This window comes from Paenibacillus polymyxa M1 (assembly GCF_000237325.1).
Taxonomy (GTDB): domain Bacteria; phylum Bacillota; class Bacilli; order Paenibacillales; family Paenibacillaceae; genus Paenibacillus; species Paenibacillus polymyxa_C.
Window position 1 is genome coordinate 1,975,583 of record NC_017542.1, and the last position, 57,183, is coordinate 2,032,765.

The window sequence follows — 57,183 nt, forward strand, 5'->3', positions numbered from 1 at the left end:
TTAGTAGATCGGTTCTGATATGGGGAAAAATTAAAATTATGCGGATGACCTGAGTCATCCGCTATTTTTTTAGCATTGAATAGGGCCAGGAGGTAATCATGCATGTATTTATTCAAAATGGAAGTGGACAGCTCGGAAGGAGCTCTGACCGTCATTCTTGCTGCTGAGAATGAAGAACAGGCATTTGAGGAAATTGATCAACATGTGGAGAGGCACTTTTTATATCCCCCCGAGCTAAAGGAAGTGGCTATCGTAGAGAAAAAACGAATAACTGCTGGTACAGCATATGTCATCGAGACACGCAAAGACTAATTAGTCTCTGCGTGTTGTTTTTGTTGTGCAAAACGATGCTGCACTCTTACCAAACGCCAGAGAAGTAAAATAGCACCTACGGCCAGGCCTGTTATCAAGCCAATCCAATAGCCGTAAGGCCCCCATGTGGTCCAGCGTGCGAGTATATACCCTACAGGAAGCCCAATAACCCAATAGGACAGGAAGGTGAGTAAAAACGCCGGATTGACATCTTTATACCCACGTAGTGCACCTTGTGTTGGTGTAGCGACAGCATCAGAGATCTGAAAGAAAATCGCATAGATTAAAAAATGCTGGGCTAATTGAATGACCTGCAGGTCGGTAGAGTAAAGCCGAGCGACCTGTTCACCCCAGATGAGCAGTACAATAGCTGTAATCAATGATAGACCTACTGCGCTGCTAATGCCCATTACACTATAAGTTTTGGCATCTCGTGGACGGGCAGCTCCTGTTTCATAGCCGACCAGAATCGTAAGTGCCATGCAAATACTGAGTGGAATCATATACAGCGTAGATGCAAAGTTCATGGCAGCCTGATGAGCTGCTATGGTAGCCGTGTTATAGCTGCTCATGAAGAGCGTGACAGCTGAAAAGACGGCAGTCTCAAAAAATATAGCAAATCCAATAGGTACCCCGATCTTGATAAGCTCTTTCAGAGCACTAGCCGCAATCCCGTATATTTTGCTAAAGATTCGGTATTCGGCAAATATTTTTCCCCGATGAGCAGTAATACCAGCGACCAGCATAATAATCCAGTAGGTAGTAGCTGTTGCTACCCCGGAGCCTACACCCCCCAAACGTGGAAAACCCCAGTTACCATAAATAAGTAGATAGTTCAATAAAACATTGATGGGCAATGACATGAGTGTGATTAACATCGTAAAACGGGTTTGTCCCAATGCATCCATAAAGCTGCGAAGCACGGTATAGGCAAATAGAGGAACAACACCGAAGGCCATCGCACAAAGGTAGTACAGAGCCACATTATGAACTCTCAATTCCAGATTCATACTGTTTAATATAGGCTTTACCAAAATGATCCCGGCTATCAAGACGACGATGGATAGGGCGAGAGATAGCCAAAGAGCCTGAATGACATAGTAGGAGACCTTATCTTTACGCTGTGCTCCTAGCAATTGCGATACAATAGGGGTAATAGCCATAAGTATCCCATTAAGGCCTGTTTGTACAGGAACCCACAGGCTTACTCCGATAGCTACTCCAGCCAGATCAGCAGGGGAAAAGTGCCCCGACATATTCGTATCAAAAAAAGTCATGGCAGATAGTGCAAGCTGGGTAATCAGAATAGGAAGCAAAATGTAAAAAAGCTGCTTCCATTTCTGACCCATTGTTAGAGTCAATTGCATTTTTGTTTTCCTCATTTACTTGGGTTTATTATTTGTATATATCATAACATGTAAATTTTATTGTAAGGGATACTACAACAATTGAACAGCAATAAAAAAGACTGCATCCGTTCGTCAAACAACGGGGCAGTCTTCGATATATTTGATATAAGTTCTAAAATTCTTATACAAAAAGAAGTCCAGAGAAATAATTATTTATAAGTTACTCCGCTTGTATAACGGTTAGTGGCATTCCAGAGTAAATATTCGTCCACCTTCATGTCCTTAAGCGCGCGAATTTGGTCCTCGACTTGTGTTTTCCCATATTTGGCATAATGTCCGCTTCCTAACCAACTTGCGGTAAAATCCTGAATCCAAGGGCGAATAATTGGCTTTAGCTTGCCTGTAGGATTGAGTTTTTTGTGCGTATCGGCCATGGAGCCTTTGATCGTCTGGTAGGGGTTTTTATCGGGGTCCTTTACACCGAACCAGCCTGTTGTGTAGTGACTTGGATAAACCATTGGTGAAATGACATCCACATTTTCAGAGATTTTAGTGAAATCCTGCCCGATTCCCTCGGCAGCAGGAACGGATGCGGCATATCCGAAAATATCTACCGATACCCTCACACCTAGTGGAGCAAGCTCTTTGCGGGCATATTGTACGAATTCAGCGACCGTATCCGAGCGGGATTGGTCTGATTTGGTATATTTCAGTTTGTCTGCTCTTTTTTCAAAGCCCTCAGGGAAACGTACATAGTCAAATTGGATTTCCTTAAAACCAAGTTTTGCTGCTTCCTTGGCAATGGCGATATTATAATCCCATACTTCTTTATTATAGGGATTGACGAACCCATCTCCCTTGCCGTTTTTCCAAACAGAGTCGTCAGCATTGCGGAAGGACATCTCAGGATTTTTGTTGGCCAGTACCGTATCTTTAAATACAACAATACGAGCAATCGGATAAACATTATGTTTTTTCAAACGGTCCATCAAGCCGAAAATATCCTTAATGAATTTTTGTGGCTTGCCCAATTTCAGAAGCTCGGGGTTGGTCGTTGGATACGTGATGTAACCTGCATCGTCCTTAATATCGATAACCATGGAATTGAGCTCTGTCTTGTCCAGCAATTCGAGTAGCTGGGTCATACGTGAACCGCCTGCGCTATAGGCTGTGACATAGATGCCTTTAATCGCTGGCGTGGTCGGCTGTGGGTCAATTTTAACCGGCGGATTGGAGGCATCTACCTTTAAATTACTGTGTTGTGCCTGGATCATGGCGCTGCCGATTGTCGTTGCCACCGTTTCTTTTACATTTGGAGCGTTGGCTGACGAGTCCCCATTTCCGCCTATTCCCATTGCGAATAGCATAATTGCCCAAATCATATTCATTTCCTAACTCTCTCCCTTATGTATGGCGCTTACCTGATTATACGTAAAGTTATGGATAGAAAAAACAACACGCTTGTAACCAATACTGGCATCATCAGGCATAGTCTTACATGATTAACCTAACTATCGCTCGATGAATCCGTAAATAGGCATAAATAATGCCGCTCTCTTCACGGTTGTGGATACAACCGGAAGAAGCGGCATTTGGCAAAAAAGATTTATTGAAGATAGTTATTGTCTTGGTGCTCACAAATACTGTACTGAATAATTTCAAGCGCATCCGTTGGCTTGAGTATGGACAACCCGTCTCGAAGCACAATCATCGAGTTTAGCTCATTCTTTTTGAGAGAAGGGAGCATTTCCGGGTACCATCTTAAGACAATGTCGGACAGTTTTACCGTTTCCATTTCCACAAAAATCACCCTTTCCTGCTCGGAATCATTCCAAAAGAATCATTCAATACGATTCGGAAAAGCAAAGTGCCTGTGAAATAGCAGGTAAAGCTGGTCTTTATATACTATGGGAACAGCGCACATATAGTGTACCACAAAAGCTTCATTTTGACACTTGGGTTTGTGCTTATCTTCGGCGAAATGAACCCATTACTCCAACCGTTTCCACAATATTGACAAAAGCAGAAGGGTCTACTTCCTTAATGATACGTTTTAATTCAACAAGCTCGTAGCGTGTCGTAACAGTCATCAGCATGTCCTTTTCAGTATGTGAAAATGCACCTTCAATTTTTATTTTGCTGACACCTCGTGGCGTTGTTAACATTCGGCTGAGTAGCTTGTCAGTGTGCTCTGTAATGATGTAAACGGTGATCTTCGTATGACTTACATAGATTTGATCCAACACTTTACCAGTCACAAAAATGGATAACATGGAAGCGAGTGCAATATTCCAGTCATCGTTCAAATATCCTGCTGCGAGAATGACTAGTCCATTCATGCCCACAAGTACAGTTCCGACGGGGAAGTCCCGATAAGTGGTAACGATAGAACCGATAATGTCAAAACCGCCTGTAGACCCTCCTACCCGAAAAGAAATTCCCGCTCCAATGCCTACCATGACCCCTCCAAAGACAGAGGCCAGCAGGGGATCAGACACAACAGAATGTACAGGTACCCAAGCCAAAATCCACGTGGTAACGATAACCGACAGAATGCTCAGACTAATAAAACGTTTGCCTAAAATAAACCAGCCTGCAATAAGCATCGGGATATTGATGATAAAATACATGGTGCTGATATCGAATTTTGTGAAATAGCCAATTAGCATGGAAAGTCCGGCTACTCCCCCGCTCAGCAAGTGATGTGGGACGAGAAACAGATTAAAACCGCATGCTATGGCAGCGGCTCCAAGAATAACAGTTAAGCAGTTTAACACTTTTTTTAACAACTTTTTTTCACCTCATTTTAATTATACAGAAAGCAACTTACTGGTATTCATGAATTGTTCTGTGCTATAATGCGATGTGGATATTCTTGAGTAGGGACCTATGTCCAGAGAAACACTTAAAATTTAAACTGTTTTAAAAAGGGTAAATTCGTTTAAGATGTATCGGATAGGGTTCCCCGAATTCATTACAAAAAGATGCAGTTATAGAGTTAAATAAACTATCACTGTATTGGGGAAAACTTATACAATAATATCGCTACTTAAGAATACAGACAACATTGTGGATTGTCCACCACATCCACCATTATGAAGGAGTTTGAATAAATTTGACGACATTTGCAGAATTTGATCTTGAACCGAAGGTAATTCAGGCGATTACGGAGCTGGGGTTCGAAGAAGCAACACCTATTCAATCCAAATCCATCCCGATTGCATTGCAAGGGAAAGACATGATTGGTCAAGCCCAAACAGGTACTGGTAAAACTGCTGCGTTTGGTATTCCGATGATCAATAAAATTTCTAAAAACGATGAAAAAATCAGAGCCCTGATTATGGCTCCAACACGTGAGCTTGCTATTCAAGTGGCTGAAGAAATCGAAAAACTCTCCCGCTTTAAAGGTCTTCGCACTTTGCCGATCTATGGTGGACAAGATATCGTACGCCAGATTCGCGCTTTGAAAAAGAAACCTCAAATTATTATTGGTACACCAGGACGTTTGCTCGATCACATTAATCGTAAAACCATTAAGCTAGAAGACGTAAACACCGTTGTTTTGGATGAAGCAGATGAAATGCTGGATATGGGCTTCATGGAAGATATTCAGTCCATTCTGAAGCAGGTTCCGGACGAGCGTCAAACGATGCTGTTCTCGGCTACAATGCCTCCTAACATTAAAAGATTGGCTGAGCAATTCCTTAAAGATCCTGAGCATGTATCCGTTATTCCTAAACAAGTTAGCGCTCCGCTGATTGATCAGGCCTATATTGAAGTTCCTGAGCGTCAAAAATTCGAAGCATTAAGCCGTTTGATCGATATGGAATCCCCAGAACTTGCTATCGTATTCGGTCGCACTAAGCGCCGGGTAGACGAGCTGGCTGAAGCTCTGCAAAAACGTGGTTATTCCGCAGATGGTTTGCATGGTGACTTGTCTCAAAATCAGCGTGATGCTGTTATGCGTAAATTCCGTGACGGAAGTATTGACGTGCTCGTAGCGACTGACGTTGCTGCCCGTGGTTTGGACGTTTCCGGCGTAACTCACGTTGTGAACTTTGACCTCCCGCAAGATCCGGAGAGCTATGTTCACCGTATCGGACGTACTGGACGTGCAGGTAAAGAAGGGGAAGCTTGGTCATTCGTAACGCCTCGTGAAATTGACCATTTGCACTTCATTGAACGTGTAACTCGTCACCGCATTCCACGTAAGCCTCTTCCAACGTTGGCAGAAGCTCTGGAAGGCAAACAACGTATCATCGCAGAACGTCTTCTAGAAGTTGTAGAAAAAGGCGAGCTGAACGAGTACAAAGGTTTGGCTATTCAAATGCTGGAGCAATATGACTCTGTTCAACTCCTCTCCGCAGCTCTGAAGCTGATGACTGGTGAGAAGAGAGAGGCATCTATTGAGTTGACTCCAGAAGATCCGATCCGTGCAAAACGTCGTAAACCTGACGTGCGTTCTGGCGGACGCAAGCCTTCCAACTATAGTGGACGCAGCAACGGTGGGTATAATTCCAACCGTGGCGGTAGCGGCAGTAAAGGTGGCTACGGTGGTTACAACCGTGGCAAAGAAGGCGGTGGCTACAACCGTGATTCCGGAAGCCGCTATAGTGGAGATCGCAAACCACGCCCGAGCAGCAATGGCGAAACTCGCCGTCCTGCAAGACGTGAAGATTCCTCTTCTGAATAATAAGAAATAAATGAATAAAAAGTCGAAGCTAATGTTAGCTTCGGCTTTTTTTGATCAGTATGTATGAAATTTATGGGATCAGCTTTAATGGACCACGTATGGATTTCACTGGCGCTTTTGGGCTGAAATACGGTATGATATAGTCAAGAGCCGGAATTAACAGGCATAGCAACATAAGTCTTGGAACTGCCAAGGCTTGCGGAGGGAGAGACTAACATTGGAATTTAAAGGAGCTATGGGGGGGATTTACCGCCTAACCGAGTGGATTACCCGGCTGGCGGCTAGCAATTTGTTGTGGGTGTTATGTTCATCGCCTTTTGTATTCTGCCTCATACTGAAATTACTTGTTATGAATCAGAATCTGGCGAATGAATCGTTACAAATGAACTGGGCGATGGCGATTTTGGCACCGCTTACTTTATTTCCAGCAACATCGGCTTTGTTCGCAGTGGTTCGCAAATGGGTGATGGGCGATACCGATACAGGCGTGTTTCGTACCTTCTTTAAAGGATATAAAGAGAACTATAAGCAGAGTCTGATTGGGGGTATCTTTTACACGCTATTGTTTGTCGTTATGTATGTGGATTACACTGTATATATGACACAGCTCAGCAACTTGCAAATCGTGGGCGTCATCATGCTGATCCTCATTATTATTTTGCTTGTGTCTATGTTTAACTTCTTTTCGATGGTAGTTCACTATCATATGTCTACCGGACAAATTATTAAGAATGCAGTTTTATTGACGCTGATTCGACCATTCCGTGTATTTTCCACCATGCTCGGCAGCGCCGTTGTTATATACATTGGAGTTAAATATCCCGTGCTTTTCTTATTTTTCATCGGCAGTGTAGTTGCCTGGTTCGCTTTTTTTAATTTTTACGGAACCTTCCTCAAAATGCAGGATCAAATGGAGAAGATGAAACAGAAAGACGAGGAAAAGGCAAGCATGGAAGACAAAAAAAGTGATAACCTCTAAAAATAAAACATATTTCTCCTAGCATTTACTTTTTGAGTGAGAAGCGCTATAATAAGGTCACATCCTGCGATGCACGTTACGGTCATTTGTTGTTTTGAACCAATGACAATGTCTAGGGAGATCTATACGAATGAATAGCTGAAAAGCCCTGTCAATTGCTGACAAGGGGACTTCAAAAGTTTATTCTGCGGTCACCCACCTGCTAAAGCAGGTTCAGAAGACGCTTTGGTCGGACGGCATCGGCGGGTACTCCATAATGTAATGAACACACTCTGGTACTGCTTATGCAGAAACAGGGTGTTTTTTGTATGCAACAATGTTAAACTAAGACATGAGGTACTAAGGTCGCATACCAAAGGCATGATCGGACTCATTTTCGGTTGTTTATCGTATTTTATAAAGCGCTTGCAGCAGAGGAAGCCGATGTGTCGTATGATTAGGTAGCGATTATCGTGAAGGAGGAAATGTCTTGTCGTTGAAGAGGACTCTGGTAGGGATTGTGCGCAGCCAAGAAGGTACAAGCGACCGGGTCAAGGACCCCCAAATGAAGACACGCTATTATAACTTATCGAGAGACAAGGCTTGGGAAGAAGTATCATCTATCATGAAAAAGATTCCTGGCTACAAGGTACTCCATGAGGTATCATCCGTAGGTGAGATTACGTTGGAGAAGCGAACGGCGTTCGGCAGAACCGTCGACATTACCGTTTCAATTTTATCTGTCTCGCCAGTTCGAAGTGCGGTGGATATTTATTCTGCTTCACGCGGATCGTTAGGAGACTTGGGTGCGAATTACCGCATTATTTTGCAACTGTTCGCTATGATCGACAAGAAGCTGTCCGCTTATAAGGTTGTACAGTAATAGCAGGTTGTATGGGAGTAGTGATGTGGTAGACAAACATCAAAAAAGCGAGGAAGGCCATCCTTCACTCGCTTTTTTAATATTCGATCTTGATTTAGACGAGTTTTTTTACGGCTGCGATCGCCTGGTCATAGTCAGGATGCTCGGCCATCTCGCTCAAGTATTCTACGTAAGCGATTTTGTCATTTTGATCAATGACAAAAATAGCTCTATGATCCAAATGGAATTCCTTAATGAATACACCATAAGCTTCACCAAAGGAATGATCCTTATAGTCGGACAGTGTCAATACGCGATCGATACCAGCCGCACCGCACCAACGAGCTTGGGCGAAAGGCAGATCCACGCTAACCGTCAGGACCACAACTTGGTCCCCCAAGGAATCTGCTTCCTGGTTGAAACGTCGAGTCTGTGCGTCACACACGCCTGTATCTAGAGAAGGGACAACGCTAATCAGTTTGACTTTACCTGCAAAGTCTTGAAGCGTAGCTGCTTCCAATAAGTCTTTCTGTAATTTGAAATCAGGCGCCTGATCTCCAATTTTCAGTTCAGGACCTATGAGAGTCAAAGGATTGCCTTTAAAAGTAGCAACTCCTGTACGTTCTTGTGCCATATGTAATAGCCTCCTTTGGTTTTTGGCATTGGTTATCGTTGCCGAAATCTATTATAATCTTTTATAAAAGACATTGTCCAATTTGAATAAGGTGGAGACACCCCATGAAGGAAGGATTGCCTTGATTTTTTTACGTTATGAGAACTGGAAAAGTTATTTGCGGTTTTACCCGGTAACCTGTCTGATTTTGCTTATCAATATTGTGATGTTTATTGTACTGACCGTGCAAGGTGGATCAGAAAATAGTTTGACGCTGATCCGGTATGGGGCTTTGATTAATGAGGCGCCATTCACTGACCAGCTGTGGCGGTATGTGTCAGCTATGTTTTTACATGCAGGGTTTGATCATCTTTTGTTTAATTCCTTTGCAATACTTGTATTCGCTCCTCCGCTGGAGCGTTTGCTCGGGTCCTTAAGATATGTGTTGTTGTATCTGGTCACGGGTGTTGTAGGGAACATACTGTCCATTGCGCATTACAACATGGTGGCAGAAACGACAGTCTCTGTAGGAGCCTCAGGAGCGATTTATGGGATCTATGGGGCGTTTCTGTACGTTGCCTTGTTCCAACGTTCCTTGATGGATGATGCTTCGCGCAAAACGCTGTACACGCTGCTTGGGTTTGGTATTCTGTTTTCTTTTGCTGTAGCGAACATTAACTGGACCGCTCACTTTGGGGGCTTGCTCAGTGGGTTCTTCATGTATGGATTATTGATTAGATTGACTGGTCAACGCAAACGTCACTAAAGACAGCTTTATCGTAAGTTATCTGGGTAAGAAAGAGGATGATGTTCGATGAACATCTTCTTTCGTATGTTGAAAAACAGATTGGAGCGAATATCGGAGTGGAATTACGACAGTTGCAATACTTCATGAAAGTAGCGCAAAAAGAACATGTCACTCAGGCAGCTGAGGAGTTGCATGTGGCGCAATCTGCGGTAAGTCGGCAAATTCATCAGCTTGAAGAGGAGCTGGGAGTTAATCTTTTTATGCAAAAGGGTCGCAATCTGCAACTTACGCCAGTGGGACAGCTATTTTGCAAACGGGTGGAAACGATCATAAAAGATCTGGAGCGGGCTGTTTTGGAAGTGCATGAGTTTTTGGACCCTGAGGGGGGCGAAATCCGTATCGGTTTTCCGCACAGTTTGGGGATTCATCTTATTCCTACAGTGGTGGCTGAATTCCGTAAGCGGTATCCCAATGTTAAATTTAGATTTAAACAAGGAATGTACCCGAGTTTAATTCGTGATGTGTTAGCGGGTGAGGTGGATTTGGCCTTTGTATCTCCTTTTCCAGATCGACATGATCATGTCGAGGGGGACGTGGTGTTAACTGAGGAGTTATTTGCGGTTCTCCCACCTAATCATCCTTTGGCTTCAGCTGAACACATCACATTGAGCCAGCTTAAAGGTGAAAAATTCATCTTGTTCAGGGAAGGATATTCGTTACGTCCGATTGTCTGGCAGGCCTGCCTGGAGGCTGGATTTACGCCGGATATTGCTTTTGAAGGCGAAGAGACAGATACGATTCGCGGTTTAGTAGCTGCTGGTATGGGGGTTAGTCTTCTGCCTGAAATGGCGCTGTTTCAGACTAACCCGCTTCAACCTGCAAGGGTGTCGATTGTTGATCCAGAGGTGACGCGAACAATTGGCTTGATTCATCGTAGAGATGACAAACTTCCTTTAGTTGCTAAATCGTTCCGAACTTTTTTATTGCAATATTTTGGTCTTCATGGTAATGCTGCTACTTCGAACAAAACGGCAAAAGCAGATTGAGACAATTAAGTATAGTGTATTGGTTTAAGATCAAGAAAAAAGGTTGTTCCTCCACCAATGACGGTAGAGGAACAACCTTTTTTGCAATACAAGTGATTAATCCCGGCTATTAAAGATGCCAATTAGGCGGATCAGTTCCAGCAAGGAAACGAGAGCTGCGGCCACATAAGTCAATGCAGCAGCATTCAAAACTTTAGCTACACCACGTTCTTCATCACTACGGATAAATCCTTCAGAAACCATAATTTCCCGGGCGCGATTAGAAGCATTAAACTCAACTGGCAATGTGATTAATTGAAAAGCAACAGTAGCCGAGAAGAAGATAATACCCAAACCGATCAGGTTCGTAAAGCTAAATAAGAAACCAGCAATCAGCAGAAACGGTGCAATCCCGGAAGCAAAGTTTACGATTGGAAAGATCCGGTGGCGAAGTGCCAGCATAGGATAATGCTCTTTATGTTGGATGGCATGACCGACTTCATGGCAAGCCACAGCAACCGCAGAAATGGATTTTTCATAATAAACAGGCTCGGACAAGCGCACCACTCGTTGTATCGGATCATAATGGTCAGATAGCGCGCCGGGTACTGGCTCAATAGGTACATCATGCAAGCCATTACGATCCAGCATGTGCCGAGCTGCATCGTAACCAGTCAGTCCATTTTCATTTGGGACATCAGACCATTTGTTAAACGTACCTTTTACACGGAATTGCGCCCATAAGGATAATCCGAACGCAAGAATAATCAATATATACATACCCATCATAAAGCAACCCTCCATTATTGTTCATACTACTAGCCTGGGTATCTACATCATAGAACTATGCTCCAACAGATACTTCAAAGCCTCAATACAAGCAGCGCTTTGTGGCAACAGACCAGTAAGCAGCTTGCGAGCTTGGACGGGCTTGAGCTGTCCGAGAAGAGGCTGTAGTTCATTGACTTCACGTTCTAGACGCTGCATATGCATTTCTAGACTCGTTAGTTTGTCAGTGACGTGTTCTTCTCCTGCAACCGAGTTCCATTTAATCAGAGTCTGTCTGATTTCCTCAAGGCTATACTTCTCTTGTTTCATTTGGTTAATACGTTCAAGCCTGTTTAACGTTTCACCATTATAAAGGCGATAATTTTTCAATGATCGTTCTTCAGGTGTGATCAAACCGAGTTTAGTGTAATAATCAATCGTTCGTTCGCTGACACCAGCCGCTTTGGCTAGCTCGCCAATTCGATATAGCTTCATATCCCCATCTGTCTTCACCTCGCGCTCTTCGTTCAACCTTCAATATTAGCATTTTAAACCGAGTGTTTATAAAGGATATTTTACATGATCCTCAACCATACAGTCAAACGTTATGCTTTTGTCGGGCTCAAACAAGCTACCTTTATGGTTAGTAAATGTGACATGTCAGGTTTGTAAGCTCATTTTTTTAACATTATAAAAAAAATCTTGTCAACTTTCATGTATTCTGATTATAATGACAATAAGAATTTCACGAAATGTAAAGAAACTTAACATTCGAGGAGTGGTCTTCATGAGAAAAAAGTGGTTAGTTGTATTATTGGCCATGCTGACGGTTCTAGCTTTTCCGGTAGGTGCGTTCGCTGCTGACGGGCCGACAAATATTCAACTTCAAGCTGGGCTAAACACGGCATTTACGTTCTTGGCATTTATACTTGTATTTTTCATGCAAGCGGGATTTGCATTGCTGGAGGCAGGCTCGACACGAATGAAGAACGCGGGTCATGTCGCTGGTAAAACGATTCTCACGACGGGTGTTGCGGCCTTGTCCTTCTGGGCCCTCGGATTTGGATTCGGTTTTGGCAATGACGGCGGTAACGGATTTATGGGACTGACGGGTTTCTTCATGAGTGGGACAGATGCTGCTGCATCGTTTGATACTCTTTCAGGTTTGGATGTTCCGATTACGATTATGTTTTTGTTTCACTTTGCTTTTGCTGCGGTTTCGCTTTCGATCGCATGCGGAGGGATGGCAGAGCGTGCAAAATTAAGTGTATACATTATTTTCGGTATTTTGTTCTCCATCGTGATCTATCCCGTTGTAGCTCACTGGGTATGGGGCGGCGGCTGGCTTGGCAAGTTGGGAATGCAGGATTACGCTGGTTCAACAGTGGTCCATCTGACAGGTGCTACGGCGGCACTCGTCGCTACGTTGCTGCTCAAACCGCGTCTGGGCAAGTTTAATAAAGATGGCAAGCCGAACATTATCCCTGGTCATAATCAGGTGTACTCTATCCTGGGTGTTATTATTCTCTGGTTTGGCTGGTTTGGATTTAACCCAGGTAGTGCTGTTTCTGCTATGAATGACGGATTCTTTGGATATGTAGCCCTGACTACAAATATTGCTGCTGCGGCAGGCGGAGTTTTCGCTTTGCTCGTATCTTGGATGGTATACGGAAAAGCAGATATTCCTGCTATGCTAAACGGTGTGCTGGCAGCCTTGGTTGCCATTACGGGTTCTTGTGCCTTTGTAGCGCCTTGGGCGGCATTGGTTATTGGCGCAGTTGCAGGGATCGTCACTTTCTTCACAGCGCAATGGTTTGAGCGTGCGAGAGTAGATGACCCAGTATATGCTTTCTCCGTACATGGTGTTGCGGGGATGTGGGGCGCGGTATCCACAGGGTTTTTCGCTACTCCTGAGCTTGCAAAAATAACAGGTGTAGGTCAAGCGGGTCTGTTCTATGGTGGTGGTTTTACACAATTAGGAGTACAGCTGCTTGGACTGATTGGTACTTTGGCATTCGTATTCGTCATTTCCTTCATTATTCTGGGTGCGATGAAAGCAATTATGGGTATTCGCGTTACGGAAGAGGAAGAAACGATGGGACTCGATATCAGTGAACACGGTACGTACGGCTATCCAGAGCAAATGAAGTTAGTTACCGAAGCTGAAAAGCGTTCTGGAATTGTCAGCTAATATGTAAAATATAAAGAGCCAGTATGGATGAGCGGAGGAGATGGAAGTATGGAACTGCAAAATATGGCCCCTTGGGTGAGTTCCACCGAAGCGATTGATCATGCAGACACACCTGAGTCTTTAAGGCAGGCCAGGGTCGATTCCCAGAAATGGCTGCTGGCTTCCCAAGCCTCCGCTCCGTTATCAGACTGGTTACGAACGGCGAATGAAATGCATGACCGCATCGCGGCCAGAGCTGTACAAATGTGCGAAAAAGGGATGGTTGAGGATGGCTTCGGCCCTCCTCCCGTCCCTTACGCATTTATAGCCTTCGGTAGCATGGGACGCTCGGAATCGACGCTGTGGAGTGACCAGGATAACGGTATGATTATCAGTGACCTTGTGTCTGCTGATAAAGAATTGTATTTTAGCGAGTTTGGTCGCAGACTCTCTGCAATGCTAGAGCATTTGGGATATCCCAAATGCGAGGGGAAAGTGATGTGCTCAGAGCCATTGTGGCGCCATACGTTGACTGGATGGCAAGACCAGCTATCAAAATGGTCGGAAGATTTTGCCTGGGAGCCGATTCGATATCTCATTATCTCGTCTGACATGAGACATATCGCAGGTGACGAGCAATTATCTGTGGAATGGAAGCAAAGCTTTTATAAGTTGTTCCGCAAACAACCCGACCTACCTTCAGCGGTACTTAGGAACACGGTAAGGCATAAAGCGACACTTAATATTTTAGGTCAGATCGTTACCGAGCGGTTCGGTGAGCATGCAGGCGATTTTGATGTGAAATACGGGTTATACATTCCATTGGTGAACGCCGTCCGTTTTTTGGCATTGCAACATGGTGTAGAGGAAACTTCCACCCTGAAAAGACTCAGGCGTCTCGCATCACTTGAAGCGGCACCGTTGCCTTTACTCGACTCTTGCGAGCGAGCCTTTCGGATCGCACTTCAGCTTCGAATGGCTACTCCGGCGAGGGAGAAGGACGGGTTGCTGATCAGTAATGGCTATCTGGCTGTCAAGCCGTTGAAGCAAGGTAAAGGCTGGCATGAGCTGCGCGAGGCTCTTTCAACAGTACGACGGCTGCATCGTGCGTTGCAAAGGCAGCTGCGATTTATGGAAGGGAGAAGGTCATGAAAGAACCAGCGCAGGGAGGTGGCTTCTGGAGTGCCCTCCGCAGAGGAGGAGTGCCGTCGGCAATCGCATCTGTAATGGGGGCTCCTACGGCTCAGCAGATGGCGTTTATTCGGTCCTTAACGCGGGAACAACGGCGTTCTGAAGTATTGCGTACCCCACTGGACCGTTTGGAGACGGTAGTTTTTGATCTGGAGACAACGGGATTTTCGGCACAGCATGGAGATGAGATTTTATCGTTCGGAGCGATTCGAGTAGTCGGGGATGTGATTATGGAAAAAGAGCAGTTTTATACGCTTGTCAATCCGCGGACCGAGATTCCTGAACAGATTACTCGGCTAACTGGGATTACCCGGGAAATGACGGATGGAGCTCCGCCGCTTATGAATGGACTGCATGACTTTATGTCCTTTGTAGGTGGGCGGGTGCTTGTAGCGCATGCTAGCGCTCATGATAAGGCCTTTTTAAATGCTGCGTTATGGAAAACATCTAAAGTTCAGTTAACTCACCGTGTACTAGACACAATGATGCTCGCCAAATGGCTGGAGCCACAGCAACATCAAACCTATAGTTTGGATGAATTGCTGGCCTATCAATCCATTCCGATTGAAGGGCGGCATCATGCGTTAGAGGATGCGAAGATGACGGCTAAGCTTTGGGTGGCGTATGTTCAGGAAATGCTGAAGCGTAATGTGACCAATTTGGCAGATGTCTACGCGCATTTGAGTCATGCCTGATTCAGTACAAGGTATAGTATCTGACACCACATCATAACGGCAAGTTCGCGATTTTCGTGGGTTTGCTGTTTTTTTTGTGTCCTGTTCAGATTTAGAAGGTTAGAGGTGGGAATCGTAGGGGCATCCTATGGGAAGGATGAAGATCATTTAGATGAAAGACAGGTGATAAGACTGTGAAAAGATTTCTTTTCATCAGAGCGATAATTGTGCTGGTTATGGTTGGGTCTTCATGGGGGATTATTGCAAACACAGTTTATTCAGCAAGCCTGCCTGTGGAAAATGCACCACTGGAAGAAAAATATAAAGGCGAGAAAGAGCTTGATGTTGAGAAGAATGTAGGGGCTGAATCAGCAGCAGCAGAGGTAATAAAAAGAATCAAACCTGGGCAACAGCTTCCTTCTATGATTTTAAAGGGGTTAAACGGCAAGTCCTACGATGTAGGGGCTCTGCGGAATAAAGCGATGATCATTAGCTTTTGGGCTTCATGGTGCGATCCGTGCCGATTAGAAGCGCCCATGCTGAATGAATTGTATAGTAAATACAAACATGATGTAGATGTGTATGGCATCAATGTAACTCGCTATGATCGATTGGAGGATGTGCAGAAGTTTTCCCGTTCTTTAGCCCTCCGATTTCCTATTTTACTGGATGAACAAGGAGCGTTGTTTGAACAATTTGGAGGAGTGGCTTTTCCGACTCATGTAACGATTGATGACCATGGACGGGTACGAGAAATTATAATCGGCATGCTCAGTGAACGAGAGTTGGAGTGTAAAATAGAAGCACTTTCAAAAAAAATAAGGTGACTTTGGGGGCTGATATAGACCTCCAATGTCACCTTATTGTCTCATTGTAGTAGTTGATTAGTGGTTAACTAATCCGTGATGAGTAAGCTCTGTTTGTTCATTTTTTGGAGTTGGTGCTTCCAACAATGCATAACGGAAGCTGTCCAAGAGAGCTTCCCAGCTAGCTTCAATAACATTTTCGGATACGCCTACGTTACTCCAGACGTCCTCGTAATTTTTGGACTCAATGAGCACGCGTACCTTGGCGGCAGTGGCGTCTTTTTCGTCGAGTACACGCACCTTGTAGTCAGCCAAATGCATGTCTCGCAAGGCTGGGAAATACTGAGAAAGAGCCTTGCGGAGTGCATTATCAAGTGCGTTGACAGGACCATTTCCTTCAGCTGCGGTATAGACACTTGTCCCTGCAACATTCAGCTTTAAGAATGCCTCGGAGACGACCGATCGCCCCGCTGTTTTTTCCACCAGCACCTTAAAGGATTCAAATGAGAACATTTCCTTCACTTCACCGCCGGCTTCACGAATAAGCAATTCCAACGAAGCATCCGCGCCTTCAAACTGATAGCCCTGATGCTCAAGTTCCTTGATACGACTAATGACGCCACGTGCCTCATCACTGGACGGATCAAGGGTGATGCCCAGTTCTTGCGCCTTGGATACAACGTTGCTTTGTCCGGCCAGTTCGGAGACCAAGACCCGCTGCTTGTTCCCCACAAGTTCAGGAGCGATGTGCTCATAAGTTCGTGAGTCGCGCAGAATAGCTGACACGTGAATGCCCCCCTTATGGGCAAAAGCAGCATTGCCAACATAAGGCTGGTTGACAGGCAGATTGACGTTGGCGACTTCACTCACAAAGCGAGCTGTATTGTGGAGTTGTTTTAGCTTCTCGGGATCTAGACAGTCGTAGCCCAGTTTAAGCTGCAAGTTCGGAATGACGGAGCATAGGTTGGCATTACCGCACCGTTCACCGTAGCCGTTGATGGTACCTTGGACCTGTCTTGCGCCTGCTTGAATTGCACTGAGTGAGTTGGCTACTGCCAATTCGCAATCATTGTGTGTATGAATGCCCAACTGTGACTTCGTTAGCTGGCTTTGCAGTGTAGTGACAATTTCATGTATTTCATGCGGTAGGGTACCGCCGTTGGTATCACACATCACGAGCCAATCCGCGCCTGCTTCCTCAGCTTTTTTCATAACGGCGAGTGCATACTCGGGGTTGTTTTTATATCCGTCAAAAAAATGCTCGGCATCAAAAATAACTTCCATGCCCCCTTGCTTTAAAAAGGCGATGGAGTCGTAAATCATAGACAGATTTTCCTCCAGTGTTGTCTGTAAAGCAGTGTGCACATGAAAATCCCATGATTTACCGACCAGAGTAGCGGCCTGAGCGCCGGATTCCAGAATCCGTTGCAGATTGACATCCTGCGCTGCGATGCTATCTTTGCGGCGCGTGCTGCCGAAGGCGACAATCTTTGCCTGAAGGCCTAGTTCTTGTACCCGTTTGAAAAATTCAATATCCTTGCTGTTGCTCCCGGGAATCCCGCCTTCAATATAGTGAACACCGAGATCATCGAGTTTTTTGGCGATTTTCAATTTGTCATCAGCAGATAAGCTAATTCCTTCTCCTTGAGTGCCATCTCGCAGCGTTGTGTCAAAGATAGAAATAGCGGTGGACATGAGGGACTCCTCCTTCGCGGATTGCTCAGATTGGTAATGCTCTGCTTTTTTAAGCACATTAATTTAGTTGTTTAACGCTTAAAAACAGGAAAGCGTTAGTTTGTCGTGTTCGTATGATAGTCGATTATAACAACTAATGACTTCAAATGTAATATATAATTATCATTTTTGAGCGCAAAACCTATATTTTTTATGTAAAATAGAAATAGTATGCAAGGGTGATTTAAGTATAAAATCAAAGGACATATTCTTGATCTAACGAATGAATTCATAGTTAAAAAGAAGGGTTGAGCATGAAAGATGTCAGTGCTTATTATCCGGTTGGTGGACGAGTTATTCTGCATGTGGATATGAACGCATTTTATTGTTCTGTTCATGCAGCGGAGGAGCCGGAAAAATATAAAGGATTGCCTACCGCAGTGGCAGGCAGCAGTGAGCTGCGCAAAGGTGTAATTGTAACTTGCTCTTATGAAGCACGACGATTGGGCATTTCAACTGGGATGGTTGTTCAGCAGGCTCGTCGGATTTGTCCGCAGCTCATCATAATACAGCCTGATTTTCATTTATACCGTCGTTATTCCAAAGCATTTATGAGTATTGCTTACTCGTATACGCCTATGCTGGAAGCAACTTCAATTGATGAGTGTTATCTAGATATTTCCGGTTCCAAGCAGTTTGGAACACCTTTGGATATTGCCGAGGAGATTCAGCGTAGAGTAGAAGAAGAGCTAGGCTTGCCTTGCTCAATTGGGGTAGCACCCAACAAACTGCTAGCCAAAATGGCCTCTGATCTGAAAAAGCCACGCGGGATATCTGTTCTACGTTTGCGTGATGTACCCAACATTTTGTGGAACCTTCCATGTGGTCAATTGTTTGGTGTGGGTCGCAAGACTGCAGACAAGCTTCTACAAATGAACATTCGCACCATTGGGCAACTGGCTAAGGCAGATGAACACATGCTGGTTAGCATATTTGGGGTAACTGGTTCTTGGTTAAAATTGGCGGCAAACGGAATTAACCATTCTCAAGTCAGCACTGAACGGGAGCCGAACAAATCCATCGGTCACACAACCACTCTGCCTATGGATGTAGTAAAGTTGGAAGAAGCCCAAAGGGTACTGCTTAACATTAGTGATCAGGTAGCTCGGCGGCTTCGACGACAAGGGATGCTGGCAGGAGGTATCCAACTGACGATTCGGACCCCGGATATGAAGACCTTTACGCGTTCTCAAGTCAGGAGTACGCCTACGGAAAGTGCAGAAGACATATATAAGGAAGCTTGTGCATTGTATCGTCGCCATTGGGGAGAGGATAAGCCAGTGCGTTTGTTGGGGATTACGCTGCAACAGCTCATTCCAAAGGAGGAAGCGGCAGTTCAATTAGATCTATTTGAATACCAAGACCAGCCTAAAAAAGAAAGTTTACTGAAAACGATGGATGCGCTGCGGGATAAGTTTGGTGAAAATGCAATTTTGACTGCGGGGATGCTGGGAGATGATCCTTCAGTACTTCTTCGTAATTCCAAGCTGCGCGGAACTTCGCTGCAAAAAGACAATCTACCTACTCCAGAGTGAACTTAGGGGAGAATGATGGTCAGTATCAGTAACACACGTTATAAGCGTTTTTTGCATGAAGGATAAAGGAAAATAATTTGTAATAATTTTGGGTTTGTATTAATATGTGAATAGAATGCAAAAGCTGGTTTGTTCGATTGTATAGGAGGAAGAGAAAAGTTATGGCTAAATACACTTGGGTAGAAAAAGATACATGCATTGCTTGCGGAGCCTGCGGCGCTACAGCACCAGACATCTATGATTATGATGATGAAGGTTTGGCTGAAGTGATCTTTGAAGGGGATGCAAACCAAGGCATCAAGGCGATCTCAGAAGACCTGTTTGATGATATGCAGGATGCTTGTGACGGTTGCCCTACAGATTCCATCAAAGTTGCAGACGAACCGTTCAATAAAGAAGGTTAAGTGTAAGTTTTTTGGACAGGCATAGCACCGACAGTACCCTTCACCGTATAACGGTGAAAGCATGCTGACGGTGCTGTTTTTTTTATGTGCTGTCCATCAGGCCCATTGTGACCGATATACATAATAGTAAGCATGCAAGATTACACGATCAGGAGGATCCGATGGACCATTCGCCTCATCTTAAATCGTATGTCAAAAAGCACCCTGATAATAAAATGGCCTGGTATTTACTCGGTAAAGAGTATGAAAGCAACGGTCAGGAAGGCAAAGCGAATTATTGCTTCAATCGTGCAGGAGAAGTGTTCGAAGCCTTTGAGCATAAACAGATTCCGGCAGACGTATGGATGGAATATCAGGATAAACTGGTTCAGATGTCCAAGGAGAAGGAGCGGAGAACCGCTCGAACACGTCATCTTTTAACTGCCTTAATGGTACTTCTGCTCATCTGGGTCCCTTCAGCCAATTCACCGAGCACTTCACCTAAGAGCGCATCCGTTCCATCCGGAACTGAGCATGCAGCGATTGATCATGTCGAAGTTGCGAAAGTGGCTAATGCAGATCCAAAGAAGAGGGCACAAAACGGTGAGCCTTATGCTGGTGGTGTGTTTACAGCTCAAGCCAGGCAAGGAAGTGGGGCTGGAACAGCGCTTACGGATATGTTGGCAAAGACGAGTCAAATGCCGTCCAAGACCACAGTGCTGGGCATGGAGCAGAGTGGGGCGTGGCTGATCTGGAGAGAAGGTATGAAGCCGTTACTTAGTGTACAGAACAAGGGAAACGGCGGATTAGCTATTCAGTCTTACGACGCCGCTGCATGTGCTTGCAAGCCGTCGGACAGTGAGAAACTCCGCATAACAGGTCTAAAATGGGCTGCCGGACAGGAAGAGCTGGCTGTGCTGAATAGCGCCATGCGCGCTTATCGTTCGCAGCATCAACGTCTTCCCCAGAGTCTTGAGGAACTGACCCGAGATTTTCCCAATAACACAATGTACGGTACGACTGACGGGATGAAGAAGGCTTTTACACCTATCCGTAATTTACTTGCTTCTCCAGCACAGGGAACAGGGAAGGCAGGAGATCAGAACGCTGACTCAGCGGCTGAAAGCAGTCTACTGCTGGCATCTTCATTGCACGGACGGCCTTTTCTGGAGCAACCGCTACGAATTGTGGTAGACAAATCCAAACACAGGCTAGCATTGGTGAGCGGCAATATACTTATTCGCAATTATCCCATCGGTTTGGGCGGAGAAAGAACGCCGGAAGGGAAATTTGTGATTACCGATAAAGTCGTAAATCCGAACGGCAAATCCAACGGTGAGTTTGGCAGTCGTGGTATGCAACTGTCTGCAACAAATTATGCTATCCATGGTACGAACGAGCCCGAAAGTATCGGCAAAAATGAGTCGCTGGGTTGTGTCCGCATGGGGAAGGAAGACGTGGAGGAATTGTTTGCACTCGTACCTTCAGGTACGGAGGTGGTTATTGGTAACGGGGGACTGCCTGATCAAGTGCTTGTACCTAGTTCCCGATTTACGAGTGAGCCGCAGCACGACCAGACGAATCCCCACAAAACCTATCACTGGCTAAATTAACGTTTTGATGCCACTGCTACTTGTTGTTTAACGAGTTCCTGCTTGTGCTAAAACAATGACCAGAACAATCACAATGATGAGTAGAACAAAGCTGACGGCGGTCCAAACAATCGCTTTCTTGTTCACCTCATCCTTTTTCTTTTGCAGACTGGGCGGTTTGCGCTTGGTCTTCATATCAGCAATCCCTCTTTTCTTGCGGGCTAAGATCCTGTCTTACTATGTCCATTGTAAATGGTTTGATTATACATTTTCAATGACATCTCCATGACAACTGAATTGTTCTGATATTGGACCTCGCAAATTACTTTCTTTTTGGTATGGAAAAAGCTAAACTATTTTGTAGAGATGTTTTTTTAGGATTGTGCAAGGGCATAGAACGGAGTGGATGAATCGTGTTGTATCGAAGGATTGCGAAACCTGTTTTTTTCAAAATGAGTCCAGAGAGGGCCCATCATGTAGTCATTGACGGCTTAAAGCATGCGGGCTCACTTCCCGGTGGAGCAGCGACGTTGCGAGGGATGTATGGAGTCAAGGAAACGGAAGATCTTGCCGTTGATCTGTTTGGTATTCATTTTCCCAACCCGATTGGACTGGCTGCGGGACTGGATAAAAATGCTGAAGCGGTTGTCGGTTTTTCTTCCATCGGTTTTGGTTTTATGGAAGTAGGCACGGTGACACCTGTCGGACAGCCCGGCAATGATCAGCCCCGGTTGTTTCGACTGCCTCCCGATGAGGCATTAGTCAATCGGATGGGCTTTAACAATCTGGGTGCTGAGAGCATGGCCCAGCGTTTGGCTACCCTTAAACATCGACCTGTGCCGATTGCTGTTAATATCGGTAAAAATAAAGTAACGCCAAATGAGGATGCCCATAAGGACTATGAGAAATGTATTTCCGCACTGTATCCGTATGCGGACTTCTTTGTAGTAAACATTAGTTCGCCCAATACCCCGGATTTACGAAAACTCCAGCATGGCAGTGAACTGAAGTCGTTACTGGAAGCGGTTCGGGCAGAGATGGGAGTTCAGGCGACAAAGTATGGTAAAGCCAAGTCTGTACTGGTCAAAATTGCACCGGATGTATCGGACGAGGAATTGGAATATATGACGGATGCGATTGCGGCCAGCGGAGTGGATGGCATTATTGCGACGAACACGACGATATCCAGGACGGGTCTGACGCATCGAAATGCAAGTGAAACCGGAGGATTGAGTGGTAAGCCGCTACGTGACCGTTCCACAGAGGTCATTGGACGGGTATACCGCCAGACGGAAGGGAAGCTGCCTATTATTGGATCAGGCGGTATTTTTACCAGTCGTGATGCCTATGACAAAATTAAAGCAGGCGCTAGCCTGATTGAAATTTATACAGCATTGATTTACGAAGGGCCGGAAGTAAACCGGGCTATACATGCCGGTCTGCGTGAGCTGCTTCGAAAGGACGGCTTTAGACACATTACCGAGGCTGTTGGTGCAGCTCATAGATAAAAAAGTGTTGTCGGAAGAGACAGGAGGTACGGGGATGGACGGAAGAGACTGGGGAACATTTTTGCTGCCATACGATCAGGCGGTGGAGGAACTTAAGGTCAAGTTCAAAACAATGCGTGCGGAGCTGAAAAAGCGCGAGGAATACGCTCCTATCGAATTCGTAACTGGACGGGTTAAAAAAATATCCAGCATCCTCGATAAGGCGAAGAGATTGCAGGTTTCACCTGATCAGCTGGAGACGGGGATCGAGGATATTGCCGGCATTCGCATCATGTGTCAATTCGTAGAGGATATTCGGCGGGTAGCCGAATATATTCGAAGACGTAAGGATTTGACGGTATTGTATGAAAAGGACTATATCACCAATTATAAAGATAGCGGCTATCGCAGCTTTCATATGATTGTGGAGTACCCGGTTCAGACAGCAGTGGGGTTAAAAATTGTGCTGGCCGAAATTCAAATCCGTACGTTGGCTATGAATTTTTGGGCAACCATAGAGCATTCTCTTAGCTATAAGTATCGTGAGAGCTTGCCGGATGATATGCGGGCCCGGTTGAAAAAGGCGGCTGAGGCAGCCTTTGTGTTGGATAATGAAATGTCTTCCATCCGTCTTGAAATATTGGAAGCGCAGAAGAAGTTCGAGGATGAAGCCAATATCGTATCCAAAGTCCTAACAGGCATGCACCGTCTTTATTTCTACCATAAAATTAGTGAAACGATTGAGGCGCAGCGCAGATTTAATGAACTGTGGGAGCGGCACGACATGGAAGGAATCAAGCAGCTGCATGATGAGGTCAAGGAGATGCTGGAAGCTTCAACTAAGGAAGAAGACAGGGATGAGTTTTAAATGGTGAACCCTTCCTATGAACCGTTGTACGTAACTTATTTGGTATACTTCAATCGGGATCGGGATTACTTTGAATGTCATGAGGTACTGGAAGAGCTGTGGCTTAAGCTGGACCGAGACCCTGTATATAAAGGTTTACTGCAAATTGCTGTAGGACTGTATCATTTTCGCAATGGTAACTATCGTGGTGGATACATGATGCTGGACAGTGCGGTACATAGGCTGGAGCATGCTGCTTCGCACGCGCTGGGCATTAATATGGCGAAGCTGGTAGATGAGGCGCGCGCTTGCGCTCGGCAGCTTGCTGAAGCTGTTATGGAAGGTTCGGAAGAGCTTCAACGTCAACCGCCGGTTTATCGGGATTTGACGATTGAAATTGTCGAGCCCGGACTGCGTCAGGCCGTGGAGAAGGCATCATCGTCCGTTCCAGTCAATATCCCTCAGCAGAGAGGTCCTCGGCGTGGGGAAAAGCATGAGCAGCGTCAGCAGGCGCTGGAAGCTTCGATTAGGCGAAGACAGGCCGCTGGGAGCTTACGCTCAGCTACAGTGGAAACGAAGGATGCGCCTTGATGTTGTAGCGCATAATAAAAGAGCAGCCCGATCCGTTTTATAGGGATCGGGCTGCTTTATCATTGTCAGGTGTGAGGACATTTGTCTAAGAGGTCACGTTCTTTTTATATTTCTCAAAGAAGGCTTTGAAATCGTCGAGTGTGTATCCGTTGTCTGAAGGACTTTCCTTCAATCCACCTACCATACGTTCCTTTTCCACGCCTTTTTCGTAATAAACAAGCGTAGGTGTATACTCAATCTTGTACTTGTCCCAGCCAGCCTCATACTCACGCAGGTTAAATTCGTGCATCGTAATGTTCTCCTGCTTGCTCAAAGGCATGAGCTTAGGAGTGGTGGCACGGCAGTGAACACAGTCAGACGCGAAATGATAGACGAAAAAACTTTCCTTTTTGTCAATTTTACTTTGTAGATCTTCTGGCTTAATAATTTGCTGATAGTTTGGATCGTTTAGCAGTTCCTGGGTAGTAGGACTTAACGAGGCTGTGGAAACGCCGTACAGCTTGTTTTTAGTGCCTGAGTTTAAAGCGAGCAGCACTCCAAGCAAAATGATAAGCACAACAAAAAAGCCAATGACAGGTATAAGCTTTTTTTTGTTGGATTTTTGTGCGTTCAATGGAATCTCTCCTATCAAAATCTAAAATATGTAACTATGAACCTCATTATTATACAACATTACAGCTTGTAGTGAAAGTTTGTAAATCACACAGATATTGCCGGCTAACAGGTTGATTATGGTACAATAAAATTTATTTTAACAGGACAGGATGATTACGATTATGGGTGTACAGCTCCCCACAGCATTTGTAAAGCGCATGGAGCAACTGCTCGGCGATGAATTTGAGGCTTTTATGGCTGCCTATGACCACACGCCCCATGCGGGGATTCGTGTCAACACATTAAAAATTCCAGTAGAGGACTTTAAGGAACGTTCTCCGTTCGAACTGCGGCCGATTCCGTGGTGCGCCACAGGTTTTTACATTCCGCACGGTACTAAGCCTGGACTTCACCCCTACTATCATGCTGGGTTGTACTATGTTCAGGAACCGAGTGCCATGTCTCCAGTTGAACTGCTCAATGTAGCTCAGGGTGAAGCTGTTTTGGACTTGTGCGCTGCACCGGGAGGGAAATCAACCCAAATCGCAGCCAAACTGCAAGGAAGCGGCATACTGGTGACCAATGATATTAGCGTCGATCGAACCAAGGCGTTGGCTAAAAATGTGGAATTGTACGGTGTGCGCAATGCCGTGGTATTGAATGAGAGCCCTGATCGTATCGCAGATGCTTTTCCTCATTTTTTTAACAAGATTTTAATTGACGCACCTTGTTCGGGAGAAGGCATGTTCCGTAAGGATGAGGATATGGCCAAACAATGGGAGACACACTCGGTGGAAAAATGTGTGGTCATGCAACGGGACATTTTGCGTGTAGCGGCCTCAATGCTGAGCGATGGGGGAAGAATTGTCTATTCGACCTGCACCTTTGCCCCGGAGGAGAATGAAGGAATGATTGCGGAATTTCTGGATGCTCATCCCGATTTTAACGTAGTCCCTGTTCCTTCGGAAGCAGGCTTTGCACCAGGCCACCCGGAATGGATGAACGAAGAGATTGCATCGGCACATCCCGAACTGCGGGGTACAGCACGCCTCTGGCCGCATCTTGTAGAGGGGGAGGGCCATTTTATCGCTGTATTGCAGCATCAGGGTGGTGCTCGTGTGGCCTCGACAGCAGATCACACTGTATCGGGGGATATGGTTCCGTTTTCGAACAAGAATGACAGAGTATTAAACATAGAAGCAGCATATCCGCAGAAGAAGCAACATTTGCCCGTCAAGGAAGCGCTACTCCCAAGTGGCCAAGGAAGGCGCACGACTGATGAGCCTAAACGAACCGGAAAAGGAATGGGCGGAAAGTTAGCCAAAGGAAAGAACACGCGCGGCTTTGATGGCAGCAAGTCACGTATGGGCAAAGAAAATGTGAAATCTGCCGCACGCTCCCCGCATGATGTGCTGGAGTCCTATCACCAATTTGTTCAGGAGCAGCTGGAGGTTTCATTTGCAGGCTACACGGTGGTCTACGGAGATCGCATTTATCAATCGCCGCTGGCATCACATCGTTTGGACGGCCTTAAGGTGGTACGTCCGGGCTGGTTTATGGGAACCGATAAGAATGGTCGTTTTGTACCTTCACATCCGCTGGCGGTGGCTTTACGCCCTTCTGAGGCGGTTAGGAGCATCAACCTCTCCAGCTCGGATGCTGAAGCCATCCGGTATTTAAAAGGTGAAACCTTGTCCATCCCTGTTGAGAGAATAGAGCTTCGAAATGAAGTCCAACCCAAAGGCTTTACTCTCGTGTGTATTGATGGTTATTCGGCCGGGTGGGGCAAATGGCAGGACGGCATGCTTAAAAATGAATATCCTACAGGCTGGAGGTGGACATCGGTATGAGTGGAAAAGGAAGACAAACTCAGCGTTTGGACAAAATTTTAACCCATATGGGATATGGTTCCCGTAGTGATATCAAGAAACAGGTAAAGCAAGGTATGATCACGGTAAACGGACGGACCATCAAAGATAGCGGCTTACAGGTTCATCCATACCAAGACCAAATTGAAGTGAACGGAGAACTGGTTGTATTTCGGGAGTTTATTTACATCATGCTGCACAAGCCTCCAGGTGTCATATCCGCAACCGAAGATACGAGGGAACGGACGGTGCTGGATTTGCTGAGTGTGGAGGAACGACATTTTGAGCCTTTTCCAGTAGGGAGGCTAGATAAAGATACAGAAGGCTTATTGCTGTTGACCAACGACGGCAAGCTGGCGCACGAACTACTGTCTCCACGGCGTCATGTCCCCAAAACGTATGAAGCTACGGTGTCGGGGCATGTCACGGAGGAGGATATTCTTCAATTTACAGCAGGAGTGGAACTGGACGATGGGTATGTCACCCTACCCGCGCAGTTGACGATTCTTCGGCATGAACAGCCGCATCAGGCAGATGGAGAAGTCACTTCCTATATTTCGCTCGTAATCCATGAGGGTAAGTTTCACCAAGTGAAGCGCATGTTCGAGGCGATTGGTAAAAAGGTGACCTACTTGAAAAGAACCGCCATGGGGCCATTGAAGCTGGATGATCAGCTTCCACTGGGCAGCTATCGAGAGCTGACTAGCGAAGAACTGGCCTCGATCGGCCGTGATATAGCATCCGCAACTTCAGAAGTTTAATGAAGAGATTAAATACAAATGACGCACAGGCTCGTATGAGATTCCTGTGCGTCATTTTATGATATAGACAACCAGACAGAGCAGTATTCATAGGCAGTCTTTGATAACGAATCGAATTGCGAATTATTGTGCGCGTGCTGCCCGACTCTGCTTCACTTCCGCTGCCTTATAAGCTGTAACCTTGTTTTTGCCTGTCGTTTTGGATATGTACATGGCTTGATCGGCCTGTTTGACGAGTTCATCCGGGTTTATTTCCTTCTTTGCTGTACTGTGTCCGACACTGATAGTGACGATGCTTTCCTCAGCGACACGTTCGCGGATTCGTTCTGCGACCTGCGCCACCTTGGCCCGCCGATCCACAACCATTGCGACCAGTTCCTCGCCACCGTATCGTCCGGTCAGCCCGATTTCATCCAGTTCCTCCTCCATAATTTGTGCGACCTGCTTGAGAACCTCATCCGCACGAGCATGGCCCTGCGTATCATTCAGCTTTTTGAAATTGTCAATATCGCAAAAAATGACCGACACGCGGATTCCCTGGTCCATATATCTCCGTAATCTTCCCGAAAAATATTTACGGTTATACAGCCCTGTGAGGCCATCGGTGATGGAAGAACGATAAATCCTTTGGAGTAGCTCCACAATCCGTTCAAACAGAATGATGAATAACGTAGTGTAGTACAACAATGGTAAAAATGACATCCACAGGACTGTGCTTGACCCGTTTGCTTCTTCAGGGATGTCATTTTGCAGCCAGAGAAAACCAAGCCAGAGCGAATAAGTGAATAAGCCTGCTATAAATTTCTTTGGCTGTCCGATCCGTGGGGTGATGAACAGAAGGCTTAATATAAGCACCAGCACTCGATAAAACAGAGTGAATCCAACCAATTTCACTGAGCTGATCCAAGTGGGTAACAAACCTAAAGTCCAAGCCATTACCGGCAGTATTAATAACGCAGCCAGCAACAGCAAGGCCCATTTTTCCACACGCTTTAGTTTTCGGTACAGCTGAAATACAGCGGCATTGATGAGCAAGAAGGCAAACGCCTCCAGCGCATTTTTCCACACGATTCCCTGCAGTTGCATTTGGCCGCCGCCTGCCGAATAGAGATTCATCGCTTCATATGTCATAATAAAAATAGCGGCAACCGAAAAAAGGATATAGGCTTTTTTTCGTTGTCTGCTATATATGATCACGCACATTAGCGCCATCATGAGTATAATATACAAACCGCAGGCTGCACTTATAGCCCCGGCCAGAGATGGGGAGCCCAAGGTTCCCAATAAGGACAACAACGTCAACATCACCGACTCCATTTGTAAAATTAATCTATCTATTGAACGGACGATATCGTTCCGATACAATAGACAGGATTTATTGCAGTTAAAATGTTATAATTTTCTTTTGTGCCTAACATTTATTCTCAATATATCATCTTTCAGAAAATCCGGAAACCTATACATATATCCTGTGTTCCGGGCAGTTTAATGCTTGAAAGGGGAAGCACTCATGAAATTGCTACAGGCTCTCTTTTTCCCACCCGAGCAACCGGGAGGCGTTTCATCCATGATTCCATATTTGCAAGAGCGATTTACGTCCCCCCGTTGGGAAATGGAGCTATTTTCAATCCCTAAACGGATTCGTAACAAGGGTAGGGACGAAGTAATCTTTGATACCTTCGACTGGACGAGATATGAGCAATATCCAATTGTTCAAAAATATATTCAGACGTACCGTGATTATTTGTGGTGGACTCGGCTTCGTATTCAGAAGCCCTTTGACCTTATTCATGCTCATCATCCGATTGCCGGGCTCGCTATGAAAAACGTATTTCCAGATATCCCGCTCGTACAGACGATTCACTCTTCCTATGAGAAGGAGTTAATTCTAAACGGGAAAATAGAGGAGAACGGGCCTGAACACCAATTCTTAGTGTCACTGTACCGAGAAATGGAGCATAAGGCGGATCGCCTGATAGCAGTATCGCAATCTTTTCAGCATTACTTAACACCTTATGTACAGCATCCGCAAGATGTTGTGGTTATTCCAAATGGATATGATGAGAAACGATTTAAGCCCATTCCTCACGAAAATGAAGTGACACAGCTCATAACCGTTTGCCGACTTGTTCCCGCCAAAGGGCTTGATATTCTATTACAGGCTTGCGCTGAGCTGAAAAAAAGAAATCAGGAATTTGTACTCCATATCATTGGAGATGGTCCGATTCGACCTGAGCTGGAAGAGATGGCGCGACAGCTGGATATATACCATGAGACGATTTTTTATGGATATACTCTTCATCCTGAAGAGTTTATGCCTTTCTTTGATGTATTCGTATTGCCTTCGCGGGCGGAGGCCTTTGGCTCCGTATTTGCAGAAGCGGCGTTGAGCTGTCTGGCATTGGTAGGTACAGAAGTAGGGGGAATACCGGAGCAGATTGAGGATGGGGTAAATGGTCTGCTCGTGCCACCCGATAATCCGAAGGCACTGGCAGACGCATTAGAAAAGGTCATTGCTGACCCTGCCTATCGTTATGAACTGGCTAGATCTGCCTGCGACAAGGCTAAATCAAGCTATTCTTTAAGTCGTGCTGTTAACGAGCTGAAGAAAATGTATTTGAAATTTCCACACTAACCATGACGGGTATCACCTGGTTTGGAATCAGAATGTCGAAAGCTGGAACGAGGACGTGAGGAGCGGAAAGGTCTTCCGCGTCCTGCTAAGATCAGTTTACTAACCCACATCAGACTGAGCATTCCGAAAATAGGATAAAGAACAGATAACAGTGAGCTGAAGCCGAACTGACTGATTAAAAAACAGGTGAGCATAATGAATAATGTAATGAGCTTGGGCGAAATTTGGACATGCTGACGAATTTGTAGACTGACTCCATAAATGTCGGCTACAAAGGTACTGAAGATCTCCATGAAAATGAGTAGAATGTATATGATTTCAACAAGGGCGCCTAGACGGTAAGCGATGCTTCCCATAGGGATTTCAAATTGCTGAATGCCTGGCATTTGCGCTGACATGACAAAATGTGCAGCCATCAGCATAAAGCCAACACCAATTCCGCCCAATACACCGCCCCAGCGGATGGTTTTGCGGGAGAAAGTTTGACTGCCTAGAGGGACAAGCACGGCCTGAGCCATAGCCAGATTGAAGGACGTATATAGGAGTGGAGAGATCCATGTTCGTAGCGCACTGTGGTCTGTTGTATTCGTGATAAAGCTTTGTGGATTGGGCATGGAAAGGGTGCTGTGAACGAGCAAAAGAGATATGGTGATCATCAGCGGGACAACAATGGTGTTCATATGCAAAATCGCTTTAATACCTTTATTCAGCAGCAAGTAAGTTCCGATTAATGTAATGAGCAGTCCTGTTTGGTAGTGTAGGTGAAGGTGCTCCACAAAAACAGAGCCGGCTCCTGCCAGCATGACACTGTTCACGCCAATTAGCACAATAAGCGTGAATATGCTGATCCATTTTCCAGCATTGGCACCAAAAAGGTGTTTGTTCAGATCCTCGTAGGAGCGGGCTGAAATATCATGAGCAATCAGCATCATTTTCGTACCCAACCATACAAATACAAGTGTGGACAGCATAATGGTGATTGTAGCCCAACGTCCATATTGCGTAAAAAATTGCAAAATTTCTTGTCCGGTAGCGAACCCGGCACCGACGATTGTACCAATGTATGTAAAAGCAATCTGAAAAACATGAATATTACGTTTCATTCTCAGTCCCCCCTTGCTTGCTTGAATAACGCTGCAGCGAGCATATAATACAAACTATGTTCAACTGAAATGGGACATGACTGGATGGGACTGAAAATAATTATACTGAATTTAATGAATAGCTTGACGGGAGCGTAATTTATGGGTCAAATCCTTGCATGGATACTGGAATACGGATATTTGGCGATGTTCGGCTTGCTTGCCCTTGGAGTAGCTGGTATGCCGATACCCGACGAAGTGCTAATGATCGCCTTTGGCGGGCTCGTGTCTCAAGGACACTACAACTTTATTGCCGCGCTGGCAGTCACATTTTTCGGTAGTATGACAGGCATGATGCTTAGCTACACATTGGGTCGTTTGCTGGGCAAGCCACTATTGCACCGATACGGTAAATGGGTGAGGCTTACGCCCTCCAGGATTGCCTCTTCCGAAAATTGGTTCGGGCGTTATGGTACCTGGGGAATTTTGTTCGGGTATTTTGTCCCCGGCTTGAGACATGTATCATCCTATCTGGCAGGCACAACCCGTCTAGGTGTTTTTCGCTATATCGGCTATGCATCGGCAGGAGCTTTGCTGTGGTGCGGTACATTTTTGGGGATCGGACATGCGGTGGGCATGCACTGGGAACAGGTGGCTAAGCTGATGGAGAAGGTGACGCACCAGGTAGGTTTGATCGTTATTCTTTTAATCGTTTTGGGAGGAATCATCGCATGGTTCTGGAACAAACGTAAAAAAAATATCACATGAACGCATGGAAAGCAGGCTATAGCTTGAAAGCGGCGGGTGAAGTATGGTACTTTTACCGCATAGGAATGCCGTGGGAGGTCATGGAATGGAAGTATTAAAGAAACGAATTTTAAATGAAGGCGTGATTGCGTCAGATCAGGTGCTAAAGCTGGATGGATTGCTTAATCATCAGGTTGATCCAGAGCTGACAATGGAAATGGGACGAGAGTTCGCAGCCCGTTTCCGGGAAGAGAAAATCACCAGAGTAGTGACCGTGGAATCCTCAGGCATTGCCATCGGGTTTGCGACAGCGTTGGAGTTGGGTGTACCGTTGGTATTTGCTCGTCGTAAAAAGACTTTATTAGCTGATCCGGATGCGCTGTGTGAGCGTGTACCTTCGTTTACAAAAGGTATTGTCACAGATATTATGCTGTCACGCCAATTTATTCATGAGCATGATCGTGTGTTGTTCATTGATGATATTATCGCTAATGGCGATGCGGCTCGAGGCATGGTTAAAATTATTCAACGCTCTGGAGCGGAGTTGATTGGATTCGGAGTTGCGGTTGAAAAAATGTTTCAGGCTGGAGCGAGAACCATCCGTGAGCAGGGTATCCGTGTAGAATCATTGGTTAAAATTTCGTCGTTAGCTGACGGTAAGATAGAGTTTGCTGAATAGTAACAATTCGAAACTCCGGATCCTTATTTCTAATAATAACCTTTGCATGAGCATCAATTTCGCTTATAATATATATAAGGTTTGGGAGAGGAGGCAGCAACATGGGGAATGAACAATTGACCGAACAGTTTTTTCTGGAAAAACTGGCAGCGGCTAAAGTGCATTTTGAACGCGCCTTGGATTGTAAGCATACGGAATTCGACGATTTGTATCCCTATATGATTGAACATCCTCAGTTTTTTTGGTATAAACGCTATGTGGCCTGGTCTGAGTTGTTGACATTGGTTAACCTATGCGAAGAATTGTCTTTCTCTTGGAAAGAAGAATTTACTGCTCACCAAGTGGAGTATGTAGAACAGCGAGTGTTGTCTGCACAAGTGCTGGACTTCTGGTACGAGAAGAACGATACAAAAGAACATGATCACAGTGTAAATCAGTCGGGATAATTTGTTGCTCTGTTGGCAATCCATATAAGTAGTAAGCGGAAGAGACCTAAATGATTCGTTTAGGTCTCTTTTTAAACTTTTTTCATGTATATAAAATTATGGCCGTTGTGTTGAAAAAAATGGACAAGGAGGGGACATGGATGATAATGGACGAAGAATTGGATGCTTATCGACTTTCTGGTGAAAAGGTACGCGTCGTACGCGATGGATTGGAGTCCAACGATGTGGTTGGCATTGTACTGGCATGGGATGATGAACAGGTGCTTATTCGCCGCCAGAATCGACGTGTGGTCAAGTTGGATCGCAGCTATACATACCAGCCGTTCAGCGAGCCGCGTCACAATCCGATAGAACTGGATTAAGAAACGAGTTCTAATGGGGATTGGATAAAAAAACTGGGTGCTTCATTAGGCATACAGAAACTCTAAACCGGACACAGTAATGAAGCAAAACTCAACAGAGAGGGCGTGCTGTGTTAATGACGGTTATGGACGAAAAAGTACATGCATACAAGGATCAAATCAGCCATTTGGAAGATAAGTTGCCCGAGGTAGTTCATGCCTATCATCGCTTTACCGGAGAATGCTTTCAAGCCGGCAGTTTAGATGAAAAAACCAAGCAACTGATTGCGCTAGGAATTGGCTTATTTGCCAACAATGAGGTGTGCACGTTTTATCATGTGAATGAGGCGCGTTCCAAAGGAGCCAGTGATCAGGAGATTATGGAAGCCGTTGCTGTAGCTGCTGCAGTTGGTGGAGGACATGCTCTAAGTCAAGGGGTTACACGTGTACAGAAGGCGCTACATTAAAACGAATCATCCATACAGATAACCCATACTCAAAATAGGGGAAATAGATTGATCTGAACAAATGATAGTGATGTTTATGGAAAGAAGCTTCCGAGCACAGTTAGTGCCTGCGGAAGCTTCTTTTTGCATGTAGTGCGGGGATTATGCTCTTTTGCTTGCAGCAAAAGCAGCAGGGCGAGGGGATTTATGCTTATAGGCAGAAGAGGATGCAATCCAACTTCGCCCAACAACGGGTAGGGGTTTGGGGGTTGAGTTATTGGGTAATTCGGGGCGATATTTCTCTGGCAAAGGTAGAGACGCCGTATGAGGCATAGAGGTAGGGAGCCCCAAATAAGCTCGCATTCGTTCATACATTTCTTTGCGGAATGCGGACATAGGCATACTGAACTGCTCTTTGACGCCTTTATATATATAGGTGGCGTGAACGCCGGAGTGGTTTTGTTGTATGTCTAGAACACGAACATGATACTTCTTAAATTCATGTTTAATTTCAGATAGCAGGATTCCGGTACGATCTATTCCTGCGTTAACCATTTCGACATAAAGATCAGGGGTTTTCAGCACGCCGCTTTCTTGAAGAATTAGGCTGTCACGCTCAAATACTTTTTGAATAAAGGTAAGGAGCAGATAACTTTTCACAAGAGAGCATGAATGCTGAGTAGTATCTGAAGAGATCATTACCATTCACCGCCTTAGGGAAATGTGATGATAATTCATAGTCATGGAAGTAAAGGAACTTTTGTTCCTAAGAACTTATGTTCTTATATTATCGTATTATTCCTTTTTTATCAAGAAGAAATAAAGAAAAACAAAAGATTTGACAACTTTATTTGAGCATGGTATGATCTATCTTGTCGCTAAGAAAGATTGATTCTTTCGAGATAGACGACAAATATATATGCGGTCGTGGCGGAATTGGCAGACGCGCACGGTTCAGGTCCGTGTGGGCTAACCCCCCGTGGAGGTTCGAGTCCTCTCGACCGCATCCATTTAGAAAAGGTTTATAGAATTGCTATTGTAGCAATTTTATAAACCTTTTCTTATGTTTCGGAATTATTGCAGACTTCCAGCAATGATTCCAATACGAGGGCTTGAACTTTATTCAAGTTCATAAGCAATTCTTTTATAAGTTTAATTTTTAAGATATGATAGAAGATAACGCATTTGTTGATGAAGCTAATGAAAGGTTGGATGAAAGATGGAGAAAGCAACTTTTGCAGGCGGATGCTTCTGGTGTATGGTGACTCCGTTCGAGGAGCAGCCGGGCATTCATAGTATTGTCTCAGGCTATACTGGAGGGACGATTTCCGATCCGACCTACGAACAGGTTAAAACAGGAACAACCGGGCACTATGAGGTGGTGCAGATTACGTTTGATCCTGAGCTGTTTCCTTATGAAAAGCTACTTGAATTGTATTGGCCGCAAACAGATCCTACCGACGGAGAAGGTCAGTTTCAGGACCGAGGCACACAATATAAGCCTGCAATTTTTTATCATACGGAGCAGCAACGAGAGCTTGCACAACAATCCAAGGAACAGTTGGCACAAAGCGGACGCTTTGATAAGCCAATTGTAACGGAGATTCTTCCGGCTGCAATTTTTTATCCGGCAGAGGATTATCATCAGGATTATCACAAGAAGAATGTGAAGCATTATAAGGAAGATAGAGCCCAATCCGGTCGTGATGAATTTATCGATAAAAACTGGTAAGCAGCTTTAATATACGTTATTATGCGCACTTCAAGGCAGATCAGAGATTATATCTCAGATCTGCCTTATACATATTTAAACGGTTTTACTCACACAATGAAGGGACAGAGAAGGAGGCTGACCCGCAAATGAGTACACGACGGAAGCTGCACATGAGAAATATAATAAAAAAGGCTTTAAAGGCATCACGCAACCGGAAGAATTCGTCTTATGCGCTTGTACACCATGCAAGATCTAGAATGCAAATCATCGTAGTGCTTTGTATTTCAGTCTGTATGTTATTTATGGTCTGTAAAACTGCTGTTGCCGAAGCAATAGACCAACAGAACCAGCAGCAAAAGAGGGTTGCTGTCATTATTGATGATCTAGGAAACAACATGAAAGGTACCAAGGAGATTTTAAATTTACCTGTCAAAATCACCGTTGCTGTAATGCCCTTCCTGCCAACAACCAAACAGGACGCTATGGAAGCGCATAATCGTGGTCATGATGTTATCGTCCATCTTCCAATGGAGCCCAAGCAGGGCAAGCCTGAATGGCTTGGACCTGGAGCAATCAAGGCTAATATGACGGATGAAGAAGTACGCGCCAAGGTGACCGCAGCTATCAAGGATGTTCCTTATGCCATAGGAATGAACAACCATATGGGCTCCAAGGTCACCTCAGACAAGCGCATTATGTCCATCGTTCTTGATGTTTGTAAGGAACATGGACTATTTTTTGTTGATAGCCGAACTAATTATTGGTCAGTGGTGCCTGAACTTGCCGCTAAAAAGGGAATGCCACCGGTGCGAAATGATGTTTTTTTGGATGATGTTCATACACTCGCTCATGTGAATCGGCAACTTAGCAAAGTGGTTGAATGGTTGGCAGAGCACAACACCTGTGTAACGATTGGACATGTTGGCGTGTCCGGCATGTATACCTCCTCAGGGCTTCATTCATCGGTTCCTAAATTAAAGGAACATGCTCAGTTTGTAGGCATTAGCGATCTAGTGCGTGATGTATGGGGGTGGACAGGAGATCCAGCCACGAATACTACCACGCCGTCAGATGGGCAATAATGCCTTCGGCAATAGCTTCAGCAATCCTTTTTTGGCCGCGATCCCCAGAAAGTAGGGCTCTGTCTTGTTCGTTGCTGATAAACCCCGTTTCGACTATTACAGCGGGATGTTGAATTTTATTCAGAAGATAAAAGGGTTTTCCGTACATGGTTTGTCTATTCATGCAAAATAAGCGGTTTAATGAACGCTGGATCTGCTCAGCTAACATATAGCTGCTGCCTTCATCTTGATACAGTACAATGGGTCCACGTTTTTCGGCACGTTTGGCCCAATTGACATGCAGGCTTACAACCACAGCAGTGGGCAGTTGTTCTGTCAAGCTTTTACGTTGGGCGAGGTCTTTAAGATGCCGGGATTTGGACTGCAACCAACGGTTATCATCACTCAGTGCGTAGTCCTTGTCCCTATTCAAGACAGCAGGGTAACTCTGGGAACGTAAGATCAAGTACAGTTTTTGAGCAATGGCGAGATTGATATCTTTTTCCAGAAGTCCTTTGTGACTTGTTCCACCATCCACACCGCCATGACCTACATCAATCAGGACCACGGGCTTGGCAAAAGCGTGATAGGAGCGGTTAAACGAGGTTTCTGTATGCTTGTTTGTGTCGGTGCTTTTCTCGCCAGGCTGAGTAGTTGCATAAGCAAATGGGGCAAATACAGCGCTACAAAGGATACAAAAATTTAACCCCAGCCCGATCAGCCATATCTTGTTTAACTTTTTATTCAACACGTTCTATTCCTCCAATGGACGAATTGATTGTTTACTGGAAACTATGCATAACAGACATCAAACCTAAAGCAGCGTAGCTGCCTTCAAATATAACAATAAACCTTGGGGGAACTGTTATATTGAAGATAGTATGTTCCATTTAAGGGAACCCATGCATAGTTATTCCGCAGGGATTAGAGTAGCTGGAAACTGTGCAAGCTAGTGGTATCTGAACCTAACGTGTGATTTGATATTTCCAAGGCAAGGTGATTGGAAATGATAGGTCAGATGAAGGAGGTCATGGAGGATGGCGAAGAGTGACGAACTGGTGACGTATATTACGCAGCGGATTGTGCGTTATATGGAAACGCCACGTGAGGTTCGACGTAGCCAAAAACAAGCCAAGGAGCCATGGGTGAGCAAATGGTTTGGCATGTTGCCTCTCGCTCTGAAAATGTGGATAAAATCCACGCGCAGAGGGCGCAGAGAGCAACGTTAAAACACGCCAAAGAGACCACAAGAGGCATGGGGTATGCCATTTGAGGTCTCTTTTTATGTTGTTATAGGGATAAATTCGAATGATTTTTATTGTTTCTGAAATTACTAAGATTCCAAACGGTAAAATTGACCATGAGGCAACAGCTGTTTTAGTGGCACAAATCGGGAAAGTCCATCGTGGTAGGTTAATGCATATAAAATGGGTTCGGACGGATGATCTGGAGATATCCAAGCTTGAAACCCGCTAATGGATAAGGGTCCCCCAAAGGCAAAATTGATACTTGTGGCAGAAAAAATCATACGTGGTGAATTACTTAGCGCGTCCATAAATTGACCTGTGTCATAAATGGAAAGTTTTTGCTTAGCTTGAAGCCAACCCAGATCATCATAGGGATTGAAAGGATCGGACGAGATAGTAACTGTTTGTGCCTGCGTTTTCGAAAAGGGTGTAGGTGAAGAGATCGCGTTGTTCTGAAGCTTATGTTTCCAGCCCCCATCTGCTACTTCTACAGGTAGCGGATCGCCAGTAACAGCATCAATACATATTTGGCTACCCGTAGAGGAACGCACCAGCCAATAGGCTAAAAGTGGTTCCTCATACATAGGTGTAATTTGCAGCTTGTCGATAGAAGAAAATTCGGTTTCTGTGAGCAACTTGAGGGATTGGCGAAGTATATCCATACTATATGGTCCGCCTGGACCATTCCCGTATTCATTGAGTTGATAAGCGCCGTCTGGGTCAGATCCGATAATCAGGTAGCCAATGTATTCTCCTGCATGGTTCACTTGAACAAGCCAGCTATGGGTTCCAGGTCCAAGCGGATGGTAGCTGAGCTCGGCGTCTTTCCACGAAGCAAAAGGGGGTTGCGACGATAGGGATTGTACGGTGTCGGCTGCTGTCCGTTTCACGTCTTCAGGCACCCCTTGTTGCTGAGCAGGAAGCTTTGATGAAACGTCACCCGGGGAGGCAGAAGGAGTAGCAGGACTCATGGATTCCATTGGAGGAACCCACGAGCTTTCGTTGTAGTTGGGTGCTGAGCTTAAATTGCTTTCTTGAACGGCTGAGGGAGCCGCATGAATGGAAGCGAACGGACAGACTGCGGACAGGCCGATCAGTACAGCTGCGATCATACCTACGCTATAATGCCCGGAATGATTTTTCTTCAATGGAATCCACCTTTCTGTCGGATGACTTGCCGACGGAGGCATTCTTTTTTAACTAGCATACAGCCTGTCCGATGAAAAGACTGCTGCACCCTGTCGGCGCAAATGTCGTATCCAGGTTCGCTTTTTGCTGTCGATACATAGGAGACAGGTTAGACTACGCTTGTGTTTGCAGCAGCAGAAACTGATGTAGGCTGAAGCAAGATGTTACAACTTGACGACATGTCTGCAACCAACCTGCGAAGGAGCGTGAGATATCAGTTACCGCAGGTGAAATATGCCGCAGTTAATGGCGGATACGAGTACCTTTGGCTCATATTGCCATACCATTTCTTTACGACGGGCTTGATGCTGCTCTAATACGGATTCTTTTTTATCCTCTTCCTCTTTCTGTTCCTTGATTAGGTCATCGTAGTAGTGGTCTATGACCTCTAGTTCCTCGCGCAATCGTTCCTTCGCCTGCTCAGCCCAACCATAATCTTGCTGTCGGAGCTGTTCGGTGAGATAGTTTTCAAGCGAGGTGGAAGCCTCAGGGACAGATAGCAGTGCTGGCTGTACATGCATATTGCCTGCCAGTAGTGGGCTGAGCTGCCGAGTTTCGAGCATAGCGCCAAAATTGGTTACAATAGTGCCGCTTTTGAGTGAAATCCCTAGCCACTGAAGTTCCTCACGCTTCAGATCGCAGGCAAACTCAATCTTGTAGCAGACGCTGAGCCAAGCTTCATAGACTACAGGAGAACGGGCAGACAATTGACGGGCATCAGGCTGCTCGAACAAATAAACATATTTTCCTCCATCCCGAGCGGCTTCAAAAATTTGATGCAGCCGACGGCTTCCGTATCGAAGCTCCTCCTGCATAATGCGACCAGGCCCTAATTGCGGTAACGTCGGTACATGACCGAAGTAACGCCCCATGACCTGATCTTGTGCTGCGTTGCCAGCTACAGGAGCTGGTGGCGTCTGATCCGCTAAACGTTCCTGTTCTGTCCGATAGGCTTCCCCATCAAAGATGAATGTGAAGGACATCGTCTGCGCTGGAACGCCAGTACGCTCTACGTATCCCCAATAGTAGGGACGATTTGTCAAGGCTTTATCTGCCTCTGGAGACAGCTTGACAGTTACATGGTGGGGAGACCTCTCAATGATGCTGCACCCGGTAGCTTCCAGATAGGTGTGGACAAAACGCTGGACTTGCTGTGCATTCATAGTCAAGGCTAGCGACCTCCTTTCACACTGCGCCGAGCTTTGGTTGGAGAAGCTGCATCACCTGCTAAGCCTAACAAATCCTCGGTGACACTTGAGCTTACTCCTGTTAGCCGTCCCTTAGGCTGCTTTGTTCCAGCTGACTTATCGGTTGCTACATTTGGAGTGACTGACGGGTTTGTGCGGATTTGTTCTATTTCTTGTTTGATGGAATCCAGCGAGTGGCCTAACTTTTGCATTTTTCTGCGAATTTCATCATCACTGCTGGACTCAAGCATGATTTTATATAAACTTTTTTCAATGGATTCTTTTTTCTCGAACTTTTCCAGAATAACGTCCAATCCGCCAATGACCATTTCAAACATATTAATCTTTTCATGCAGCAGGTGCAGGATATGCTCCTCAATCGTTCCGGTAGTGGACAGGTTGAAGATATTCACATCATGCTTCTGTCCAAGTCGATGCACCCGTCCAATCCGCTGTTCCACGCGCATGGGGTTCCACGGTAAATCGAAGTTAATCATGTGGTGACAAAATTGCAGGTTAATACCTTCACCACCTGCTTCAGTGGCAATCATAACCTGAATGCGACCACGGAACAGATCCATCATCCAATCCTTGCGGCCTCGGTTCATACCCCCTCGGTAAGGAACAGCAGACAGTCCGCGATCACGGAAATAGTTTAGCAAATACTCCTGTGTGGCCCGATATTCTGTAAAAATAATCACTTTTTCGTTCATCTTCCGGATAAGTTCAAGCGCTTTTTCAGCTTTGGAATTGGCCTTGATCGCTTTAATGTGTGCGACCAAGTCCCAGACACGATCACGTAGAGGAGAGTCTGGAGCCATCTTTTTGGACAAATTGACCAGCGTGACGAACACAGCGTCCCGGCTACTGCACACTTCCCGTTGAAGGGTAACGAGAGACAGCATGCTGCTTAAATTTCCGCCATTCGCTTGATATTGCTCTTTGACAAAAGAGGTCACCCCATCGTACAGCGCTTGCTCTTCTGGCGAGAGCTCCAAGTGAATGTTGGAAACATTTCGTTTAGTGAATTGAACTGGCCCTTCTCCACGACGATTGCGGATCATGACTTTAGACAGCTCATCCTTGAGCTGATCTTCATTTTTGGGCAGACGTTTATCTACAACAAAGTTTGCTGAAAAATCGCCTTGTCTTCCTAATTGACCAGGCTTGAGTAACGTGATCAGATTAAACAGCTCAGATAGATCGTTCTGTACAGGTGTAGCTGTCAGGAGCAAACAATATTTTTTACGCAACTTCATAATGAACTGGTAGTTGGATGTTTTTTTATTCTTCAGCTTATGAGCCTCGTCAATAATGAGCAGGTCATAATCGGTATCTAGCAGGATGTTACTATGTGGCTCTCTTTTGGCCGTATCCATAGAGGCTACGACGACCTCGGAAGACCAAGAATACGCTTTTTTCTGGGCGACTGCGGGAATGCCGAATTTGCTATTCAGCTCACGCACCCATTGCAGGACCAAAGAAGCGGGTACAAGAATAAGCACTTTGGAAGCCAGCCCGCGAACCAGATATTCCTTAAGGATCATTCCAGCTTCAATTGTTTTGCCTAGGCCGACTTCATCGGCAAGAATGGCACGTCCAGACATCTCAAACAGTACCTTCCGAGCGGTATCGAGTTGATGGGGCAGAGGAGTGAGGTCTTGCAAATGCTGAAGACATTGAAGCTCATCAAAGCTCGGCACCAGCTTGGCCTTTTCCGCCTCGATGGCCAGCTGATACAGATCCCAATCTCCCCAGGGGCCTCCCTTGTGCAGGCGTTGGTCCAGCTCGTCCTGCCAGCTGCGGTCAAATTGTACCGGAACAGGCAATGGTGCTTGGTTTTGTGTGTGCTGGGAACTTGTCGGTTTGGCTTTCATGATGATTCCCTCCCTCCTGGTAGTAGCACAGTTGAAGCTATCGGCTCTGTCACATATATGGCATCTATTTTGCACAGATCGTAGATGTAGTATGGACGGAAAAAGATATCTTCATAACAGGAGGGATGAAATCCTTTAGTTGCCTTCCATTAACTTTTGGAGTTTACTTTCCGTAGAAGTTTGCGCATTAGGGGTGTAAATGCTGCAACGGAGATCGACACTGCCTTGTACCTGAAGGGAAGTCAGGTCAAATAACATTTTGCCAGCCTTGGCATGACGAAATTCAATGAGCACTTCGGGAGCGGAGCTTACCTCACTCTGATTCCAAAGCTCGTTAAACTCTGGGTAGGCCTCGCTCATATTTTGTATAAATTGAGCATACCAGGGGTCTGTCACGTATTGCCCGTAATAAGCGCGAAAAATGGCAAGAAACCCCTTTACAAAGTGCTCCCAATTCACGGCCAGACTTTTAAACTCCTTTTTGGTAAATAGCAGTTCGATCATATTGCGTTGCTCATGTGGTAGCTCGGCAAAATCCATAAAAACATGAGCGGCAGCTTCGTTCCAGCCGACAATATGGCAGCGCCGATCTGAAATAATAGCAGGACAGTAGTGCAACTCTTGTACGATCTTTTGCAGAGATGGAGATATGATCGCCTGCTCTGCAGGAGCAGGAAGGTTATGAGACCCGGCTTCCAGCGCTAAATCGTACAAATATTTACGCTCATCCGTGTTCAACTGCAAGGCAGCAGCAATAGCATCCAACACGGAGGAGGATACTTTAATATCCCGACCCTGCTCCAGCCAGGTATACCAGGTTGTACTGACACCTGCAAGTTGAGCGACTTCTTCTCTACGTAAACCTGGTGTTCTGCGACGTGACCCTGGGGGAAGACCAACCATATGCGGGTGTAGGCGGGCCCTTTTTGTTTTCAGAAAAACAGATAGTGCTTCCAGACGTGCTTCCGTTTTCATAGGTATTTTCTCTCCATTCAATGAGTGTATCTGAAGTAATTAAATCAGGCGCTTACTATAGTAGTGTTCATTATACCAGGATAAACAAACACTTGTAATAGGATAAGACGGGGGTAAAATGAGGATTATAAGTAAGCCATCGAGCAGGAGGAATGAATAGCTTATGCAAAGAGTAGTGATAACAGGTATGGGTGTCGTTTCGCCATTGGGTAATGAAGTAGACACGCTATGGAACAATTTGCTGGAGGGCCATTCAGGTATACGTAAAATTAATTCATTTGATGTGTCCGATTTAAAAGCACAAATTGCTGGACTGGTACAGGATTTTGATGCAGAAAAACAGTGGGGGCGTAAGGATGCCAGACGAATGGATCGATTTACTCAGTTTGCATTATATGCGGCAGAGCAAGCGCTCAAGGATTCTGGCCTGGAACTAGATCGCACTGATCTGGAGCGTGTAGGTGTATATGTGGGATCAGGAGTTGGCGGTTTGGATACGTTGGTAGACAATGTGGACGTGCTGCTACATCGTGGTCCGGGCAGAGTTAGCCCGACGCTGGTACCTATGATGATCTCGAATATGGCTGCTGCCCAAATTAGTATCGCGTTTGGAGCAATGGGTCCTACGCTTTCACCTGTAACGGCTTGTTCAATTGGGAACACTGCAATTGGAGAGGCATTTCGAACCATTCGTACAGGAGATGCGGATGTCATTTTTGCCGGTGGAGCTGAAGCGGCGGTGTCTCGATTGGCTTTGGCAAGTTTCGCTAATGCAACTGCCTTGTCGACACGTAACGAGGAGCCTTCCACAGCAAGTCGGCCGTTTGATAAGAATCGGGACGGTTTTGTCATGAGCGAAGGAGCAGGCATCTTGGTGCTGGAGTCGCTGGAGCACGCTACCCGGCGTGGTGCAGAAATCTATGGTGAGGTCATCGGTTATGGAGCGAGTTCGGATGCCTATCATATGGTTGCACCGCATCCTGAAGGAACCGGAGCTTATCTAGCAATGAAAGCGGCCCTTCATTCGGCTCGAATCTCCCCTGAAGAAGTGGACGTGATCAGTGCTCACGCAACGAGTACGGCTGTAGGGGATATCGCTGAAACCTTGGCGATTCACAAGCTGTTTGGTGACTATGCCTATCAGATTCCGGTAACCGCGAATAAGTCCATGCTAGGTCATATGCTAGGAGCCGCAGGCGGTGTCGAAGCGATTGCGCTTGTTCAAAGCCTTCGAGAAGGTATCATTCCGCCAACGATGCATCTGGACAATCCAGACCCTGTTTGTGATCTGGATTATGTGCCTCACGAAGCGCGCAAGGCTTCGCTAAATATTGGGTTATCTAATTCTTTCGGCTTCGGTGGTCATAATGCGGTCATTGTGCTGAAACGCTATGAGTCATAATATGTAATGAGTATTGAAGCCTCAGATGCTATATCCGGCTGGGTCTAGCATCTGAGGCTATTTTAATTTAGGCATCATAGATTTAATTTAAATAATAGATAGAGTAAGATGGAGGAAAACATTTGGAGGGATGAAGCCATGATTATCATCAGGAACATAGAGCCAGCAGACGCTGAAGCGTATTGGAATTTAAGACTGGAAGCCCTAAAAATGAATCCCGAAGCTTTTGGAACCTCTTATGAGGAAGCTGTACAAGTTTCGTTATTTGATATAGTGAAGCAAATACAAAATAAGAGAGATCATTACATACTTGGTGCATTTACAAAGGATCATCAGCTGGCTGGCATGACCGGGTTTAGAAGAGAACACAAAATTAAGACACGGCATAAAGGAACGATTTGGGGAGTGTATGTACCACCGATTTACCGAGGCCAGGGGATCGCTAAGAAACTTTTATTGGAAGTTATCAGTCGAGGTAGAAAAGTGGAAGGATTGAAACAAATCAATTTGAGTGTGGTGGCTGCCAATCAAGCAGCTGTTGAGCTTTATAGAAAATTGGGATTCAAAACTTATGGTATTGAAAAGAACGCTTTGGAATATCACGGTCAGGGATATGATGAGGAACTCCTGGCTTATTTTTATTAAGGGTGAAAGGTTTTGAAAAAATGAAAATCGATCGATTGCTTTCTATCGTCATTTTGCTGCTGAAAAGAAATAGAATACAAGCAAAGGAACTCGCTGATTTGTATGAGGTTTCAATTCGGACGATTTATAGAGATATTGAAGCGATTAGTCTGGCTGGTATCCCAGTAGTAACTTTTCAGGGAGCAGGTGGGGGGATTGGGCTGATGGAAGGATATCGTCTGGATCGCAGTATGCTGACGGATCATGATATCAAGGACATTGTGATGGGCCTACAGAGTTTGTCCTCGTCGTTGGGCGGTCCCAACGTATCCCGGTTACTTCATAAATTTGAAAGCATTATACCAGAGTCTGAAAAAGAGCAATTTAGTGTCCGTACCACACAGTTTATCGTCGATCATTCGGGATGGGGAAATCAGTCTGTCCAGGAAGCTAAATTAATAAAGGTAAAAGAGGCAATGAGTCAAGCGCGTACGGTTGCTTTTATCTATCGAAATGCGGAAGGAACCCGAACGAAGCGGAATGTGGAACCACATACGCTTGTGCTGAAAGGGCAACAATGGTTTGTGTATGCGTATTGTCCCGACAGGGGGCAGTTTCGGTTGTTCAAGCTTGCTCGTATGAGTGAGCCTGTAGTTACAGAGACGGCTTTCACCCGCAGGGATCTTTCTGATGAAGTGCTGCCGTGGAATGAGGGACGGATGACGGCATCCAGGGATGTACAACCGTTTACGCTACAATTTAACCGCAACTCAAGACATCTGGGGGAGGACTGGTTTGGTGTGGAAGCATTGAGCGAGCAGGAGGAAGGAATTTACACAGTTTCGGTCCCGTTTCCCGAGGATGCGTGGGTGTACGGGTTCATTTTAAGCCTCGGGCCGGATGTGGTTGTCAAAGAACCGGCTCATTTGCGAGACAAGATTCATAAGATGGCGTTGCGTATTGCGTCTAATTATGAAGAAGGCTAGGAATTATAGAGTAAATCTTAGATTAAAGTAAAACGAACCTGACCCATAGTTGTCAGGTTTGTTTCGTTATACTGGTGGCATACCAGATATGAGTTAGCGAAAGGGGATTTACGAGAATGGATAAAGCTTGTCAAAGCTGCGGGATGCCGCTGGAGCATGAGGATCAATATGGAACGGATGCACAACATAATAATACAGATGAGTATTGCAAGTATTGTTACAAGGAAGGTGCATTTGTACAGCCTGACTTGACGATGGAGGGAATGATCCAGCAGTGTGTGCCGATCCTGGTAGAAGAGGGGATGCAGGCAGAAGAAGCGACTTCGATGCTACGTAATTACTTACCGCGTTTGAAGAGGTGGCGGTCTTCAGAGGATACAGAGCTTCCATTTGATGGACCCATTCGGGAGGAGTACCGAGGTGAAATCCATTTAATTGGTCTAAAAGCACGCACAAACAATCAGAAGGAACAGACATCTCACGGGATCATTCCAAGCATGTGGGAACGTTTTATAGGTGAGAATGTGGCAGGTCGGATCAGAGGTCATGAAGGACTTGCTTCCGTCTATGGTTGCTATACTGACTATGAAAATGGAGCTCTGGGCGAGTATACATTTTTTATTGGAAAGGAAGCGGCTGAGGACTTCCAAACTCCTGACGAGCTTGAAGAACTTGTAATTCCGGCTGCACGCTATGCTATTTTTCAGGCAACCCATGAACCTTCTTCTATCTTCCGTGTATGGCAGAAAATTTGGGCATGGGCTGCCACGGGACAAGGGGAGCGGACCTACACAGGTGATTTTGAAGTGTATGGCAATCCAGATGAACCCGTTTTGATTTATATTGCAATTAAGTGATGATCTACAGTGATAGAAGAGAACCGCCTAGGCCGTTATTGAGGCCCAGGCGTTTTTTTCGTTAATCCAAACCATATGGGTTTACTATCAAGTTGAACGTCGAGTCACCGCCCAAAAAATGAGAGCTAGAGCACTGACACCAGCCCCCAATAGACAAACTCCATTCCACCCAGCATAGGTATACATGTGAGTGGAGGTAATGGCTCCAGTGGCGCTACCGATGGAATAAAATATCATGTAGCCTGCGGTAAGTCGGCTTCGTGCTTCAGGGCGAACGTTAAAAATCAAGCTCTGGTTTGTGACATGTACAGCCTGTACGGCCAAGTCCAAAAGAATGACACCAAGAGTTAAAGCGAATAGAGAATGCTCGGTGTAGCCTATAGGTAGCCAGGACAGCAGCAATACAACTAGTGCGATACCTGTCGTTCGTTGTCCCAAGCTTTGATCGGCAAGCCGCCCTGCTTGTGCTGCTGCTAATGCTCCGGCGACTCCAGCCAAGCCGAAGGCCCCAATTGCAGTGTGTGAAAGAGAAAATGGGGGGGCACTGAGAGGTAATACAAGCGAAGTCCACAGTATGCTGAACGCTGTGAAAATGAGCAACGCAAGGACAGCACGAATACGCAGAATTCGTTCTTGGACGAACAGTGTGATAACCGAGCGAAGCAGCTGCGCATAGGAAAGTGTGGCGCTTGTGGGTTCGTTCTTTGGGAGCACTCGCAATAGAGCCACAGCCATAAACAGCGTAAGTACAGCAGAAATAAGGTAAACTGAACGCCAGCCTGCCAGATCAGTTAATACACCAGCAACGGTTCGTGCGAGTAAAATGCCGATAACGACTCCGCTGGTTACCAGCCCTACGACCTGCCCGCGTTCAGTCGGATTAGCCAAGGTCGAGGCGAATGCCACGAGTGTTTGAGTCACGACAGCCAGCAGTCCAACCATTGCCATTCCCATAAGCAGTATTGTACGGGTAGGGGCAAAGCTAACCAGGATTAATGCCAGCACAGATAGCAGCATTTGTCCTGTAATCAATCGCCGTCTGTTCAAGAGATCGCCAAGCGGGACGAGCAGCAGCAGTCCTAACGCATAACAAATTTGCGTGACGGTAATAACGATACCGACTGATGAGTGTGTAATGCCAAACTCGTGCGCCAGCGCATCCAGTAATGGCTGTGCATAGTAAATGTTAGCGACAGCCAGCCCGCAGGCTATAGCAAACAAGAGTGCCACAGACCGGGACAGAACCGGAACGGGGGCTATTTCGGCAGTGTTTGCTATCGTTTGATGGGAGAGGGGGAGAGCGTTTTCTTCTGACGTCTTCATTTTCACATACCACGTCGCTTTCTGTGATTTGCATACTGATCAGTATAATATACCGATTGGTATGTAATGATTTTAGGTCAATGTAACTCTCATCCATAAGATTTGTCAAGAGTTTAACCCGTATATATTTGACAGCCGCTTCTGGAGATTATACAATCTTAATATACTGAACGATACGAAAAGAAGGGGGAAAGTATGGTTCGACCACGAGAATTTGATGAAGATTAAGCGTTGGATGCAGCGATGCAAGTTTTTTGGGAAAAGGGTTTCGAGGCCACGTCTTTAAGCGATTTAACCTCGCGTATGGGAATACAACGCCCCAGCATATATGCTGCCTATGGGGATAAAAAGCAATTGTTCGAAGCTGCGCTGCGTAAATATACGCAATCTCATGCAGCTTGTGTAAGGGCTAAACTGCAAAATAGTTCAGCTGTAAAAGAAGCATTTTACAATTTTTTTGGAGGAGTGGTGGCAGAAGAGTACGAAGAGGGGTCCAATAAGGGATGCTTTTGCATCAATACAATGGTAGAACTAGCCCCTCATGATGAGAGGTTTGAAATTTTAACCAGAGAACATCAGATGTATCTCTCTGCTGTCTTTCAGGAGACCCTCGAACGTGGTATTCAATCTGGGGAGCTTGAGGTGACTATAGATGAACGAGCTTTGGCACACACGTTGGTCTCTTTGTTAATCGGGATAACCGTGATGATGAAGTCACGCCCAGAGCGTTCTTTTGTGGATCATGCGGTTGCGACCGCACTTATGTTGTTGGATGGAAAATAACTTAGGACTGGAGAACACCTGGATGCCACACATAAAAGCTATTCAAACGCCGCTTGGCGAATTGCATGGGCGGGATGCGGTCTATTTGGATCAGGTTCATATGAATTATGCGAAGAAAGAGCTGGTTTTGAAGGGAGAGATTAATGGGGGGTTGGCGTCAGAAGCAGTAGACGTTTTTGTACCCTATGAGCTTATATTTACAGGAGTCTACTACTTTAATATGATTGAACTGGATGTGGCTTTAGACATGCCTGAGCAGAAGTATACGCAAGGTAGTAGTTTTGATGAGCTTACAGATACGCCATTATTAGCTACAATAGCTAGTGCACGGGGGAAAAATCTAAAACACTTTCTGTTGAAAACCTATGACGATGTTTTAGAAATCGCTTGTAGAGACTATAAGATGACTATATAACAAAGCTGGTTTTTAGAAGAGAAGGAGGATCAATGGATACCCAAATTGAACTATTTAACGTGATCATACGTGTGGTGCAAGGGGATATTACCCGTTGTAAGGCGGATATTATTGTCAACGCTGCAAATACAAGCTTGCTGGGTGGCGGTGGTGTAGATGGTGCAATTCATAGAGCTGGCGGTCCGGCTATATTGGAAGATTGTGTCCGAATCAGAAACAAGCAAGGGGGATGTCCGGTAGGAGGCGCAGTTTATACGACGGCTGGCAAGCTGGAAGCCCAATATGTTGTTCATACTGTCGGCCCTGTGTGGAATGGTGGCGACCATCAGGAAGAAGAGCTATTGGCGACATGCTACCGTCATACACTGCAATTAGCTTTAGAATTGAATGCACGCAGCATTGCTTTTCCCAATATCAGCACAGGCATCTACCGATTCCCGAAAGAAAAGGCGGCCGAGATTGCTATACAGGAAGTGACACGTTTTGTACAGGAACATGTTGGGTTGAATGAAATTATTTTTGTTTGTTTTGATGCGGAAAATGCTCAGTTATATAGCCGTAAGCTACAGTCACCTAAAGATTAATTTTTTATTATACATACTTAAGCTCCTCATTTAACTTAATCCAACGAATGAATTGATGTAAGAGTGCTCAACTGGAGGTGTGTTATGCTGGTTAAGCTGATAAATAAGATCCCGCGGGATTGGCTTATATTCATGTATAAGCATACGCCGTTCACTCGATTGAAAAATGCATTGGTGTACCGGGCACAACATAAATTTTTAATTGCTGTGCTGGGCATTTTCACGAACGATGCCGGGGAAGTGCTGCTATTAAAGCACGTATACCGGAAGCAACCGTGGGGAATTCCCGGCGGCTGGATGGAGCTAGAGCAGCCGGAAACCGCCTTACGGCGCGAAGTCCGGGAAGAAACTGGGCTGGAGGTAGAGATCACCTCATTGGCGCAAGCCCAGTTTGGCCAGTTGCCGAACCGCGTGGATCTTATTTTTAAATGCCACCACACCAGAAAAAGCTTATTCAGAAGCTGCTGAAGTAAATGTTCACCTTATGCTCATGTTCAGTTCATGCGATGGAAAATCGGTTTACAGGCGTTTCAGGAATACGCTGATGCGTTCCAGAGCCGTTTCCAGCTGTTCACGTGATGACGCATACGAGCAGCGGATAAAACCTTCGCCGCCTGGGCCGAATGCGGAACCCGGGACCGTTATAACTCCTTGTTCTTCCAACAGTCGTTTGGCAAACTGTTCTGAGCTTAACCCTGTGTGCATAATAGAGGGAAAAGCATAGAAGGCGCCATTTGGTTCATGACATGGAAGCCCTGTCTGACAGAGGGCAGCAACGAACCATTTTCTACGTTGATTGTAGGACTCCATCATACGATCTTTTTCCTCCAGCCCGTTGCGCAGGGATTCAATAGCGGCAATTTGCCCGATAATAGGGGCGCACATGGCTGTATATTGATGGATTTTCAGCATGGCTGAAATCAACTCTTTCGGACCGCATACATAGCCGACCCTCCAGCCTGTCATGGCAAATGCTTTGGAAAAGCCGCTGATGAGCAGGGTGCGTTCTTTCATTCCTGGCAGAGAAGCGAAACTTACATGCTGCTGTCCATAGGTCAATTCAGCATAAATTTCGTCCGATATGACGATCAGATTATGCTCCTCAACCAGACGGGCAATGGGTAGCCAATCCTCATAGGTCATCACCCCGCCAGTCGGGTTGTTCGGATAACAGAGAATAAGCACTTTGGATCGTGGAGTCAGCTTGGATTTGAGCGCCTCAGCTGTCAGCTTAAACTGCTGGTCAGCAGACGTTTCAACCGTTACGGTATGTCCTCCGTTCAAAAACGTAATAGGCGAATACGAAATATAACAGGGAGCTGGTATGAGTATTTCATCGTGTGTTGTGATGAGGGCGCGTAGCGCCAAATCCAACGCTTCACTACTGCCAACAGTGACCATGATTTCATCTGCCGGGTTATAGGATGTGCTGAAGCTGCTCTCCAGATATCCGGCAATTTCCTCACGAAGCTCAGGGAGACCTGCATTGGGTGTGTATGAGGTTTTACCATTTTCCAGTGCTGTGATACAGGCCTTTCTCACATGTTGAGGAGTTACAAAATCCGGTTCACCAACACCAAGCGATACGATATCTTTTCTGCCTGCACTATATTCAAAAAACCGACGGATACCTGAAGGCGGCATTTCCCGTACAGCCGGAGTCAAAAAATCAGTTATAGATACTGCTGTCGATACATTTGTCATGTTGATTCCTCCTTATTGAAAAACAAAAAAACCCGCCCCTGTAAAAGGGACGAGTTTATACCCGTGTTACCACCCTAGTTTCATTCCATAGGAAATGACACTCTGTTCACGTATCCATCAATACGTGTTCCGGTTAACGCTGGAAAGGCGGCAGAGCTTACTTCAGGTTCAGCCCGCTTCTCAGAGATGGCGTTCAGCTACCCTCGGAATGTTGGCTTTCACCTGCCCCAACTCTCTGCAAATCCGCTGTATAGCTTACTCGTTCTCGTCATTGAAATTTGTTGCCGTATCAATTTAGGTGTAATTATAAGCACAACATTTCAGAATGGCAAGTCTTTTTTTATAAATTGTAAAGACAGGGGCATCATCATTGACGACTGGAAGATAACGTATATAGTGGTATCAAGGGGAACTGTACCCCAAAATTCACTGTGTTAAGACTATATTGGCTAGAGAGGGATGGTATCCATATGAATGTATTTGAAGGCTTTAACGACAAGGTTTTGCCTCAAGGATGGGGCTGGATCAACGAACCGACTGTATGGAGCTTCGATGAATTCAAGGCTTTACAAGTATCTGCACCTTCACAGGCAGATTTTTTTAGAGATCCGTCCGGCGCCGTTATCAAATCGTCCGCTCCTTTTTTGCATACCACCCTTCAAGGAGATTTTACAATATGGACGAGGGTTCGTGTCGATATGAAGCAGCCCTATGACTCAGGATGCTTGATGGTGATGGCTGATGATACTCATTGGGCTAAAGTGTGCTTTGAATACTTTGAGAATACCCCCTCGATCCTAAGTGTGGTTACACGGGATACATCCGATGATTGTATATCGGGGGCGATGGATGCTTCTAATCCGTATTTGCGAGTAACACGAGCTGGAAATTGCTTTGCCTTTCATTATTCATCGGATGGTCAGCATTGGAAACTGGCCAGATATTTTGGGATGAATGTTCCCAGCCAGCTAAAAGTTGGGGTTGTCGCACAATCTCCAGTAGGGGAGGGGTGTAATGTTACCTTTGACGGTTTGACAATAACAAACCATGTGTTCGAGGATATACGAAACGTGGAATAAATAAAAGCCCTCTCTATATATGAAAGCGCTATATGAGAAAGTTAAAAAGACGTAAATACGCGTTTTTAGGCAGGAGGAGGTAGATGGAAGTTTGCTGTTAAGAAGGAAGGGTTACAAGCTGCCCGGTTTGTTGGGGGTGATGCTTGTAGCTACATTGGGCTGTTTCGGACTCATTATGTATTTACAGTCCACAAGCGGGACGAGGATATATCAATTTCTGTACTGGGACATATTCCTGGCCTGGGTACCGGTGTTTATTTCATTGTTAATGGTGGCTTTATCCAAATTACAATATGCAAAAGTGAGAAATATTCTTTTATTTTTCGCCGCATGGGTATGGTTGTTCTTTCTGCCGAATGCTCTTTATCTAGTGACCGAGTTACTACATGCATTCCGTTTTTACGATGTGAACCCTGGTACGCGTTTTTGGTTGAACACTCAATTTTGGCTAATCTTATTTACGTCCTTTTCAGCCGCTGGAATTGGTCTTTTTCTTACATCTCTTTGTGTATTGATGATCCACCGTATGTTGAGGAAGATTTGTTCAGGGTGGCTCGCATGGGTTGTAGTCTTTGTGATGTTGTGGTTGGCCAGCATAGGTGTATATATAGGCAGATTTGCACGCTGGAATAGTTGGGATGTGTTGCTGCAACCGCTGGTGCTTTTTGCGGATCTTTGGAGCTGGGCAGTAAATGCAGGGGAGAAGCTTCATTTACTGTCTTTTAGCTGGCTGGTGTTTGGGATGGCGGTCATCTTTTATCTATTTATCTATATCTCTTTACGTGAGGATTAGGATTGAGGCCGAGGACCTGTATTCAATGAATACAGACTTCGGCCTTTTTATCTGTGACGAGTTAGGAGTTGGAGTTATCTTCTTCGTGTACATCATAAAGCACGCGCACAAGCAAATCTTGGCTGAAATTTCCGAATCTTTTACCAAAAATAGTGAGCCCTCCTTTGTTTTGCGATTGATCGGATACGGATAAACGCAGTGTAATATCGCTTTTGTAATCAAGTCCGATATCGTCTATTGTGACTTCTGATATACGACACCCGTCAATGAAGCTTCCATGTTGATTGATGCGAATTAACTTCAGCATGCCGTACTGATTCAAGTGTGGAGGCCACCAATCGGGATTGAGGACCCCCGGAACAGCTCCAAAATCGCCTGGGCTCGTCCAGTGACCGATGGCAATACCATTTACATGAAAACAAATATCAGACGGATAGTCCTCACAATAACACGGTGCTTCTGACCCAAGCTCTGCAGAAAATTGAATTTCGGTAAAGGATTGATTCGCTTTCAAGTAGTTAGGAATGCGGTATTCCAGAAAACCTTCTGCCATCCAGATCATTTCAGAGTCCAGTCGCGCGGGATCTGCAAAATAGCGTGGGTCATCAAAATCGCCGATAATGCTGTCTTTGGTCACTAATCCACAAGTAGGAACCGCCTGGTAGTTACTATAATGACCGATGCGAATTTCTACCTCATACACATTTTTTTGTTCTCTGCTGCGCAGATCTACCATTAGCTTTTCCTTATTTAAATAGCACATTTTTCGGGTCCCGTGTTTACCGCTTACGGTATTGATTTCCACAAGTCCGCATTCTTCCAGTTTGCGAATATGCATCGTAATGGTGCCGTTACTTAAATTCAGCTTGCTCGCAATATCATTCATACTTTGTCCTTGAACAGCAAGTAATTCAAGAATTTGAATGCGGATTTCCGAGCCCAATGCTTTGAAAATATCTAACCCTGACATTAAGTCCTTAATATAAATCATAGCTATAGCCCATCCTTATCTATAAAAAGTGTGATGTAAGCGCTTATATTTTTACTTTGATTTATGTTAAAATAAAATCATAAAGAAGTAAACTGCTTTTATGTAAATTTTTTTTACTAAAAGAAGAAGAGAGGAAATCGTGTTCTAAAATAAAGCGTTTTTTATAAAAAAGATCGTATTTGAGTTTTTTTAATTAGATTTTATTAATGAAATTACTTAAATACGATTTAATTTCACTTTTTAAGTTACTCTAATCTATGTTTTATAATTATTTAAAAAGATTGAAAAATGCATTGACGAACCGTAGAATGGCGTGCTATATTTTATTTGTAAACGAATTCATTATTGATAAAGGTAAATGTTAATTATACGGTACATGAGAGGGATGATAATCACAGCGGCAATCAACAACGGGTTGTGTACCGCACAGTTAAAGATTAGGCCGAGTGGTATGAAGTTAATTTAACACTTAATGTATGCGGTTTCATTTTAATTTTAGGAGGGGTCGCGTTGACAAAGAAAAAAGGTTTTGCGCTAACAATGGTTGTTCTGTTGTTAATGGTTGCTGCACTGGCAGGCTGTAGTGGAGGAAGTTCCAGTAGCGATGGAAGCAAGGAATTGACTTTCATGTTCCGTGGAGGAACGGATGAGCAGAAGGCTTATAAGGATGTTATCAAAAAATTTGAAGAAGAACATCCTGGTGTGAAGGTTAAAATGGTTGTGACGGCAGCAGATCAATATGCTACAAAGCTTAGAGCTGCAATTACAGGTAATAATCTTCCAGATATCTTTTATTTTGCCCCTGGGGATTTGAAAGCTTATGTTAACAGTGGGGTGTTGAAGGATCTGACACCTTATATTGATAAGAGCAAGGATATAAATCTGGATAACATCTGGAAATACGGTGTAGATTTGTATCGCTATGACGGTAAAATGGCCGGTCAGGGAAATATTTACGGTATGCCGAAGGACTTGGGTCCATTCGCTTTGGGTTATAACAAAACCATGTTTGAAAAAGCAGGTGTTCCATTGCCTGACAAAGACAAACCATATACATGGGATGAGTTCATTAAGGTTAACCAAGAGCTGACCAAAGATACCAACGGTGACGGCAAGCCAGATCAATACGGAACAGGCTTTAACGTTCAGTGGGCATTGCAAGCTTTTGTATGGAGTAATGGTGCTGATTGGCTGGATGAGAGCAAAACCAAAGTAACAATTGATGATCCGAAATTTGCGGAAGCGCTTCAGTTCTTTGCTGATATGCAAAACAAATATAAAATTACACCTGGTATTGAACAATCACAAACATTGGACACATATCAACGCTGGATGAAGGGCGAAATGGCTTTCTTCCCAGTAGGTCCTTGGGATATGAGTACATTTGAAAAACTGCCATTCGAATATGATTTGTTGCCTTTCCCAACTGGATCGACTGGCAAACCGGCAACATGGATTGGTTCTCTGGGTATCGGTGTTTCCTCTAAAACAAAATACCCGGATGAAGCTGTAGAACTGGTTAACTATCTGACTACTTCCAAAGAAGGTATGAAGCAGCTCGTAGATGCCAAGGTACAAATTCCGAACCTGCTGGATATGGCTGATGAATGGGCCAAAGACACAAAAACAAAGCCTAACAACAAACAGGAATTTATTGATATCGTAAATGACTATGGACGCTCATTACCAGGTAACTATACGTATAACGCAGAATGGTACGATATTTTCTTCACAGATATTCAACCTGTGCTGGATGGCAAAATTACGGCAGCAGATTATGTGAAACAAGAACAACCGAAGATGCAGAAACTGCTGGATAAAGCGGTGGAGCAAGAGAAAAAATCACAGAAATAATGCGCAAATAGAGGAAAAAAGGATGATGTTAGTGGCTGAATATCATGCTGCTAACATCATCTTCATTCCAAATCAGAAACAGAGGTGAGCCCTGTGATAACCAAATCTAATCTCTACCGCAAAGAGAAGATATATGGATACTTATTTATTCTTCCGCCTATTCTCGGTCTGCTAATCTTTACGTTGTTCCCGTTTGTCTATTCGTTATACGGCTCTTTTACAGACTGGGACGGATTAGGACAAATGAACTTTATTGGGTTCGACAATTTTAAGGATTTATTTAGCGATGAACTCTTTTACAAATCGATGTACAATACTCTTTTCTTAATGTTGGGTATTCCAATCGGTCTTGTACTAGCTTTACTGCTGGCACTGGGGTTGAATCGCAAGATTCCAGGTACGACGACATTTCGTGTGATTTATTATATTCCGGTCATTTCTTCGTTGGCTGCTGTTTCTATTATGTGGAACTGGGCTTACAACGGAGATTATGGTTTGGTGAACCAATTCCTTGAACTGTTCGGTATTAAAGGACCTAACTGGCTGATGGATAAGGATACAGTCAAACCGGCCTTGATTCTCATGACTGTATGGAAAGGTCT

The 57,183-nt window shown here is 45.2% G+C and carries 60 protein-coding genes, 1 tRNA gene, 1 other RNA gene and 1 other annotated feature (1 of these 63 running past the window's edge); of the genes, 41 read left to right on the forward strand and 21 right to left on the reverse strand.

Annotated features, from left to right (window positions below; all coding sequences use genetic code 11):
• Window positions 1–102 precede the first annotated feature (102 nt).
• Window positions 103–312 (forward strand): DUF3906 family protein, encoded by a 210-nt coding sequence (locus PPM_RS08955; protein WP_013370487.1) that lies wholly within the window; start codon window positions 103–105, stop codon window positions 310–312.
• Here the strand turns inward: PPM_RS08955 and PPM_RS08960 are convergent.
• The 4 genes from PPM_RS08960 to PPM_RS08975 form a co-directional block, all read right to left on the reverse strand.
• Window positions 309–1,679: an MATE family efflux transporter gene (locus PPM_RS08960; RefSeq protein ID WP_013370488.1), complete on the reverse strand. Its 1,371-nt coding sequence runs from the start codon at window positions 1,677–1,679 to the stop codon at window positions 309–311. The two genes, PPM_RS08955 and PPM_RS08960, sit on opposite strands and share 4 nt — an antisense overlap.
• Window positions 1,680–1,870: 191 nt before the next feature.
• Window positions 1,871–3,049, reverse strand: coding sequence for a putative glycoside hydrolase (locus tag PPM_RS08965; protein WP_013370489.1), 1,179 nt, complete (start codon window positions 3,047–3,049; stop codon window positions 1,871–1,873).
• A gap of 218 nt (window positions 3,050–3,267) precedes the next feature.
• A complete protein-coding gene (locus tag PPM_RS08970; RefSeq protein ID WP_014599634.1) occupies window positions 3,268–3,456 on the reverse strand; it encodes a hypothetical protein in 189 nt (62 codons plus the stop codon).
• 172 nt (window positions 3,457–3,628) lie between these two features.
• Window positions 3,629–4,450 (reverse strand): YitT family protein, encoded by an 822-nt coding sequence (locus PPM_RS08975; protein WP_013370491.1) that lies wholly within the window; start codon window positions 4,448–4,450, stop codon window positions 3,629–3,631.
• Window positions 4,451–4,776: 326 nt separating this feature from the next.
• Here PPM_RS08975 and PPM_RS08980 point away from each other — a divergent pair, with 326 nt between their 5' ends.
• The 4 genes from PPM_RS08980 to PPM_RS08990 all read left to right on the forward strand — a co-directional run bounded on the left by PPM_RS08980 (window position 4,777) and on the right by PPM_RS08990 (window position 8,195).
• Window positions 4,777–6,354, forward strand: a complete 1,578-nt coding sequence (locus PPM_RS08980; protein ID WP_013370492.1) for a DEAD/DEAH box helicase — start codon at window positions 4,777–4,779, stop codon at window positions 6,352–6,354.
• A 217-nt stretch (window positions 6,355–6,571) separates the two neighbouring features.
• Window positions 6,572–7,333 carry a YesL family protein gene (locus PPM_RS08985; RefSeq protein WP_013370493.1) on the forward strand — a complete coding sequence of 254 codons (762 nt, stop codon included), beginning with the start codon at window positions 6,572–6,574 and terminating at the stop codon, window positions 7,331–7,333.
• Between the two features lie 58 nt (window positions 7,334–7,391).
• Window positions 7,392–7,586, forward strand: a non-coding RNA gene (gene ssrS / locus PPM_RS28185) — 6S RNA.
• A 216-nt stretch (window positions 7,587–7,802) separates the two neighbouring features.
• Window positions 7,803–8,195, forward strand: coding sequence for a DUF1499 domain-containing protein (locus tag PPM_RS08990; protein ID WP_013370494.1), 393 nt, complete (start codon window positions 7,803–7,805; stop codon window positions 8,193–8,195).
• Between the two features lie 94 nt (window positions 8,196–8,289).
• Here the strand turns inward: PPM_RS08990 and tpx are convergent, their stop codons facing one another.
• Window positions 8,290–8,808 (reverse strand): thiol peroxidase, encoded by a 519-nt coding sequence (tpx, locus tag PPM_RS08995; RefSeq protein ID WP_013370495.1) that lies wholly within the window; start codon window positions 8,806–8,808, stop codon window positions 8,290–8,292.
• A 121-nt stretch (window positions 8,809–8,929) separates the two neighbouring features.
• Here tpx and PPM_RS09000 point away from each other — a divergent pair, with 121 nt between their 5' ends.
• Both PPM_RS09000 and PPM_RS09005 read left to right on the forward strand, forming a co-directional pair.
• The gene (locus PPM_RS09000) at window positions 8,930–9,553 is read left to right on the forward strand and encodes a rhomboid family intramembrane serine protease (RefSeq protein ID WP_013370496.1); all 624 of its coding nucleotides are present in this window, start codon (window positions 8,930–8,932) and stop codon (window positions 9,551–9,553) included.
• Window positions 9,554–9,651: 98 nt separating this feature from the next.
• Window positions 9,652–10,581, forward strand: coding sequence for a LysR family transcriptional regulator (locus PPM_RS09005; protein ID WP_043921440.1), 930 nt, complete (start codon window positions 9,652–9,654; stop codon window positions 10,579–10,581).
• Window positions 10,582–10,677: 96 nt separating this feature from the next.
• On the opposite strand, the gene PPM_RS09010 is transcribed toward PPM_RS09005, so the two are convergent.
• Together PPM_RS09010 and PPM_RS09015 are read right to left on the reverse strand one after the other, a co-directional pair.
• Window positions 10,678–11,349: a zinc metallopeptidase gene (locus tag PPM_RS09010; RefSeq protein ID WP_013370498.1), complete on the reverse strand. Its 672-nt coding sequence runs from the start codon at window positions 11,347–11,349 to the stop codon at window positions 10,678–10,680.
• A gap of 42 nt (window positions 11,350–11,391) precedes the next feature.
• Entirely contained in the window at window positions 11,392–11,823 is a 432-nt protein-coding gene (locus tag PPM_RS09015; protein ID WP_043886097.1) for a MerR family transcriptional regulator, read from the reverse strand.
• A 292-nt stretch (window positions 11,824–12,115) separates the two neighbouring features.
• Between PPM_RS09015 and PPM_RS09020 the strand changes: the two genes are divergently transcribed.
• The 4 genes from PPM_RS09020 (at window position 12,116) to PPM_RS09035 (ending at window position 16,190) form a co-directional block, all read left to right on the forward strand.
• Window positions 12,116–13,519: an ammonium transporter gene (locus PPM_RS09020; RefSeq protein ID WP_013370500.1), complete on the forward strand. Its 1,404-nt coding sequence runs from the start codon at window positions 12,116–12,118 to the stop codon at window positions 13,517–13,519.
• A 48-nt stretch (window positions 13,520–13,567) separates the two neighbouring features.
• Complete coding sequence (locus PPM_RS09025; RefSeq protein WP_013370501.1) at window positions 13,568–14,650, forward strand: DUF294 nucleotidyltransferase-like domain-containing protein; 1,083 nt, start codon at window positions 13,568–13,570, stop codon at window positions 14,648–14,650.
• A complete protein-coding gene (locus PPM_RS09030) occupies window positions 14,647–15,384 on the forward strand; it encodes an exonuclease domain-containing protein (RefSeq protein WP_013370502.1) in 738 nt (245 codons plus the stop codon). Before PPM_RS09025 ends, PPM_RS09030 begins: the two co-directional genes overlap by 4 nt.
• Before the next feature lie 173 nt (window positions 15,385–15,557).
• The gene (locus PPM_RS09035; protein ID WP_013370503.1) at window positions 15,558–16,190 is read left to right on the forward strand and encodes a TlpA family protein disulfide reductase; all 633 of its coding nucleotides are present in this window, start codon (window positions 15,558–15,560) and stop codon (window positions 16,188–16,190) included.
• Window positions 16,191–16,247: 57 nt separating this feature from the next.
• On the opposite strand, the gene cimA is transcribed toward PPM_RS09035, so the two are convergent.
• Complete coding sequence (cimA, locus tag PPM_RS09040; protein ID WP_013370504.1) at window positions 16,248–17,864, reverse strand: citramalate synthase; 1,617 nt, start codon at window positions 17,862–17,864, stop codon at window positions 16,248–16,250.
• 293 nt (window positions 17,865–18,157) lie between these two features.
• Here cimA and PPM_RS09045 point away from each other — a divergent pair, with 293 nt between their 5' ends.
• The 3 genes from PPM_RS09045 to PPM_RS09055 all read left to right on the forward strand — a co-directional run bounded on the left by PPM_RS09045 (window position 18,158) and on the right by PPM_RS09055 (window position 21,434).
• A complete protein-coding gene (locus PPM_RS09045; protein WP_013370505.1) occupies window positions 18,158–19,438 on the forward strand; it encodes a DNA polymerase IV in 1,281 nt (426 codons plus the stop codon).
• A 161-nt stretch (window positions 19,439–19,599) separates the two neighbouring features.
• A complete protein-coding gene (locus PPM_RS09050; protein ID WP_013309730.1) occupies window positions 19,600–19,842 on the forward strand; it encodes a ferredoxin in 243 nt (80 codons plus the stop codon).
• Window positions 19,843–20,003: 161 nt separating this feature from the next.
• Window positions 20,004–21,434: a L,D-transpeptidase gene (locus PPM_RS09055; RefSeq protein WP_013370507.1), complete on the forward strand. Its 1,431-nt coding sequence runs from the start codon at window positions 20,004–20,006 to the stop codon at window positions 21,432–21,434.
• Window positions 21,435–21,461: 27 nt separating this feature from the next.
• On the opposite strand, the gene PPM_RS29600 is transcribed toward PPM_RS09055, so the two are convergent.
• Window positions 21,462–21,608, reverse strand: coding sequence for a hypothetical protein (locus tag PPM_RS29600; RefSeq protein WP_013370508.1), 147 nt, complete (start codon window positions 21,606–21,608; stop codon window positions 21,462–21,464).
• Window positions 21,609–21,826: 218 nt separating this feature from the next.
• On the opposite strand from PPM_RS29600, the gene PPM_RS09060 reads away from it, so the two are divergent.
• From PPM_RS09060 to PPM_RS09070, 3 genes are read left to right on the forward strand one after another with little or no spacing between them, the layout of a single operon-like run.
• A complete protein-coding gene (locus PPM_RS09060; RefSeq protein WP_013370509.1) occupies window positions 21,827–22,921 on the forward strand; it encodes a quinone-dependent dihydroorotate dehydrogenase in 1,095 nt (364 codons plus the stop codon).
• A gap of 34 nt (window positions 22,922–22,955) precedes the next feature.
• Window positions 22,956–23,768, forward strand: coding sequence for a GTP pyrophosphokinase (locus PPM_RS09065; RefSeq protein WP_013370510.1), 813 nt, complete (start codon window positions 22,956–22,958; stop codon window positions 23,766–23,768).
• Window positions 23,769–24,338 (forward strand): DUF309 domain-containing protein, encoded by a 570-nt coding sequence (locus PPM_RS09070; protein ID WP_013370511.1) that lies wholly within the window; start codon window positions 23,769–23,771, stop codon window positions 24,336–24,338.
• Window positions 24,339–24,423: 85 nt separating this feature from the next.
• Here the strand turns inward: PPM_RS09070 and PPM_RS09075 are convergent, their stop codons facing one another.
• Complete coding sequence (locus tag PPM_RS09075; RefSeq protein WP_013370512.1) at window positions 24,424–24,951, reverse strand: thioredoxin family protein; 528 nt, start codon at window positions 24,949–24,951, stop codon at window positions 24,424–24,426.
• 163 nt (window positions 24,952–25,114) lie between these two features.
• Here PPM_RS09075 and PPM_RS09080 point away from each other — a divergent pair, with 163 nt between their 5' ends.
• A complete protein-coding gene (locus PPM_RS09080; protein ID WP_013370513.1) occupies window positions 25,115–26,782 on the forward strand; it encodes an RsmB/NOP family class I SAM-dependent RNA methyltransferase in 1,668 nt (555 codons plus the stop codon).
• Complete coding sequence (locus tag PPM_RS09085; RefSeq protein WP_014599638.1) at window positions 26,779–27,561, forward strand: pseudouridine synthase; 783 nt, start codon at window positions 26,779–26,781, stop codon at window positions 27,559–27,561. Before PPM_RS09080 ends, PPM_RS09085 begins: the two co-directional genes overlap by 4 nt.
• A gap of 123 nt (window positions 27,562–27,684) precedes the next feature.
• Here the strand turns inward: PPM_RS09085 and PPM_RS09090 are convergent, their stop codons facing one another.
• A complete protein-coding gene (locus PPM_RS09090; protein WP_013370515.1) occupies window positions 27,685–28,866 on the reverse strand; it encodes a GGDEF domain-containing protein in 1,182 nt (393 codons plus the stop codon).
• A 205-nt stretch (window positions 28,867–29,071) separates the two neighbouring features.
• Here PPM_RS09090 and PPM_RS09095 point away from each other — a divergent pair, with 205 nt between their 5' ends.
• Complete coding sequence (locus PPM_RS09095) at window positions 29,072–30,196, forward strand: glycosyltransferase family 4 protein (RefSeq protein WP_013370516.1); 1,125 nt, start codon at window positions 29,072–29,074, stop codon at window positions 30,194–30,196.
• Here PPM_RS09095 and PPM_RS09100 read toward each other — a convergent pair.
• Complete coding sequence (locus PPM_RS09100; protein WP_013370517.1) at window positions 30,193–31,299, reverse strand: membrane protein; 1,107 nt, start codon at window positions 31,297–31,299, stop codon at window positions 30,193–30,195. The two genes, PPM_RS09095 and PPM_RS09100, sit on opposite strands and share 4 nt — an antisense overlap.
• Before the next feature lie 141 nt (window positions 31,300–31,440).
• Here PPM_RS09100 and PPM_RS09105 point away from each other — a divergent pair, with 141 nt between their 5' ends.
• The 5 genes from PPM_RS09105 (at window position 31,441) to PPM_RS09125 (ending at window position 33,958) form a co-directional block, all read left to right on the forward strand.
• Complete coding sequence (locus tag PPM_RS09105) at window positions 31,441–32,046, forward strand: DedA family protein (RefSeq protein WP_013370518.1); 606 nt, start codon at window positions 31,441–31,443, stop codon at window positions 32,044–32,046.
• Between the two features lie 85 nt (window positions 32,047–32,131).
• Complete coding sequence (locus PPM_RS09110) at window positions 32,132–32,704, forward strand: xanthine phosphoribosyltransferase (protein ID WP_013370519.1); 573 nt, start codon at window positions 32,132–32,134, stop codon at window positions 32,702–32,704.
• Between the two features lie 101 nt (window positions 32,705–32,805).
• A complete protein-coding gene (locus PPM_RS09115) occupies window positions 32,806–33,150 on the forward strand; it encodes a hypothetical protein (RefSeq protein ID WP_013370520.1) in 345 nt (114 codons plus the stop codon).
• Between the two features lie 140 nt (window positions 33,151–33,290).
• A complete protein-coding gene (locus PPM_RS09120) occupies window positions 33,291–33,512 on the forward strand; it encodes a hypothetical protein (RefSeq protein ID WP_014599639.1) in 222 nt (73 codons plus the stop codon).
• 116 nt (window positions 33,513–33,628) lie between these two features.
• Complete coding sequence (locus tag PPM_RS09125) at window positions 33,629–33,958, forward strand: carboxymuconolactone decarboxylase family protein (RefSeq protein ID WP_013370522.1); 330 nt, start codon at window positions 33,629–33,631, stop codon at window positions 33,956–33,958.
• A gap of 141 nt (window positions 33,959–34,099) precedes the next feature.
• On the opposite strand, the gene PPM_RS09130 is transcribed toward PPM_RS09125, so the two are convergent.
• Window positions 34,100–34,636 (reverse strand): hypothetical protein, encoded by a 537-nt coding sequence (locus PPM_RS09130; RefSeq protein ID WP_013370524.1) that lies wholly within the window; start codon window positions 34,634–34,636, stop codon window positions 34,100–34,102.
• A gap of 222 nt (window positions 34,637–34,858) precedes the next feature.
• Here PPM_RS09130 and PPM_RS09135 point away from each other — a divergent pair.
• From PPM_RS09135 to PPM_RS09145, 3 genes are all read left to right on the forward strand, one after another.
• Window positions 34,859–34,943, forward strand: a tRNA-Leu gene (locus PPM_RS09135).
• Between the two features lie 213 nt (window positions 34,944–35,156).
• Window positions 35,157–35,669 carry a peptide-methionine (S)-S-oxide reductase MsrA gene (gene msrA / locus PPM_RS09140; protein WP_013370526.1) on the forward strand — a complete coding sequence of 171 codons (513 nt, stop codon included), beginning with the start codon at window positions 35,157–35,159 and terminating at the stop codon, window positions 35,667–35,669.
• A gap of 128 nt (window positions 35,670–35,797) precedes the next feature.
• Entirely contained in the window at window positions 35,798–36,733 is a 936-nt protein-coding gene (locus PPM_RS09145) for a divergent polysaccharide deacetylase family protein (RefSeq protein WP_013370527.1), read from the forward strand.
• Here the strand turns inward: PPM_RS09145 and PPM_RS09150 are convergent.
• Entirely contained in the window at window positions 36,708–37,463 is a 756-nt protein-coding gene (locus tag PPM_RS09150) for an N-acetylmuramoyl-L-alanine amidase (RefSeq protein WP_013370528.1), read from the reverse strand. The two genes, PPM_RS09145 and PPM_RS09150, sit on opposite strands and share 26 nt — an antisense overlap.
• A 286-nt stretch (window positions 37,464–37,749) precedes the next feature.
• On the opposite strand from PPM_RS09150, the gene PPM_RS09155 reads away from it, so the two are divergent.
• A complete protein-coding gene (locus tag PPM_RS09155; RefSeq protein ID WP_013370529.1) occupies window positions 37,750–37,941 on the forward strand; it encodes a YqzE family protein in 192 nt (63 codons plus the stop codon).
• A 104-nt stretch (window positions 37,942–38,045) separates the two neighbouring features.
• Here the strand turns inward: PPM_RS09155 and PPM_RS09160 are convergent, their stop codons facing one another.
• The 4 genes from PPM_RS09160 to PPM_RS09175 all read right to left on the reverse strand — a co-directional run bounded on the left by PPM_RS09160 (window position 38,046) and on the right by PPM_RS09175 (window position 43,186).
• Window positions 38,046–39,107, reverse strand: coding sequence for a hypothetical protein (locus PPM_RS09160; protein ID WP_013370530.1), 1,062 nt, complete (start codon window positions 39,105–39,107; stop codon window positions 38,046–38,048).
• Between the two features lie 258 nt (window positions 39,108–39,365).
• Window positions 39,366–40,316: a YqhG family protein gene (locus tag PPM_RS09165; protein WP_013370531.1), complete on the reverse strand. Its 951-nt coding sequence runs from the start codon at window positions 40,314–40,316 to the stop codon at window positions 39,366–39,368.
• A 2-nt stretch (window positions 40,317–40,318) separates the two neighbouring features.
• A complete protein-coding gene (locus PPM_RS09170; protein WP_013370532.1) occupies window positions 40,319–42,211 on the reverse strand; it encodes a DEAD/DEAH box helicase in 1,893 nt (630 codons plus the stop codon).
• A gap of 135 nt (window positions 42,212–42,346) precedes the next feature.
• The gene (locus PPM_RS09175; protein ID WP_013370533.1) at window positions 42,347–43,186 is read right to left on the reverse strand and encodes a helix-turn-helix transcriptional regulator; all 840 of its coding nucleotides are present in this window, start codon (window positions 43,184–43,186) and stop codon (window positions 42,347–42,349) included.
• A 163-nt stretch (window positions 43,187–43,349) separates the two neighbouring features.
• Here PPM_RS09175 and fabF point away from each other — a divergent pair, with 163 nt between their 5' ends.
• The 4 genes from fabF to PPM_RS09195 all read left to right on the forward strand — a co-directional run bounded on the left by fabF (window position 43,350) and on the right by PPM_RS09195 (window position 47,055).
• The gene (gene fabF / locus PPM_RS09180; protein WP_013370534.1) at window positions 43,350–44,588 is read left to right on the forward strand and encodes a beta-ketoacyl-ACP synthase II; all 1,239 of its coding nucleotides are present in this window, start codon (window positions 43,350–43,352) and stop codon (window positions 44,586–44,588) included.
• A 108-nt stretch (window positions 44,589–44,696) separates the two neighbouring features.
• Window positions 44,697–45,233 (forward strand): GNAT family N-acetyltransferase, encoded by a 537-nt coding sequence (locus PPM_RS09185; protein WP_231860487.1) that lies wholly within the window; start codon window positions 44,697–44,699, stop codon window positions 45,231–45,233.
• Between the two features lie 20 nt (window positions 45,234–45,253).
• Window positions 45,254–46,198 carry a helix-turn-helix transcriptional regulator gene (locus PPM_RS09190; protein ID WP_014599640.1) on the forward strand — a complete coding sequence of 315 codons (945 nt, stop codon included), beginning with the start codon at window positions 45,254–45,256 and terminating at the stop codon, window positions 46,196–46,198.
• Between the two features lie 116 nt (window positions 46,199–46,314).
• Window positions 46,315–47,055, forward strand: a complete 741-nt coding sequence (locus PPM_RS09195) for a zinc ribbon domain-containing protein (protein ID WP_013370537.1) — start codon at window positions 46,315–46,317, stop codon at window positions 47,053–47,055.
• A gap of 87 nt (window positions 47,056–47,142) precedes the next feature.
• Here the strand turns inward: PPM_RS09195 and PPM_RS09200 are convergent, their stop codons facing one another.
• Complete coding sequence (locus PPM_RS09200) at window positions 47,143–48,378, reverse strand: MFS transporter (RefSeq protein WP_013370538.1); 1,236 nt, start codon at window positions 48,376–48,378, stop codon at window positions 47,143–47,145.
• Between the two features lie 243 nt (window positions 48,379–48,621).
• On the opposite strand from PPM_RS09200, the gene PPM_RS09205 reads away from it, so the two are divergent.
• From PPM_RS09205 to PPM_RS09220, 4 genes are all read left to right on the forward strand, one after another.
• The gene (locus tag PPM_RS09205) at window positions 48,622–49,161 is read left to right on the forward strand and encodes a TetR/AcrR family transcriptional regulator (protein WP_013370539.1); all 540 of its coding nucleotides are present in this window, start codon (window positions 48,622–48,624) and stop codon (window positions 49,159–49,161) included.
• Window positions 49,162–49,183: 22 nt separating this feature from the next.
• Window positions 49,184–49,576, forward strand: a complete 393-nt coding sequence (locus tag PPM_RS09210) for a hypothetical protein (RefSeq protein ID WP_013370540.1) — start codon at window positions 49,184–49,186, stop codon at window positions 49,574–49,576.
• Between the two features lie 32 nt (window positions 49,577–49,608).
• A complete protein-coding gene (locus PPM_RS09215) occupies window positions 49,609–50,160 on the forward strand; it encodes an O-acetyl-ADP-ribose deacetylase (protein ID WP_013370541.1) in 552 nt (183 codons plus the stop codon).
• An 84-nt stretch (window positions 50,161–50,244) separates the two neighbouring features.
• Window positions 50,245–50,628 (forward strand): NUDIX hydrolase, encoded by a 384-nt coding sequence (locus PPM_RS09220; RefSeq protein ID WP_013370542.1) that lies wholly within the window; start codon window positions 50,245–50,247, stop codon window positions 50,626–50,628.
• A gap of 51 nt (window positions 50,629–50,679) precedes the next feature.
• On the opposite strand, the gene PPM_RS09225 is transcribed toward PPM_RS09220, so the two are convergent.
• A complete protein-coding gene (locus tag PPM_RS09225) occupies window positions 50,680–51,864 on the reverse strand; it encodes an aminotransferase class I/II-fold pyridoxal phosphate-dependent enzyme (protein WP_013370543.1) in 1,185 nt (394 codons plus the stop codon).
• Between the two features lie 42 nt (window positions 51,865–51,906).
• Window positions 51,907–52,145 (reverse strand) — a binding site (T-box leader).
• 189 nt (window positions 52,146–52,334) lie between these two features.
• Between PPM_RS09225 and PPM_RS09230 the strand changes: the two genes are divergently transcribed.
• Both PPM_RS09230 and PPM_RS09235 read left to right on the forward strand, forming a co-directional pair.
• Complete coding sequence (locus PPM_RS09230) at window positions 52,335–52,943, forward strand: DUF1349 domain-containing protein (protein WP_013370544.1); 609 nt, start codon at window positions 52,335–52,337, stop codon at window positions 52,941–52,943.
• 91 nt (window positions 52,944–53,034) lie between these two features.
• Window positions 53,035–53,736, forward strand: a complete 702-nt coding sequence (locus tag PPM_RS09235) for a DUF1361 domain-containing protein (protein WP_013370545.1) — start codon at window positions 53,035–53,037, stop codon at window positions 53,734–53,736.
• Window positions 53,737–53,797: 61 nt separating this feature from the next.
• On the opposite strand, the gene PPM_RS09240 is transcribed toward PPM_RS09235, so the two are convergent.
• The gene (locus PPM_RS09240; RefSeq protein ID WP_013370546.1) at window positions 53,798–54,727 is read right to left on the reverse strand and encodes an ArsR/SmtB family transcription factor; all 930 of its coding nucleotides are present in this window, start codon (window positions 54,725–54,727) and stop codon (window positions 53,798–53,800) included.
• 510 nt (window positions 54,728–55,237) lie between these two features.
• On the opposite strand from PPM_RS09240, the gene PPM_RS09245 reads away from it, so the two are divergent.
• Both PPM_RS09245 and PPM_RS09250 read left to right on the forward strand, forming a co-directional pair.
• A complete protein-coding gene (locus tag PPM_RS09245) occupies window positions 55,238–56,581 on the forward strand; it encodes an ABC transporter substrate-binding protein (RefSeq protein ID WP_013370547.1) in 1,344 nt (447 codons plus the stop codon).
• Window positions 56,582–56,674: 93 nt separating this feature from the next.
• Window positions 56,675–57,183 carry the 5' portion of a carbohydrate ABC transporter permease gene (locus PPM_RS09250; RefSeq protein ID WP_013370548.1) on the forward strand. The gene runs 382 nt beyond the window's last position, so the window shows 509 of its 891 coding nt (coding positions 1–509); its start codon is at window positions 56,675–56,677; its stop codon lies beyond the right edge, outside the window.

Coding starts and splice junctions, on each gene's coding strand:
- PPM_RS09025 (WP_013370501.1), top strand. CDS start 13,568: ATGGAACTGCAAAATATGGCCCCTTGGGTGAGTTCCACCGAAGCGATT.
- PPM_RS09100 (WP_013370517.1), bottom strand. CDS start 31,299: ATGAAACGTAATATTCATGTTTTTCAGATTGCTTTTACATACATTGGT.
- PPM_RS09200 (WP_013370538.1), bottom strand. CDS start 48,378: ATGAAGACGTCAGAAGAAAACGCTCTCCCCCTCTCCCATCAAACGATA.
- PPM_RS09120 (WP_014599639.1), top strand. CDS start 33,291: ATGATAATGGACGAAGAATTGGATGCTTATCGACTTTCTGGTGAAAAG.
- PPM_RS09220 (WP_013370542.1), top strand. CDS start 50,245: ATGCTGGTTAAGCTGATAAATAAGATCCCGCGGGATTGGCTTATATTC.
- PPM_RS08965 (WP_013370489.1), bottom strand. CDS start 3,049: ATGAATATGATTTGGGCAATTATGCTATTCGCAATGGGAATAGGCGGA.
- PPM_RS09070 (WP_013370511.1), top strand. CDS start 23,769: ATGGTGAACCCTTCCTATGAACCGTTGTACGTAACTTATTTGGTATAC.
- PPM_RS09090 (WP_013370515.1), bottom strand. CDS start 28,866: ATGTTGACGTTGTTGTCCTTATTGGGAACCTTGGGCTCCCCATCTCTG.
- PPM_RS08955 (WP_013370487.1), top strand. CDS start 103: ATGTATTTATTCAAAATGGAAGTGGACAGCTCGGAAGGAGCTCTGACC.
- cimA (WP_013370504.1), bottom strand. CDS start 17,864: ATGTCCACCGCTATTTCTATCTTTGACACAACGCTGCGAGATGGCACT.
- PPM_RS09105 (WP_013370518.1), top strand. CDS start 31,441: ATGGGTCAAATCCTTGCATGGATACTGGAATACGGATATTTGGCGATG.
- PPM_RS09110 (WP_013370519.1), top strand. CDS start 32,132: ATGGAAGTATTAAAGAAACGAATTTTAAATGAAGGCGTGATTGCGTCA.
- PPM_RS09030 (WP_013370502.1), top strand. CDS start 14,647: ATGAAAGAACCAGCGCAGGGAGGTGGCTTCTGGAGTGCCCTCCGCAGA.
- PPM_RS09050 (WP_013309730.1), top strand. CDS start 19,600: ATGGCTAAATACACTTGGGTAGAAAAAGATACATGCATTGCTTGCGGA.
- tpx (WP_013370495.1), bottom strand. CDS start 8,808: ATGGCACAAGAACGTACAGGAGTTGCTACTTTTAAAGGCAATCCTTTG.
- PPM_RS29600 (WP_013370508.1), bottom strand. CDS start 21,608: ATGAAGACCAAGCGCAAACCGCCCAGTCTGCAAAAGAAAAAGGATGAG.
- PPM_RS09215 (WP_013370541.1), top strand. CDS start 49,609: ATGGATACCCAAATTGAACTATTTAACGTGATCATACGTGTGGTGCAA.
- PPM_RS09065 (WP_013370510.1), top strand. CDS start 22,956: ATGGACGGAAGAGACTGGGGAACATTTTTGCTGCCATACGATCAGGCG.
- PPM_RS09185 (WP_231860487.1), top strand. CDS start 44,697: ATGGAGGAAAACATTTGGAGGGATGAAGCCATGATTATCATCAGGAAC.
- PPM_RS09230 (WP_013370544.1), top strand. CDS start 52,335: ATGAATGTATTTGAAGGCTTTAACGACAAGGTTTTGCCTCAAGGATGG.
- PPM_RS09225 (WP_013370543.1), bottom strand. CDS start 51,864: ATGACAAATGTATCGACAGCAGTATCTATAACTGATTTTTTGACTCCG.
- PPM_RS09125 (WP_013370522.1), top strand. CDS start 33,629: ATGACGGTTATGGACGAAAAAGTACATGCATACAAGGATCAAATCAGC.
- PPM_RS09095 (WP_013370516.1), top strand. CDS start 29,072: ATGAAATTGCTACAGGCTCTCTTTTTCCCACCCGAGCAACCGGGAGGC.
- PPM_RS09170 (WP_013370532.1), bottom strand. CDS start 42,211: ATGAAAGCCAAACCGACAAGTTCCCAGCACACACAAAACCAAGCACCA.
- PPM_RS09085 (WP_014599638.1), top strand. CDS start 26,779: ATGAGTGGAAAAGGAAGACAAACTCAGCGTTTGGACAAAATTTTAACC.
- fabF (WP_013370534.1), top strand. CDS start 43,350: ATGCAAAGAGTAGTGATAACAGGTATGGGTGTCGTTTCGCCATTGGGT.
- PPM_RS08960 (WP_013370488.1), bottom strand. CDS start 1,679: ATGCAATTGACTCTAACAATGGGTCAGAAATGGAAGCAGCTTTTTTAC.
- PPM_RS09240 (WP_013370546.1), bottom strand. CDS start 54,727: ATGATTTATATTAAGGACTTAATGTCAGGGTTAGATATTTTCAAAGCA.
- PPM_RS09080 (WP_013370513.1), top strand. CDS start 25,115: ATGGGTGTACAGCTCCCCACAGCATTTGTAAAGCGCATGGAGCAACTG.
- PPM_RS09155 (WP_013370529.1), top strand. CDS start 37,750: ATGGCGAAGAGTGACGAACTGGTGACGTATATTACGCAGCGGATTGTG.
- PPM_RS08970 (WP_014599634.1), bottom strand. CDS start 3,456: ATGGAAACGGTAAAACTGTCCGACATTGTCTTAAGATGGTACCCGGAA.
- PPM_RS09210 (WP_013370540.1), top strand. CDS start 49,184: ATGCCACACATAAAAGCTATTCAAACGCCGCTTGGCGAATTGCATGGG.
- PPM_RS09195 (WP_013370537.1), top strand. CDS start 46,315: ATGGATAAAGCTTGTCAAAGCTGCGGGATGCCGCTGGAGCATGAGGAT.
- PPM_RS09115 (WP_013370520.1), top strand. CDS start 32,806: ATGGGGAATGAACAATTGACCGAACAGTTTTTTCTGGAAAAACTGGCA.
- PPM_RS09175 (WP_013370533.1), bottom strand. CDS start 43,186: ATGAAAACGGAAGCACGTCTGGAAGCACTATCTGTTTTTCTGAAAACA.
- PPM_RS09045 (WP_013370505.1), top strand. CDS start 18,158: ATGAAAGATGTCAGTGCTTATTATCCGGTTGGTGGACGAGTTATTCTG.
- PPM_RS09190 (WP_014599640.1), top strand. CDS start 45,254: ATGAAAATCGATCGATTGCTTTCTATCGTCATTTTGCTGCTGAAAAGA.
- msrA (WP_013370526.1), top strand. CDS start 35,157: ATGGAGAAAGCAACTTTTGCAGGCGGATGCTTCTGGTGTATGGTGACT.
- PPM_RS09055 (WP_013370507.1), top strand. CDS start 20,004: ATGGACCATTCGCCTCATCTTAAATCGTATGTCAAAAAGCACCCTGAT.
- PPM_RS09145 (WP_013370527.1), top strand. CDS start 35,798: ATGAGTACACGACGGAAGCTGCACATGAGAAATATAATAAAAAAGGCT.
- PPM_RS09015 (WP_043886097.1), bottom strand. CDS start 11,823: ATGAAGCTATATCGAATTGGCGAGCTAGCCAAAGCGGCTGGTGTCAGC.
- PPM_RS09205 (WP_013370539.1), top strand. CDS start 48,622: ATGCAAGTTTTTTGGGAAAAGGGTTTCGAGGCCACGTCTTTAAGCGAT.
- PPM_RS09020 (WP_013370500.1), top strand. CDS start 12,116: ATGAGAAAAAAGTGGTTAGTTGTATTATTGGCCATGCTGACGGTTCTA.
- PPM_RS09130 (WP_013370524.1), bottom strand. CDS start 34,636: ATGATCTCTTCAGATACTACTCAGCATTCATGCTCTCTTGTGAAAAGT.
- PPM_RS09010 (WP_013370498.1), bottom strand. CDS start 11,349: ATGATGGGTATGTATATATTGATTATTCTTGCGTTCGGATTATCCTTA.